Source organism: Escherichia albertii NBRC 107761 = DSM 17582 (genome assembly GCF_000759775.1).
GTDB classification, from domain to species: Bacteria; Pseudomonadota; Gammaproteobacteria; order Enterobacterales; family Enterobacteriaceae; genus Escherichia; species Escherichia albertii.
This window is the reverse complement of the sequence record NZ_BBMY01000017.1, coordinates 1-56,397: the sequence shown is the minus strand read 5'-3', so window position 1 is coordinate 56,397 and position 56,397 is coordinate 1. Positions and strand designations below refer to the sequence as shown.

The 56,397-nt window shown below is 49.2% G+C and carries 52 protein-coding genes and 4 pseudogenes; 31 read left to right on the top strand and 25 right to left on the bottom strand.

The window, feature by feature from the left end:
- A partial coding sequence (locus EA14781_RS22730) for an OspG family effector kinase (RefSeq protein ID WP_042335429.1) occupies nucleotides 1–741 on the top strand: 741 nt, incomplete at its 5' end.
- A 103-nt stretch (nucleotides 742–844) separates the two neighbouring features.
- Nucleotides 845–1,103, top strand: a pseudogene (locus EA14781_RS05160) (transposase); the annotation flags it as partial.
- Between the two features lie 45 nt (nucleotides 1,104–1,148).
- On the opposite strand, the gene EA14781_RS05155 reads toward EA14781_RS05160, so the two are convergent.
- Nucleotides 1,149–1,802: an EspJ family T3SS effector ADP-ribosyltransferase gene (locus EA14781_RS05155; RefSeq protein ID WP_001121661.1), complete on the bottom strand. Its 654-nt coding sequence runs from the start codon at nucleotides 1,800–1,802 to the stop codon at nucleotides 1,149–1,151.
- A 492-nt stretch (nucleotides 1,803–2,294) separates the two neighbouring features.
- Between EA14781_RS05155 and EA14781_RS26135 the strand changes: the two genes are divergently transcribed.
- Nucleotides 2,295–2,354: a hypothetical protein gene (locus EA14781_RS26135; protein WP_419667772.1), complete on the top strand. Its 60-nt coding sequence runs from the start codon at nucleotides 2,295–2,297 to the stop codon at nucleotides 2,352–2,354.
- Here the strand turns inward: EA14781_RS26135 and pdeR are convergent.
- Complete coding sequence (gene pdeR / locus EA14781_RS05150; RefSeq protein WP_000859923.1) at nucleotides 2,336–4,321, bottom strand: cyclic di-GMP phosphodiesterase; 1,986 nt, start codon at nucleotides 4,319–4,321, stop codon at nucleotides 2,336–2,338. The two genes, EA14781_RS26135 and pdeR, sit on opposite strands and share 19 nt — an antisense overlap.
- A gap of 54 nt (nucleotides 4,322–4,375) precedes the next feature.
- On the opposite strand from pdeR, the pseudogene EA14781_RS24655 reads away from it, so the two are divergent.
- Nucleotides 4,376–4,443, top strand: a pseudogene (locus tag EA14781_RS24655) (hypothetical protein); the annotation flags it as partial.
- 112 nt (nucleotides 4,444–4,555) lie between these two features.
- On the opposite strand, the gene EA14781_RS05145 reads toward EA14781_RS24655, so the two are convergent.
- The 3 genes from EA14781_RS05145 to fabI all read right to left on the bottom strand — a co-directional run bounded on the left by EA14781_RS05145 (nucleotide 4,556) and on the right by fabI (nucleotide 8,617).
- Complete coding sequence (locus tag EA14781_RS05145; protein ID WP_000484959.1) at nucleotides 4,556–6,490, bottom strand: exoribonuclease II; 1,935 nt, start codon at nucleotides 6,488–6,490, stop codon at nucleotides 4,556–4,558.
- A 67-nt stretch (nucleotides 6,491–6,557) separates the two neighbouring features.
- Nucleotides 6,558–7,685 (bottom strand): CMD domain-containing protein, encoded by a 1,128-nt coding sequence (locus tag EA14781_RS05140; protein WP_000437867.1) that lies wholly within the window; start codon nucleotides 7,683–7,685, stop codon nucleotides 6,558–6,560.
- 143 nt (nucleotides 7,686–7,828) lie between these two features.
- Nucleotides 7,829–8,617, bottom strand: a complete 789-nt coding sequence (gene fabI, locus EA14781_RS05135; RefSeq protein ID WP_000506483.1) for an enoyl-ACP reductase FabI — start codon at nucleotides 8,615–8,617, stop codon at nucleotides 7,829–7,831.
- 523 nt (nucleotides 8,618–9,140) lie between these two features.
- Here fabI and EA14781_RS05130 point away from each other — a divergent pair.
- The 5 genes from EA14781_RS05130 (at nucleotide 9,141) to EA14781_RS05110 (ending at nucleotide 16,630) form a co-directional block, all read left to right on the top strand.
- Entirely contained in the window at nucleotides 9,141–9,707 is a 567-nt protein-coding gene (locus EA14781_RS05130) for a TetR/AcrR family transcriptional regulator (protein ID WP_001086166.1), read from the top strand.
- A gap of 148 nt (nucleotides 9,708–9,855) precedes the next feature.
- Nucleotides 9,856–10,977 (top strand): efflux RND transporter periplasmic adaptor subunit, encoded by a 1,122-nt coding sequence (locus EA14781_RS05125; protein WP_024164799.1) that lies wholly within the window; start codon nucleotides 9,856–9,858, stop codon nucleotides 10,975–10,977.
- A complete protein-coding gene (locus tag EA14781_RS05120; RefSeq protein ID WP_000492826.1) occupies nucleotides 10,977–14,072 on the top strand; it encodes an efflux RND transporter permease subunit in 3,096 nt (1,031 codons plus the stop codon). Before EA14781_RS05125 ends, EA14781_RS05120 begins: the two co-directional genes overlap by 1 nt.
- Nucleotides 14,073–14,075: 3 nt before the next feature.
- A complete protein-coding gene (locus tag EA14781_RS05115; protein ID WP_000946241.1) occupies nucleotides 14,076–15,449 on the top strand; it encodes an efflux transporter outer membrane subunit in 1,374 nt (457 codons plus the stop codon).
- An 8-nt stretch (nucleotides 15,450–15,457) separates the two neighbouring features.
- Nucleotides 15,458–16,630, top strand: a complete 1,173-nt coding sequence (locus EA14781_RS05110) for a multidrug effflux MFS transporter (protein ID WP_000092158.1) — start codon at nucleotides 15,458–15,460, stop codon at nucleotides 16,628–16,630.
- A 54-nt stretch (nucleotides 16,631–16,684) separates the two neighbouring features.
- Here the strand turns inward: EA14781_RS05110 and sapF are convergent, their stop codons facing one another.
- Genes sapF through sapC form a run of 3 tightly spaced genes read right to left on the bottom strand, consistent with a single transcriptional unit; the run spans nucleotide 16,685 to nucleotide 19,375 of the window.
- A complete protein-coding gene (sapF, locus tag EA14781_RS05105; protein WP_000573416.1) occupies nucleotides 16,685–17,491 on the bottom strand; it encodes a peptide ABC transporter ATP-binding protein SapF in 807 nt (268 codons plus the stop codon).
- A gap of 1 nt (nucleotide 17,492) precedes the next feature.
- Nucleotides 17,493–18,485: a peptide ABC transporter ATP-binding protein SapD gene (sapD, locus tag EA14781_RS05100; protein WP_001128851.1), complete on the bottom strand. Its 993-nt coding sequence runs from the start codon at nucleotides 18,483–18,485 to the stop codon at nucleotides 17,493–17,495.
- On the bottom strand, nucleotides 18,485–19,375 hold the full coding sequence (sapC, locus tag EA14781_RS05095; RefSeq protein ID WP_001146159.1) for a peptide ABC transporter permease SapC: 891 nt from the start codon (nucleotides 19,373–19,375) through the stop codon (nucleotides 18,485–18,487). Before sapC ends, sapD begins: the two co-directional genes overlap by 1 nt.
- A 177-nt stretch (nucleotides 19,376–19,552) precedes the next feature.
- On the opposite strand from sapC, the gene EA14781_RS05090 reads away from it, so the two are divergent.
- From EA14781_RS05090 to EA14781_RS05075, 4 genes are all read left to right on the top strand, one after another.
- Nucleotides 19,553–20,740, top strand: a complete 1,188-nt coding sequence (locus EA14781_RS05090; RefSeq protein ID WP_002462208.1) for a tyrosine-type recombinase/integrase — start codon at nucleotides 19,553–19,555, stop codon at nucleotides 20,738–20,740.
- A 203-nt stretch (nucleotides 20,741–20,943) separates the two neighbouring features.
- On the top strand, nucleotides 20,944–21,276 hold the full coding sequence (gene emrE / locus EA14781_RS05085; RefSeq protein WP_001070435.1) for a multidrug efflux SMR transporter EmrE: 333 nt from the start codon (nucleotides 20,944–20,946) through the stop codon (nucleotides 21,274–21,276).
- 271 nt (nucleotides 21,277–21,547) lie between these two features.
- On the top strand, nucleotides 21,548–22,099 hold the full coding sequence (locus EA14781_RS05080; RefSeq protein WP_000734035.1) for a kinase inhibitor: 552 nt from the start codon (nucleotides 21,548–21,550) through the stop codon (nucleotides 22,097–22,099).
- A 9-nt stretch (nucleotides 22,100–22,108) separates the two neighbouring features.
- Nucleotides 22,109–22,906 (top strand): helix-turn-helix transcriptional regulator, encoded by a 798-nt coding sequence (locus tag EA14781_RS05075; RefSeq protein ID WP_000960477.1) that lies wholly within the window; start codon nucleotides 22,109–22,111, stop codon nucleotides 22,904–22,906.
- A gap of 226 nt (nucleotides 22,907–23,132) precedes the next feature.
- Here EA14781_RS05075 and EA14781_RS05070 read toward each other — a convergent pair whose 3' ends face one another.
- Together EA14781_RS05070 and EA14781_RS05065 are read right to left on the bottom strand one after the other, a co-directional pair.
- A complete protein-coding gene (locus EA14781_RS05070; RefSeq protein ID WP_000182781.1) occupies nucleotides 23,133–24,275 on the bottom strand; it encodes an NADH-dependent flavin oxidoreductase in 1,143 nt (380 codons plus the stop codon).
- A 197-nt stretch (nucleotides 24,276–24,472) separates the two neighbouring features.
- A complete protein-coding gene (locus EA14781_RS05065; protein ID WP_000860018.1) occupies nucleotides 24,473–25,393 on the bottom strand; it encodes an alpha/beta hydrolase in 921 nt (306 codons plus the stop codon).
- A gap of 160 nt (nucleotides 25,394–25,553) precedes the next feature.
- Here EA14781_RS05065 and EA14781_RS05060 point away from each other — a divergent pair, with 160 nt between their 5' ends.
- The gene (locus EA14781_RS05060) at nucleotides 25,554–26,483 is read left to right on the top strand and encodes a LysR family transcriptional regulator (RefSeq protein ID WP_002462206.1); all 930 of its coding nucleotides are present in this window, start codon (nucleotides 25,554–25,556) and stop codon (nucleotides 26,481–26,483) included.
- Nucleotides 26,484–26,590: 107 nt separating this feature from the next.
- Here EA14781_RS05060 and sapB read toward each other — a convergent pair whose 3' ends face one another.
- The 6 genes from sapB to puuA form a co-directional block, all read right to left on the bottom strand.
- Nucleotides 26,591–27,556, bottom strand: coding sequence for a putrescine export ABC transporter permease SapB (gene sapB / locus EA14781_RS05055; protein ID WP_000583259.1), 966 nt, complete (start codon nucleotides 27,554–27,556; stop codon nucleotides 26,591–26,593).
- Nucleotides 27,553–29,196 carry an ABC transporter substrate-binding protein SapA gene (sapA, locus tag EA14781_RS05050; RefSeq protein ID WP_001250232.1) on the bottom strand — a complete coding sequence of 548 codons (1,644 nt, stop codon included), beginning with the start codon at nucleotides 29,194–29,196 and terminating at the stop codon, nucleotides 27,553–27,555. The genes sapB and sapA overlap by 4 nt, the downstream gene beginning before the upstream one ends.
- 331 nt (nucleotides 29,197–29,527) lie before the next feature.
- Complete coding sequence (locus EA14781_RS05045; RefSeq protein ID WP_001015112.1) at nucleotides 29,528–29,773, bottom strand: YmjA family protein; 246 nt, start codon at nucleotides 29,771–29,773, stop codon at nucleotides 29,528–29,530.
- Between the two features lie 132 nt (nucleotides 29,774–29,905).
- Complete coding sequence (gene puuP / locus EA14781_RS05040; protein ID WP_002462204.1) at nucleotides 29,906–31,291, bottom strand: putrescine/proton symporter PuuP; 1,386 nt, start codon at nucleotides 31,289–31,291, stop codon at nucleotides 29,906–29,908.
- Nucleotides 31,281–31,448, bottom strand: a complete 168-nt coding sequence (locus EA14781_RS24650; protein WP_123058237.1) for a YmjE family protein — start codon at nucleotides 31,446–31,448, stop codon at nucleotides 31,281–31,283. The genes puuP and EA14781_RS24650 overlap by 11 nt, the downstream gene beginning before the upstream one ends.
- 150 nt (nucleotides 31,449–31,598) lie before the next feature.
- Nucleotides 31,599–33,017 carry a glutamate-putrescine ligase gene (gene puuA / locus EA14781_RS05035; RefSeq protein ID WP_000449625.1) on the bottom strand — a complete coding sequence of 473 codons (1,419 nt, stop codon included), beginning with the start codon at nucleotides 33,015–33,017 and terminating at the stop codon, nucleotides 31,599–31,601.
- A gap of 212 nt (nucleotides 33,018–33,229) precedes the next feature.
- On the opposite strand from puuA, the gene puuD reads away from it, so the two are divergent.
- From puuD to puuE, 5 genes are all read left to right on the top strand, one after another.
- Nucleotides 33,230–33,994 (top strand): gamma-glutamyl-gamma-aminobutyrate hydrolase, encoded by a 765-nt coding sequence (gene puuD / locus EA14781_RS05030; protein ID WP_010335967.1) that lies wholly within the window; start codon nucleotides 33,230–33,232, stop codon nucleotides 33,992–33,994.
- Between the two features lie 25 nt (nucleotides 33,995–34,019).
- Nucleotides 34,020–34,577 (top strand): HTH-type transcriptional regulator PuuR, encoded by a 558-nt coding sequence (gene puuR / locus EA14781_RS05025; protein WP_001278727.1) that lies wholly within the window; start codon nucleotides 34,020–34,022, stop codon nucleotides 34,575–34,577.
- A gap of 149 nt (nucleotides 34,578–34,726) precedes the next feature.
- Nucleotides 34,727–36,214, top strand: coding sequence for an aldehyde dehydrogenase PuuC (gene puuC / locus EA14781_RS05020; RefSeq protein ID WP_001009136.1), 1,488 nt, complete (start codon nucleotides 34,727–34,729; stop codon nucleotides 36,212–36,214).
- 1 nt (nucleotide 36,215) lies between these two features.
- Nucleotides 36,216–37,496, top strand: coding sequence for a gamma-glutamylputrescine oxidase (gene puuB, locus EA14781_RS05015; protein ID WP_000134858.1), 1,281 nt, complete (start codon nucleotides 36,216–36,218; stop codon nucleotides 37,494–37,496).
- Nucleotides 37,497–37,533: 37 nt separating this feature from the next.
- On the top strand, nucleotides 37,534–38,799 hold the full coding sequence (puuE, locus tag EA14781_RS05010; protein ID WP_000069265.1) for a 4-aminobutyrate transaminase: 1,266 nt from the start codon (nucleotides 37,534–37,536) through the stop codon (nucleotides 38,797–38,799).
- Between the two features lie 117 nt (nucleotides 38,800–38,916).
- Here puuE and pspF read toward each other — a convergent pair whose 3' ends face one another.
- Nucleotides 38,917–39,894, bottom strand: a complete 978-nt coding sequence (pspF, locus tag EA14781_RS05005; RefSeq protein WP_002462200.1) for a phage shock protein operon transcriptional activator — start codon at nucleotides 39,892–39,894, stop codon at nucleotides 38,917–38,919.
- Between the two features lie 166 nt (nucleotides 39,895–40,060).
- Here pspF and pspA point away from each other — a divergent pair, with 166 nt between their 5' ends.
- The 8 genes from pspA (at nucleotide 40,061) to tyrR (ending at nucleotide 46,250) form a co-directional block, all read left to right on the top strand.
- Nucleotides 40,061–40,729 (top strand): phage shock protein PspA, encoded by a 669-nt coding sequence (pspA, locus tag EA14781_RS05000; protein ID WP_000511041.1) that lies wholly within the window; start codon nucleotides 40,061–40,063, stop codon nucleotides 40,727–40,729.
- Nucleotides 40,730–40,782: 53 nt separating this feature from the next.
- The gene (pspB, locus tag EA14781_RS04995) at nucleotides 40,783–41,007 is read left to right on the top strand and encodes an envelope stress response membrane protein PspB (RefSeq protein ID WP_001274958.1); all 225 of its coding nucleotides are present in this window, start codon (nucleotides 40,783–40,785) and stop codon (nucleotides 41,005–41,007) included.
- Nucleotides 41,007–41,366: an envelope stress response membrane protein PspC gene (gene pspC, locus EA14781_RS04990; RefSeq protein WP_000907393.1), complete on the top strand. Its 360-nt coding sequence runs from the start codon at nucleotides 41,007–41,009 to the stop codon at nucleotides 41,364–41,366. The genes pspB and pspC overlap by 1 nt, the downstream gene beginning before the upstream one ends.
- Nucleotides 41,367–41,374: 8 nt before the next feature.
- The gene (gene pspD / locus EA14781_RS04985; RefSeq protein WP_002462197.1) at nucleotides 41,375–41,596 is read left to right on the top strand and encodes a phage shock protein PspD; all 222 of its coding nucleotides are present in this window, start codon (nucleotides 41,375–41,377) and stop codon (nucleotides 41,594–41,596) included.
- Nucleotides 41,597–41,670: 74 nt separating this feature from the next.
- Entirely contained in the window at nucleotides 41,671–41,985 is a 315-nt protein-coding gene (gene pspE, locus EA14781_RS04980) for a thiosulfate sulfurtransferase PspE (protein ID WP_000473123.1), read from the top strand.
- Nucleotides 41,986–42,105: 120 nt separating this feature from the next.
- A complete protein-coding gene (locus tag EA14781_RS04975) occupies nucleotides 42,106–43,503 on the top strand; it encodes a YcjX family GTP-binding protein (protein ID WP_000825752.1) in 1,398 nt (465 codons plus the stop codon).
- On the top strand, nucleotides 43,500–44,561 hold the full coding sequence (locus EA14781_RS04970) for a YcjF family protein (RefSeq protein ID WP_000138737.1): 1,062 nt from the start codon (nucleotides 43,500–43,502) through the stop codon (nucleotides 44,559–44,561). Before EA14781_RS04975 ends, EA14781_RS04970 begins: the two co-directional genes overlap by 4 nt.
- A gap of 147 nt (nucleotides 44,562–44,708) precedes the next feature.
- The gene (gene tyrR / locus EA14781_RS04965; RefSeq protein WP_002462194.1) at nucleotides 44,709–46,250 is read left to right on the top strand and encodes a transcriptional regulator TyrR; all 1,542 of its coding nucleotides are present in this window, start codon (nucleotides 44,709–44,711) and stop codon (nucleotides 46,248–46,250) included.
- 41 nt (nucleotides 46,251–46,291) lie between these two features.
- Here tyrR and tpx read toward each other — a convergent pair whose 3' ends face one another.
- On the bottom strand, nucleotides 46,292–46,798 hold the full coding sequence (gene tpx, locus EA14781_RS04960) for a thiol peroxidase (protein WP_000084396.1): 507 nt from the start codon (nucleotides 46,796–46,798) through the stop codon (nucleotides 46,292–46,294).
- A 118-nt stretch (nucleotides 46,799–46,916) separates the two neighbouring features.
- Here tpx and ycjG point away from each other — a divergent pair, with 118 nt between their 5' ends.
- A complete protein-coding gene (gene ycjG, locus EA14781_RS04955; protein WP_001261207.1) occupies nucleotides 46,917–47,882 on the top strand; it encodes an L-Ala-D/L-Glu epimerase in 966 nt (321 codons plus the stop codon).
- Here ycjG and mpaA read toward each other — a convergent pair.
- On the bottom strand, nucleotides 47,857–48,585 hold the full coding sequence (gene mpaA / locus EA14781_RS04950; RefSeq protein WP_000219129.1) for a murein tripeptide amidase MpaA: 729 nt from the start codon (nucleotides 48,583–48,585) through the stop codon (nucleotides 47,857–47,859). The genes ycjG and mpaA overlap by 26 nt on opposite strands.
- A 182-nt stretch (nucleotides 48,586–48,767) precedes the next feature.
- Between mpaA and mppA the strand changes: the two genes are divergently transcribed.
- A complete protein-coding gene (gene mppA, locus EA14781_RS04945) occupies nucleotides 48,768–50,381 on the top strand; it encodes a murein tripeptide ABC transporter substrate-binding protein MppA (RefSeq protein WP_000682985.1) in 1,614 nt (537 codons plus the stop codon).
- Between the two features lie 48 nt (nucleotides 50,382–50,429).
- Here mppA and ynaI read toward each other — a convergent pair whose 3' ends face one another.
- Nucleotides 50,430–51,461: a low conductance mechanosensitive channel YnaI gene (gene ynaI / locus EA14781_RS04940; RefSeq protein ID WP_000559910.1), complete on the bottom strand. Its 1,032-nt coding sequence runs from the start codon at nucleotides 51,459–51,461 to the stop codon at nucleotides 50,430–50,432.
- Nucleotides 51,462–51,704: 243 nt separating this feature from the next.
- Between ynaI and EA14781_RS04935 the strand changes: the two genes are divergently transcribed.
- Nucleotides 51,705–51,962 (top strand): DUF2534 family protein, encoded by a 258-nt coding sequence (locus EA14781_RS04935; protein WP_002462192.1) that lies wholly within the window; start codon nucleotides 51,705–51,707, stop codon nucleotides 51,960–51,962.
- Nucleotides 51,963–52,000: 38 nt separating this feature from the next.
- Here the strand turns inward: EA14781_RS04935 and uspE are convergent, their stop codons facing one another.
- From uspE to EA14781_RS22725, 4 genes and pseudogenes are all read right to left on the bottom strand, one after another.
- A complete protein-coding gene (uspE, locus tag EA14781_RS04930; protein ID WP_001252107.1) occupies nucleotides 52,001–52,951 on the bottom strand; it encodes a universal stress protein UspE in 951 nt (316 codons plus the stop codon).
- A gap of 151 nt (nucleotides 52,952–53,102) precedes the next feature.
- Complete coding sequence (fnr, locus tag EA14781_RS04925; RefSeq protein WP_000611911.1) at nucleotides 53,103–53,855, bottom strand: fumarate/nitrate reduction transcriptional regulator Fnr; 753 nt, start codon at nucleotides 53,853–53,855, stop codon at nucleotides 53,103–53,105.
- A 194-nt stretch (nucleotides 53,856–54,049) separates the two neighbouring features.
- Nucleotides 54,050–54,565 carry a methylated-DNA--[protein]-cysteine S-methyltransferase gene (ogt, locus tag EA14781_RS04920; RefSeq protein WP_000916043.1) on the bottom strand — a complete coding sequence of 172 codons (516 nt, stop codon included), beginning with the start codon at nucleotides 54,563–54,565 and terminating at the stop codon, nucleotides 54,050–54,052.
- Between the two features lie 10 nt (nucleotides 54,566–54,575).
- Nucleotides 54,576–54,706 (bottom strand): annotated as a pseudogene (locus tag EA14781_RS22725) (AbgT family transporter); the annotation flags it as partial.
- A gap of 588 nt (nucleotides 54,707–55,294) precedes the next feature.
- On the opposite strand from EA14781_RS22725, the pseudogene smrA reads away from it, so the two are divergent.
- Nucleotides 55,295–55,857 (top strand): annotated as a pseudogene (smrA, locus tag EA14781_RS04915) (DNA endonuclease SmrA).
- Between the two features lie 30 nt (nucleotides 55,858–55,887).
- Here the strand turns inward: smrA and EA14781_RS04910 are convergent.
- Nucleotides 55,888–56,397: diguanylate cyclase (locus EA14781_RS04910; protein ID WP_042335427.1), on the bottom strand; the 510-nt coding region annotated here is incomplete at its 5' end.

Below are 56,397 nucleotides of genomic sequence, written 5' to 3'. Positions count from 1 at the left end.
CACCCATATCGTGTCGCTATAACTGGTAATAAGTTTTGTGTTACAAGAGAAAGCCAGAGTAGTTGTTTTGCTAATATATTACATAGGCTGGGATGGCCTAAGGGAGAGATTAGCAGAAAGATTGAGGCTATGCTGAATACATCACCAGTGAACATAGCGATGGAGAGGGGCTCTGTTCATTCGAATAGACCTGATTTACCTCCAGTGGATTATGCACAGCCAGAGTTGCCTGGGGGGATCTATAACAAGTTACCCGTGCCAGGCAATGTTATTGGTGCAGGTTGTCACGCCATGGTATATGAAGATATGGAGGATTCAACAAAAGTCCTGAAGATGTTTACCAGATCTCAACTTCATGAAGAGGTGACAAAGGAAGTTAATTGTTTCAACCAATATTATGGCTCCGGAAGTGCAGAAAAAATATATAGTGAAAATGGCGATATTATTGGTATTAGAATGAATAAAGTGAATGGAGAATCACTTTGTAATATTCCGTCATTACCAGTACAGGCTGAACAGGCTATTTACGATATGTTTGACAGAATGGAGCAAAAAGGAATTCTTTTTATTGATACAACAGATACAAATGTTTTATATGACCGCGAAAGAAATGAATTTTATCCAATAGATATATCTTCTTATAATTTTTCTGATTTTTCATCGGGGGACGAGCAAGTAGCGCGCTCTTATCATGAAGGAAAGAAAGAACTTATTGATGAGGTATTAAGTAAGATTGAGTGATTTTGTCCGGTGTAGTAGACGTGTTACATGTATGGGGTTATAAAAATATGTAGGATATCTCCGACAGATGAGTTAGTAAAAAAGGTGGCGGGCGCACAGGGAAAATCTCAATACCTTCTTCGACTATCCGCCCGATATCCGCAAGGCCATCTACATAACGAATGCTATCGAGTCGCTGAACAGCGTGCTCCGGGTAGCCATCAAGAAGCGAAAGGTGCCCGACTGACGACTCGGTGCGAAAAGTTATCTATCTGGCGATCAAGGATGCGTCGAAAAAATGGAATATGCCGATCCAGAACTGGCAGCTGGCGATGAGCCGTTTTATTATCGAGTTCGGTGACCGTCTGCGCGATCACCTTTAATACGGTGGCAGTTACACAGAATTATTTACAGCCTCATATTCAGTGTTATTTTTTGAGTGGGTATATGTCAACATCCAGCTTGACTGATTCTGGGTGTGTAATGATGAATGGTTCACCCAATCTTAAAGAACATGATATGTCTGGGTATACCTTTGCACCTTTATCAAGGAGTTCGCCCATTGAGGTTACAACCCAGCTACTATTTTCTGTTGTGCTGTATTTTTTTTGTAGGTTGGCATCGCTGTTGAGTATCTTTTCATTGAATATATTCTTTTCCATTATCATGAAATTTAGAGCGTTTCTGGATTCTTCCTTTGCTATATCAGCAGAGCGTCTTGGTGTGCCCGTAGTCATATCAAAAGCATTTTTACGTGGGTTATACCAGTCAATAACCTGTGCAACGGTATTTTTATGTCCTTGAATTGTTTTGTTTTTTAAGTCAGTGAATTGATTGCTCTGGAGTCTTACTGCAAGGCAATCTCGGGTTATACTAAACATGGATAACACATTTTCTGTAATGATTTTTTCAGCCGTTAAATCAGCATTCCTGAATGATAATAACTTTACCGGAGTGTTTGCAGGAGAGATTTTTCTATTTAACATCTTTCCTGTTTGCTCAGTTTTTATTGGAGAATATGATGTTTTTTCATTTTTTAATGTGTTATTAATTAATGATGTGCAGCTTCTTATAATTGGCATAGTAAACTCCTTGTCTCTAGTATGGATAGATTTTGAGGAGAGTTATATTGTAACAAAAGGAATTAGTCGTTGTCATGTTTACAGTTAATTGTCTGGTGGTTGTGTTGTTCTTTATATTTTATTCTTATTGATCCTGTTTAAACATAGCCATAATGCGTGATGATGTGGCGTGGCGAAACGGAGATACACAACATTTGCTACATGTTTGATGACAAAAATTAGCGCAAGAAAACAAAAAATCACCTTGTGCTAATGCTCTGTCTCAGGTCACTAATCGCACCTAACTTATTGATTAATAGTGACTCGAAATGTAGAGTTTTGTCGTGTTTTTCAGTCTGTTATTTGAGCAACAACATCCATAACATAATGATTTTCAATTTTTTGTTATTTTGCCATCCTTATGGCAAAAGGTGAAAATGAATAATGCAAAAATTGCCGTTAAAAGAGAAGTGATTAACGGCAAAGCATAATTATCATTTGCGGATACGATATGTGGCGAGATTATATATCGTTAAGTATATGAGTTCGTTTTTTTATGCACGTTTCAGATAACGTTTATACCAGCGTTCAAAAGCGACAGCGGGCATCGGTTTTGCAAACAAGAAACCTTGCCTCTCATTGATGCCATTTTTGGTTAAAAAGGCGTCTTCTTTTGCGCTTTCTACCCCCTCCGCAATCACCTGAAGATTCAGCGCCTGGGCTACGGCAACGATCGCACGTACCAGCGATTGCGAAACCGGCTGTTTGTAAATATCACGGACAAAAATCTGATCGAGTTTTATGGCGTCGATAGGGAAGCGCGCCAGTTGAGAAAGCGAAGAGTAGCCGGTGCCGAAATCATCCAGATGTACTTGCGCCCCTAACTGGCTAAATTGCTGAATAACGGACAGCGCCAGTTCATCATTTTCAATCAGACAACTTTCGGTTAGCTCGACATCAATAGGGCAGTATTCAAATTTAAGTTCCTGAAGGACCTGTTTAAGGTCGGTGAAAATGGTTTGATCGGCAAGTTGCCGCGCAGAGATGTTCACCGCTACTCGCAGGTTGATGCCTTTATCCCGCCACTTCGCCACCTGGCGTACGACATCAAGAATAACCCAACGGCCTAAAGGGACAATTAGCCCGGACTCTTCGGCGTAGGAAATAAAGTCCAGCGGTGGAATCAATCCACGTTCGGGCGATTGCCAGCGCACCAATGCTTCCAGACTTCGCACTTCACCGCGCCAGGTGATTTTGGGTTGATAGTGAATGACTAACTGATTGTTTTCCAGAGCTTTACGCAGGTTGGTATCCAGCCAGAGATATTCAAATACTCGTTGATTCATTTCTGGAGAAAAAACGCAAAACTGCCCACGACCACCTTCCTTCGCCGTGTACATTGCCGTATCGGCATGGCGAATAATGGCTGCACTATCCATACCATGTTGTGGAGAAAGTGAAATGCCGACTGAACAGCCAGTATAGACTTCAATTAAACCAATACTGAAGGGCTGGCGAAGACGGGTTAAAATGCGCGACGCCATCGCTTCTAACGCGCTTTGCGAGGTGTTTGGCGCGAGTATCAGAAATTCATCGCCGCCTAGGCGTGCCAGTACCTGATCCTGCTCAAGGCAGCTTAAAATAGCTAGTGAAACCTCGCGTAATAACTGATCGCCAAACACGTGTCCGTAGGCATCATTTACCTTTTTAAAATTGTCTAAATCAAGATAAACCACACCAACTTTGTTGCCGTCCGCCTGCTTAATGGCGTTATCGATCAACTCCTGCATTGCGTTACGATTCGGCAATCCGGTGATGCTATCAGTGTTAGCCAGAATTCGCAGTCGTTCCTGGGCACGGCGCTCTTCGGTGATATCGGTGCCGGAGCAGATCAAATAGATTTCATTTTTACCGCTACCGCTATGTACGAATTTGTTGCGGAACAGAAACAATCGCTGGCCTTTACGCGTCTGTACCCAGCGTTCCACTTCATAAGCGTTGCCGCTACGGAAAAAACCACTGTTGTTACGCCGTGAGATAGCAGCCTCGCGGCGATTCATAAACAATTTAAACACGCTTTGTCCAATGACATCGTGCTCTTTTAGTCCGGTATATTCTTCGCATAACCGATTAAAACGTTGGATATTTCCCCGGCTGTCCAGAATCACAATTGCAGAATGCGCTTCAGAAACCACTTGTTCAGCAAAGGATAGTCCGTGCGATAAATCGCGGGCTACCGCAGGTGTGTCATGCCATGCAGACGCATTCCCGGCCCATTCACGCTTATTGATCTTACGGCCTACCAGATGAACAGAGAGATCGCTCTCCTCGACGACTAAGTTCATCATCAAACCAGACGTGATGACCGTCATTTCCCTGATACGTGCAGCCTGTTCCGCAGATAACAGCAGAGTTCGCTCTGGTTCCGTTGCTTCGTTACAGGAGAAACGTAAAACATCACTATTTTCCGACAAACGCCAGTATGGGTTGTGCGATCCGAGAAAGTTGTACAACGTTGTAGACTCCCTAACGGTTTTCATGATGCCTCCCCTCGGGTTAACCGCGGTCCCCCGCAATTAAATGAAAGGTCCAACATGACTTACATAAAATTAACGGCGGCTAAACGCATTGTTTTTTTATATATTTATTTGTAATCCAGTTTTGAAAAAACGCCAGTTTTCAAACGAAAGTCCGTTAAAAAAGTTGGGGATAAAAGAATGCAGGGGAGAGTAAAACAAACGGCCCATCCGTAATGAATGGGCCGCGAAAGGGGGTTATGCTACCGGGCGAGCAATAATGCTGCGGGTTTCTATGCGGACTTCGGCAATAGTGACGTCGATAACGTCAGTCACCTTGTAAACCGTTTCACCTTTGATTTGTACGGTGCCGTTCTCCTGGCTGCAAACCAATTCGTCGCGTACAGCGTGTAAGAATGGTGCCGGAATAAAGGCAATAGCGCCATTGTCGATCAGACGCACACGCATACCACCACGGCTGATATCGACGATTTCCGCCGCAAAACGAGTATCAGTCCCCGCCTTGTCTTTCAGGAAACGAGCGTACAGCCAATCACCGACATCACGCTCCGCCATTCGGTTGAGACGACGACGCTCTGCCATTTGGACAGTGATCTCATCCTGCGGACGTGTCGCCGTTTCACCTTTAATGACGGCTTTCAGCAGACGATGGTTGATCATATCGCCATACTTACGAATCGGCGAAGTCCAGGTGGCATATGCTTCCAGACCGAGGCCAAAGTGAGGACCAGGTTCGGTACTGATTTCTGCAAAAGACTGGAAACGACGGATGCGGCTGTCGAGGAAACCGGTCGGTTGTGCATCCAGTTCACGACGTAGTTTACAGAAACCATCCAGCGTAAGCACTTCTTCAGCATCGACATGCAGGCCGTGCGTTTTCAGCAGCGCTGCCAGCGCGTCGGCATTAGCTGGATCGAAGCCCATATGCACGTTATAGATGCCAAAGCCAAGTTTATCGCGCAGTACGCGGGCCGCACAAATATTGGCGGCGATCATCGCTTCTTCGACGATACGATTAGCAATACGACGTGGTTCGGCAACGATATCCAGTACTTCACCTTTTTCACCGAGGATAAAACGGTAATCCGGGCGATCTTTAAATACCAGCGCGTGGTTATGACGCCATTCGCCGCGGCGCTGGCAAATTTGCGCTAACAGGCGAATTTGTTCAGCAATTGCGTCGCTTTCTGGCTGCCAGTCACCGGTGTTTTCCAGCCAGTCAGAAACCTGGTCATAAACCAGTTTGGCTTTGGATTCGATAGTAGCGGCAAAAAATTCGATGTCATCTTCAATGCTGCCATCAGCGGACAGCGTCATCCGACATGCCAGTGCCGGACGTACCTCATTGGCACGCAATGAGCAGAGATCGTCAGAAAGCTCACGCGGCAGCATTGGAATGTTGAAGCCCGGCAGGTAGTTGGTGAATGCGCGAATTTTCGCGGCTTTATCCAGCTTGCTGCCTTCCGCAATCCACGCGGTTGGGTCGGCGATCGCCACAATCAGTTGCAGCTTGTTATCCGGCAATGTCCTGGCGAAGAGGGCGTCATCCATATCTTCCGTACTGGCGCTGTCGATGGTGACAAAATCCAGCGAGGTCAGATCTTCACGCACCAGACCTTCATCCAGCATTTCGGTAGCAACACCATCTGGCGCTTCTTTTTCCAGATTATGGCGTGCCAGAGTGACCCACCACGGCACAAAATGGTCGTTGCCGAAGGTGATATATTGCGTCAATTCCGCATAGAAGGAACGATCGCCTTTTAGCGGATGGCGGCGCATTTCAGCAACCGCCCAGTCGCCTTCTTTAAACTCGTGAGTCAGACCACGGGCCGCACGGCAAGGAATAGCATCTTTCAATAATGGATGATCAGGGACGATGGCCAGGCGGTCATTCTTGCCCTGAATTTTACCGACGAAGCGGGTCAAAAACGGTTCAACCAGTTCTTCTGGTTCTGCGGATTCACGATCTTTTTCGCTGTGGATCACCGCGATAATTCTGTCGCCATGCATGACTTTTTTCATTTGCGGCGGCGGAATGAAATAACTTTTTTGCGCGTCGACTTCCAGGAAGCCAAAGCCTTTTTCTGTGGCTTTTACCACCCCTTCAGCGCGGGGCGTCTGGGAATGCAGTTGCTGTTTAAGCTGCGCTAGCAGCGGGTTGTCCTGAAACATAATTGTCTATTTTGGTGGCCATTAGAGCGGCTGACAGTTTTACGCGAATCTGTCTGACGCGGCAAGGTTAATCTGTCTCACCCAACGCGATTTTTAAGCGATTTATCCAGCCACAAAGCCCGCTCCATACCAGCAGATTAATAACCTGCGTTGATGACGTTTTTTGTTCGAGTAATAGGCTGAACTGGGCGGCGCTAAAGCGATCGGGTGCTCGGGTCAGCCATTGTATCGCCTGAATGGCGGTGCGCTCAACAGGATGGCGGTCAGTCCACTGGTTAATTTCGTTTTCGCTCTTACGCAGGACGGCGATAGCTTCTTTATATTCAACAGCTGAATAGGCAATAGTGTTAAAACAATCGACGCTGCCATTAATTCGTGCACTTAATAACGCGGCAAGCTGGTGGCCAGACTTTTCGTTGGCCAACGTGCTGGAGAGTAGCTTTCCTAACAGAGAAAGTGAAGCAGGGTGGAGATTCAGTGTTTCGGCCAGTCGATGAAGCTCTGTTGTCGTCTGTATCTCTCGCACTTCAGATGCGTCCTCTATTTTGTAGCAGGTACGCCAGCGAGTTGATACGTCAGCAAAAAGTGACGCGTCGGCGTAGTTTTGTAGCTCCAGACCGGGTAACCGACGAACGGTTTCCCCGAGGCTGGCCTGAAAAGTAGTAATTACCCGCGCCTGAAAACCGATAAAACCAATAATCTGATTAATGGACACACAGTCCCATGCTGTCAGCCCGACATCGTTAAGATGCTGGCGAGAACGTTCATCAATAATGGATGGAGAACCAGCTAACTGACGGGCATATTGTGTAATTTGCGCCAGTCGGCGATTGCTTTCTCTTGAGGAGTCTGGCCCCGGAAGCGGCGTCAGCCGCGCGGAATAGTAATTGCACAATCGCTGGACGCCGCAGACCTGGGCAACTGTCAGAGCGGTCGACAGGCGTTCATAGGCGGTAAAAGTTTGTGGGTGAGTCACTGCAAGTTGGTCAGGAAACAACTTCACCGCAAGAGCACGTGCGGGCGTCAGCCATGAATGAAAGGGAATCAACGTTTCTTCCTCGAGGATCACGTCGAGCAGAAAAGGAGCGCTTACTTTTGCCGCGTCGGGCACCAGCGGCTGAACGTCGTATTCCAGAGTACTGGATTGGGTTTCGTGATACCAGTGGCTTTTGCCTGAACTGTGGCGCTGTTCCATGGGCGTTCCTTGGTCATAACGGAAATCGTTATCCTGACGCAAGGCGGGCAGGGGAGAAAGATTGATCGGCGATAACAAATATCAGAAAGGTATAACAGAGAAAACGGGCGACAGAGCGCCGCCCGAAGAGACGAAAAGAACGATTATTTCAGTTCCAGTTCGTTCATTGCCGCGATGCTGAAACCGCCGTCAACGTGAACCACTTCGCCGGAGATACCTGCAGAGAGATCGGAGCACAGGAATGCGGCGGAGTTACCCACATCTTCAATGGTAACGGTACGACGAATCGGCGTAACCGCTTCGCAATGCGCCAGCATTTTACGGAAGTCTTTGATGCCGGAAGCGGCCAGAGTACGGATAGGACCAGCAGAAATAGCGTTAACACGCACGCCTTCCGGGCCCATTGCATTAGCCATATAACGCACGTTTGCTTCCAGAGACGCTTTCGCCAGGCCCATCACGTTGTAGTTCGGGATAGCGCGTTCAGCGCCCAGATAGGACAGGGTCAGCAGGGCAGACCCCGGATTCAGCATGGAACGGCAAGCTTTTGCCATCGCAACGAAGCTGTAAGAGCTGATGTCGTGGGCAATTTTAAAGCCTTCACGGGTAACGGCGTTTACATAGTCGCCATCAAGCTGATCGCCCGGCGCAAAACCAATGGAGTGTACAAAACCGTCAAATTTCGGCCAAACTTTACCCAGCTCAGCGAACATGGTGTCAATGCTGGCATCTTCGGCAACATCGCACTGCAGAACGATGTCAGAACCCAGTTGAGCGGCAAATTCTTCTACGCGGCCTTTCAGTTTATCGTTCTGGTAGGTGAATGCCAGTTCCGCTCCTTCGCGGTGCATCGCCTGAGCGATACCGTAGGCGATGGACAGTTTGCTGGCAACACCGGTTATCAGAATGCGCTTACCGGAAAGAAAACCCATAGCTTTAATCCTTATTGTTGATGCTTGTCGTGCCTGAAAATCAGGCGATTCGTCGTTTTAGTAAACAGTACGAACAGATAAACGGTTATTATAATCAACCTGGCTGTAGGTGGCTATAGTTGCTCTTTCAGTACAGGAGAAGAAGTCGCGCTACAGAACATTTTGCTTTATCTGACTTTGGTGCCAGCATGGTCAGATTGTGGAAATATCCCATGAAATCTGACGAACTATTCAGCAATGTATATATATGACATCCGGCAAACTAAACAGTTTTATCTGTCCCGGAATTTGTTGCGTCAAGGTGATTAATTATCTGGCGACAACAGGTCGCTATTAATTTTTTCTCACGAACAGACATGAATTTAATATTGTCAACCATCTTCACAGAATCTCCATAATCTCTTCATTATCAGAATATGCGCCATGAATAAGATAAAAATACTTTCCATTGCTTTGGAGAAACGTATAATTAGCTAAAAATGAGAATGATCATTCTCACCAGATGAAAGGCCTGGAGATAAAGATGAACAGCAAGCTGGAGATACGTCATAAACAGCGTCAGGATGAAATCATCAACGCCGCCCGTCGGTGCTTTCGTCGCTATGGTTTTCATGCCGCCAGTATGTCGCAAATTGCCAGCGAAGCTCAGCTTAGCGTTGGGCAGATTTACCGTTACTTCGCTAATAAAGATGCCATCATTGAAGAGATGGTCCGCCGTATCATCGACTTTCGTATTGCCCAGATGGATATTGACGCACGTACCGATCACTTCCCGGAAGTCCTTGCCTGGCGGAAATCCTTAAACGAAGACGATGACGCCTTAATGCTGGAAGTGGCCGCAGAGGCAACACGTAACCCGCGGGTGATGGCAATGCTCGAAGAGGCGGATGCCAGAATGTTCGCTAATGGCTGTGCTCACATGAAAAGAATGCATCCCCATCTTAGCGATGAACACATTGGTTGCTGTGTGGAGGTGCTTGCCACCATGATGGAAGGTACGGTTTATCGTCGCTTGACGCCGCAAAAAAGCGATCCTCAACATTTGCAGGAAATATATCAGGGTATTATTAGTATGTTGATAAACAAATAAGAACAGAATTAACCGATAATGGGGGATATTAATCCCCCTGACTTCATTACGGAATTTATTTCGTGATGTAGATTCGTCATATCTGAATATACCTGAAAATTCCTCATTCATTTTTATGGGGAGGGTATTATTCACCCTGGAGAAAATAATGAAGTATATAGCAACAACTGTAATGGTAGTGCTGCTCTTATCGGGTTGTGATAATACGCAAAGCAACAATACATCTGTGGCGGAAACAGAAGTGGGGGTTGTGACGCTCAAACCACAGTCGATTTCAGTGATCAGTGAATTAACCGGGCGTACCAGTGCCGCACTCAGCGCCGAAGTACGTCCGCAGGTTGGGGGAGTTATCCAGAATCGCCTGTTTAATGAGGGCGATTTAGTTAAGGCTGGACAACCGCTCTATCAGATTGATTCAGCCAGTTATCGTGCGACATGGAATGAAGCCCGCGCGGCATTACAACAGGCACAAGCACTGGTAAAAGCCGATTGCCAGAAAGCGCAGCGCTATGCCCGGCTGGTGAAAGAGAACGGTGTGTCACAACAGGATGCTGATGATGCTCAGTCTGTCTGTGCACAAGATAAAGCCAGTGTTGAAGCGAAAAAAGCCGCGCTGGAAACTGCGCGCATTAATCTTGACTGGACCACGGTAACCGCACCGATTTCGGGGCGTATTGGCATTTCGTCGGTAACCCCTGGCGCACTGGTGACCGCGTCGCAGGATACGGCGTTAACGACTATTCGGGGTCTGGATACAATGTATGTTGACCTCACTCGCGCCAGTGTCGATTTATTGCGTCTGCGCAAACAGTCGCTGGCGACCAACAGCGACACCCTGAGCGTCTCACTTATTCTGGAAGATGGCACAACCTACAGCGAAAAAGGGCGCCTGGAGCTCACCGAGGTGGCTGTGGATGAATCTACCGGTTCGGTGACATTACGGGCGATTTTTCCTAATCCACAACAGCAGTTGTTACCCGGCATGTTTGTTCGCGCCCGAGTCGATGAAGGCGTGATGGAAGACGCTATTCTCGCGCCTCAACAGGGCGTCACGCGCGATGCTAAAGGCAATGCTACTGCGCTGGTGGTGAACAAAGACAATAAAGTAGAGCAGCGAACGCTCGAAACGGGAGAAACGTATGGTGATAAATGGCTGGTGCTAAACGGCCTGCACAACGGCGACCGATTGATTGTTGAAGGTTCCGCCAAAGTCACTTCAGGGCAGACCGTCAAGGCTGTTGAAGTTCAGGCTGATGGAGGCAACGCCTGATGTTTTCGCGCTTTTTTGTCCGCCGCCCGGTCTTTGCCTGGGTTATCGCCATTTTGATTATGTTGGCAGGTATTCTGGCGATTCGTACATTACCCGTCGCGCAATATCCTGACGTTGCGCCGCCGACCATTAGAATTTCTGCTACCTATACCGGAGCCTCCGCCGAAACGCTGGAAAACAGTGTAACGCAGGTTATTGAGCAACAGCTCACCGGGCTGGATAATTTGCTCTATTTCAGTTCAACCAGTAGTTCTGATGGTTCGGTCAGCATTAATGTGACCTTTGAGCAAGGTACCGATCCCGATACTGCACAGGTTCAGGTACAAAATAAAATTCAGCAGGCAGAGTCGCGCCTACCGAGTGAGGTCCAGCAAACAGGTGTCACGGTGGAGAAATCACAAAGCAACTTTCTGCTGATAGCTGCCGTTTATGACACTACTGACAAAGCGACCAGTTCAGATATTGCCGACTGGCTGGTCAGTAACGTTCAGGACCCGCTGGCGCGCGTTGAAGGGGTCGGGAGTCTGCAAGTCTTTGGCGCAGAATATGCTATGCGCATCTGGCTTGATCCGGCCAAACTGGCGTCTTACTCGCTGATGCCATCAGACGTACAAAGCGCCATTGAAGCGCAAAACGTGCAGGTGACAGCCGGGAAAATCGGTGCATTGCCTTCGCCAAATACCCAGCAACTGACGGCAACGGTGCGTGCGCAGTCTCGTTTGCAGACCGTGGATCAGTTCAAAAATATTATCGTAAAAAGTCAGTCAGACGGCGCGGTTGTTCGCATCAAGGATGTGGCTCGCGTAGAGATGGGCAGTGAAGATTATAATGCCATTGGCAAGCTGAACGGCCATCCGTCTGCCGGGGTGGCGGTGATGCTGTCGCCTGGTGCGAATGCGCTGAATACGGCGACGTTGGTCAAGGATAAGATCGCAGAATTCCAGCGAAATATGCCGCAGGGATACGACATCGCATACCCGAAAGACAGCACTGAATTTATTAAAATCTCCGTAGAGGACGTAATTCAGACGCTGTTTGAAGCCATCGTATTGGTGGTTTGCGTGATGTATCTGTTCCTGCAAAACCTGCGTGCCACGCTGATTCCGGCGTTAGCGGTGCCCGTCGTTTTGCTGGGCACATTCGGCGTTCTTGCGTTGTTTGGCTATTCGATTAATACCCTGACGTTGTTTGCAATGGTGCTGGCGATCGGCTTGTTGGTGGACGATGCCATTGTGGTGGTGGAGAACGTCGAACGCATTATGCGCGACGAAGGGTTGCCCGCGCGCGAGGCTACGGAAAAATCCATGGGCGAGATCTCTGGCGCACTGGTTGCCATTGCGCTGGTGCTGTCAGCCGTATTTCTGCCAATGGCCTTCTTCGGGGGCTCTACTGGGGTAATTTATCGCCAGTTTTCGGTAACGATTATCTCCGCAATGCTGCTTTCCGTGGTGGTGGCATTGACCTTAACGCCAGCGCTGTGCGGTTCTGTTCTCCAGCATGTTCCACCGCATAAAAAAGGCTTCTTTGGCGCATTTAACCGTTTCTACCGTCGTACAGAAGTACGCTATCAACATGGCGTGCTTTATGTTCTGCAGCGTGCTGCCCGAACGATAGGCGTTTATGTTGTGCTGGGTGGCGGAATGGCCCTGATGATGTGGAAACTGCCGGGCAGTTTCTTACCCACTGAAGACCAGGGCGAAATCATGGTGCAGTACACGCTGCCTGCCGGGGCAACCGCAGCGCGTACTGCAGAAGTCAATCGCCAGATCGTTGACTGGTTCCTGGTAAACGAGAAAGCAAATACCGATGTTATTTTTACCGTTGATGGTTTTAGTTTTAGCGGCAGCGGACAGAACACCGGGATGGCGTTTGTTTCGTTGAAAAACTGGTCACAACGTAAAGGGGCAGAAAATACTGCGCAAGCCATCGCCTTACGGGCAACCAAAGAGCTGGGCACAATCCGTGATGCCACGGTATTTGCGATGACGCCGCCAGCCGTTGATGGACTGGGGCAAAGCAACGGCTTTACGTTTGAATTAATGGCAAGTGGCGCTATTGACCGTGAAACCTTGCTTAAAATGCGTAATCAGTTAATTGAACAGGCGAATCAAAGCTCTGAATTGATTTCTGTGCGCGCCAATGACCTGCCGCAAATGCCGCAATTGCAGGTAGATATTGATAACAATAAGGCCGTGTCGCTGGGGGTGAGCTTAAGCGATATCACCAACACGCTGGCCAGCGCGTGGGGCGGGACTTATGTGAATGACTTTATTGACCGTGGTCGTGTGAAAAAAGTCTACATTCAGGGCGACAGCGAATTTCGTTCCGCGCCGTCAGACTTAGGTAAATGGTTTGTGCGCGGCAGCGATAACGCCATGACACCATTCTCTGCTTTTGCGACCACCCGCTGGCTGTATGGACCGGAAAGACTGGTGCGCTACAACGGCTCGGCAGCCTATGAAATTCAGGGCGAAAACGCGACTGGCTTTAGTTCCGGCGATGCAATGACAAAAATGGAGGAACTGGCAAACAGTCTTCCTGCGGGAACAACCTGGGCCTGGAGTGGTTTGTCATTGCAAGAGAAACTCGCCAGCGGACAGGCGATGAGTCTGTACACGGTGTCTATTCTGGTGGTTTTCCTCTGCCTTGCCGCACTGTACGAAAGCTGGTCAGTCCCGTTCTCGGTCATTCTGGTGATCCCGCTGGGGCTTCTCGGCGCGGCGCTGGCGGCCTGGATGCGCGATTTAAACAACGACGTTTACTTCCAGGTGGCGCTATTAACCACTATCGGTTTGTCGTCGAAAAACGCCATTCTGATTGTAGAGTTTGCTGAAGCGGCGGTTGCTGAGAGTCGGGCGGCATTACGCGCGGCGCAGACCCGTTTACGTCCGATCATCATGACCTCACTGGCGTTTATTGCCGGGGTAATGCCACTTGCAATGGCTACCGGCGCGGGCGCGAACAGCCGCATCGCCATTGGTACCGGCATTATTGGCGGTACGTTGACCGCCACGCTACTGGCAATCTTTTTTGTCCCTCTCTTTTTTGTACTGGTGAAACGTTTGTTTGCCGGTAAACCGCGCCGTCAGGAGTAAGTTATGTTGCGTCGTTCTCTTATTTTTCTGGTGCTGTTGAGTGCGGGATGTGTGTCGCTCGATCCTCACTACAGTACACCTGAATCCCCAATCCCGGCGACGTTGCCGGGAACACAGAGCCAGGGGAAAGCAATCAGCCATGAGTGGCAGCAAGTGATCCACGATCCCCGGTTGCAGCAGGTGGTGACCATTGCACTGAACAGTAACCGCGATGTGCAAAAAGCGATTGCGGATATTGATTCTGCGCGGGCGCTATATGGGCAAACCAATGCGTCTTTATTCCCGACGGTGAATGCGGCTTTAAGTTCGACCCGCAACCGTACGCTGACGAGCGGAACCGCTACCAGTGCTGAAGCGAACGGTTCTGTCTCCAGTTTTGAGCTGGACCTGTTTGGTCGCAATCAGAGTTTGTCGCGGGCAGCACGGGAAACCTGGCTTGCCAGCGAATTTACGGCGCAGAACACCCGCTTAACGCTGATTGCCGAAATCAGCACCGCCTGGCTGACGCTGGCTGCCGATAACAGCAATCTGGCGCTGGCAAAAGATACGATGGCCAGTGCAGAGCACTCGCTGAAAATTATCCAGCGCCAGCAGCAGGTTGGCACTGCGGCAGCAACGGATGTCAGTGAGGCGATGAGTGTTTATCAGCAGGCGCGCGCCAGCGTTGCCAGTTATCAGACACAAGTGATGCAGGATAAAAACGCCCTGAACTTACTCGCCGGAACCACGCTGGCAGAAAATCTGATACCGGGAACACTGGAAAGCCTGCCGGAACAGATGATAAGCCTGGTTCCTGCGGGAGTGTCATCTGATGTTCTGCTGCGTCGCCCGGATATTCAGGAAGCAGAACATAACCTGAAGAGCGCCAATGCCGATATTGGCGCAGCGCGGGCAAACTTCTTCCCGACGATTTCGCTGACTGCCAGTGCCGGCGTTGGCAGTGATGCATTGTCATCGCTGTTCAGCCACGGAATGCAGGTCTGGTCATTTGCGCCCTCGGTGACATTACCGCTGTTCACTGGCGGAAGTAATCTGGCGCAACTTCGCTACGCGGAAGCGCAAAAGCGCGGACTCATTGCCACTTATGAAAAAACAGTCCAGAGCGCCTTCAAGGATGTCGCCGATGCGTTGGCCCGCCGGACAACACTGGAAGAACAACGGGATGCCCAGCGCCAGTATGTCAATGCCGAACAACAAACGGTCGATATTGGCCTGCGTCGTTATCAGGTCGGCGTTGGCGATTACCTGACTGTGTTGACGGCCCAGCGCAACTTGTGGAGCGCGCAGCAGGAATTACTGGCGTTGCAACTCACTGATTTCACAAACCGAATCACGCTCTGGCAGTCGCTGGGCGGCGGTATGTCATCACTCAAGTAAGGAGCAGTATGAGCAGAGTCTCTCTTTCATGGGCATTAATTCTCGGTCTTTTAGCCGGGATTGGCCCAATGTGTACCGACCTTTACTTGCCTGCGTTGCCTGAGATGTCGAAACAACTGGCGGCGACCACGACCATAACGCAATTAACGCTGACCGCGTCACTGATTGGCCTTGGTGTCGGGCAACTGCTGTTCGGCCCTTTGAGCGACAAAATCGGGCGCAAGCGCCCGTTAATCTTGTCGTTGCTATTGTTTATTGTCTCCTCCGTTTTGTGTGCGACAACCAACAATATTTACTGGCTGGTGGTTTGGCGTTTTATGCAGGGGATTGCGGGGGCAGGTGGTTCGGTGCTTTCTCGTTCCATTGCTCGTGACAAATATCAGGGCGTAACGCTGACCCAATTTTTCGCGTTGTTGATGACGGTGAATGGACTGGCGCCTGTGTTATCGCCAGTGTTGGGCGGTTATATCGTCAGCACCTTTGACTGGCGCATTTTATTCTGGGTTATGGCTGAGATTGGTGCCGTACTCTTGTTGGGGTGTCTGTTATTTATTCATGAGACCTTACCGGAAAATAACAGGGGCTCATCATTGCTATTAACCGGGCGAAGTGTGTTACAGAATCGCCGTTTTATGCGCTTTTGTCTGATTCAAAGTTTTATGTTGGCAGGGTTGTTTGCTTATATCGGCTCTTCGTCTTTCGTGTTGCAGAAAGAATTTGGCTTTAGTCCAATGCAATTTAGCCTGGTATTTGGCCTTAACGGCATTGGACTTATCATCGCTTCCTGGATTTTTTCACGTCTGGCCCGACGATTTAACGCGATGAAATTGTTGCGAGTTGGCCTGATTGCGGCAATTTTGTGTGCATTGCTCACATTCTTATGTGCATGGCGGCAACTGCCCATCCCGGCACTGGCGGCATTGTTTTTCACCATCGCATTTTGTAGCGGCATTGGCACCGTTAGTGGGGCAGAGGCAATGAGTGCTGTAAGAACACAAGAATCTGGAATGGCGTCTGCGCTAATGGGGATGAGCATGTTTGTTTTCGGCGGTATAGCCGCGCCGTTGTCGGGATTAGGTGGGGAAACGCTGTTAAAAATGAGTTTGGCGATTACGGTGTGTTATACGCTGGCACTCCTGGTTGCGCTCATCGGAACGGGTAATCAGAAGGTGGAAGATTAACGAGTTGTTCATTCTGACAGAGATTATCTCCCTGTCAGAATGCTGTTTAAGAGATCAGCGATCCTTGCGCCAGGCATCTGCCGTCAACGCTTCGCCAAAATGCCCGGAAATTAGCCGCCTGGTAAGCTCATGCAGCGGTGAGGCCAGCACATCCGCGGTACTCCCACGCTCGACGACCTCGCCCTGGTGCATCACCAGAACCTGGTCGCTGATGTGCTTCATCATTCCGATATGTTGAGTCACATAGATATAAGAGATGCCTTGTTTCTCTTGTAACTCCAGCATCAGATTAATTAACTGCGAACGCATCGACATATCCAGCGAGGCGAGGGCTTCATCGGCGATGATCACTTTTGGTCGCAATATTAGCGCGCGCGCCAGCCCCAGACGCTGTTTTTGACCCGGTGCTAACATATGCGGGTAATAGCTAACGTGATCAGGCAGTAGCCCAACCATACGCATCGTTTCAATTATCTGTTTCCGTCGTTGTTCCGGCTCCAGATCGGTGTTTAAACGCAGAGGAAAATCCAGGATTTGCGAGATACGCTGACGCGGGTTCAACGAAGTGGACGGATCCTGGAAAATCATGCGAATACGCTGACTGCGGAAAGAATAATCGCCAAAATGCAGCGGATGATCGTCAATCAATAACTCGCCGCTGGTAGGTTCAACCATTCCCGCCAGCATCTTTGCCAGTGTTGACTTACCGGAACCATTTTCGCCGATGATCGCCAGTGTCTGGCGTTCACGCAATGTAAAACTCAAGGGTTTTACCGCTTCCACCGTTTGACGACGAAACCACCCGGTCCGGTAGCGGAACGTTTTGCTTAAATTACGTACTTCGAGCAACGTTTCGATCATCTCACTCTTTCTCCATATTCAGCGGGAAATGACAGGCATAGAGATGATTTTTTACGCCCGTCAAACGCGGCGTCACAATACATTCACGTTGCGCATACGGACAGCGAGGACCAAGACGGCACCCAATTGGTAATTGCTCCAGAAGTGGGATTGCACCGGGTAGCGTATTGAGGCGGCTTTTATGCGGCATCGCACTGCCGAAATCAGGTATCGCGCGGATCAGCGCCTGAGTATAAGGATGATGTGGCATCGTGACTAAATCCTTACTTGGCGCGCTTTCCACCGTCTGACCACAATAAAGCACGTTAATTTTATCCGCCCACTGGCTAAGCATTTGTAAGTCATGGCTGATAAGCAAAATGGTGGTATTGCTGTTTTGATTCAGCCGCGTTAACAGGCGGAAAATTTGCGCCTGCGTTGTTGGCTCCATCGAGTTTGTCGGTTCGTCAGCAATCAGCAGACGCGGTTGATTCGCCAGTGCAATAGCAATCATCACTTTCTGGCATTCACCTTCGGTCAACTCGTAAGGAAAGCTGCGCATCGCATCTTTATGATCTTTAATCCCCACGCGGTGCAGCAACTCAATGGCGCGACGTTTGCGCCAGCCGAAACGCTGCCACCAACGGCCTTTATAGGTCCAGGCTGGGATGTTTTGCATCAACTGGCGACCAACGCGCTCTGACGGATCGAGACACGATTGCGGTTCCTGAAAAATCATCGACACGTTGTGCCCAACCAGCTTGCGCCGTTCTCGTGCGGAGAGGCGCAGTAAATCGATATCATCAAAACGCATGCGATCAGCGGTGACGCGCCAGTTATCTTTATTAACGCCGCAAATCGCTTTCGCAATCAGGCTTTTACCCGATCCTGATTCACCAACCAGACCACGGATTTCACCTTCGTTTAAGGTCATGCTGACGCGGTCAACGGCTTTTACCCACTCATCACCGGTTTTGAATTCAATGGTCAGGTTGCGAATATCCAGTAATGGCATTATTCCACCCCCGCAATAATCGCGCGACGTACGCCATCACCCAGCAGATTCACCAGCAATACGCTGATCATGATTGCCGCACCAGGCAGCATGACGGTCCACGGAGCGACATAAATCAGCTCCAGGGCATCGCCGAGCATCGCTCCCCATTCCGGTGAGGGCAGTTGTGCGCCGAGATCGAGAAAACCGAGCGCGGCGATATCGAGGATCGCCATTGATAGAGCACGGGTAATTTCGGTGACCAGTCCGGCGGTGATATTAGGTAATACGGCAAACCAGAGAATATTCAGCGTTGTTGCGCCATCCAGCCGGGCGGCAATAACGTACTCCTTTTCCAGCTCGTCATGCACCATGCTATAGATTGAACGCACCATACGCGGCAGCAGCGCCAGCCAGACGGCAAACATGGCGTGTGACAAACTTGGCCCGGCAAATGCTACGACAATAATCGCCAGTAGCAACGAAGGAATCGCCAGCAAAGTATCCAAAATATGGTTAAGAACGGCTGAACGTAGGCCATGTGTCGCACCGGCGAAGGTACCGAGCACCAGACCGCAGATCGTCGCGGAAAATGTCACGACAAATGCGCCGCCAACGGTGGGCGCAGCACCGCTCAATAATCGACTTAACACGTCGCGCCCGAGATCGTCCGTACCGAGGAAGAAAGAAACTTCGCCATAACGCGACCATGATGGCGGCAGTAGCTGATAACCGAGAAATTGCTGATCGATGCCATAAGGCGCAAACCAGCCGCCAAAAATACACAGCACAGCCAGCCCCGCGCAACCGTACAAGCCGACCATCGCAGAGGCATCACTGTAGAATTTGCGCCAGGCGGTACGTAGCGTACCTGGCGGACGTTTCTCGCTGTATACGCTATCGTAAGGCATATGGACTCACTTTAATATTATTAACCATGCTTTGGTTCCCTTTTCTTTTCCCTTGAATATCAATACGTTTATCGTCGTTTTTATTCTGATTTTGTTTAGTTTGCTTCGATTTTATAGTATCAATTTAAGCAAAATGTGTACACTAATGTGTATACGCTGGCTCGTGGAGTGTACACATTGCTTACCGATACAAAATTAAGAAAAGCACTAGGCAAAAAGCGAGACAAAATTGAAGTCGTTTCTGACGCTATGGGCCTGAACGTTCGGCTGTCTACTTCCGGCAGTATAACATTCTTTTACCGTTACCGATGGAACGGTAAAGCCGCTCAATTGGCAATCGGGAATTACCCGACCGTATCGTTATCTCACGCACGCAAACGCAGGCAGCAATTCAGAGCATGGTTAACTGAAGGACTTGATCCGCGATGTCAGGTTGCTCTGGAAAAGCAGAAAAAAGCCGAAGCACTCACAGTGAGCGAAGCATTTGATTATTGGGAAAAGAACTATTGCATTCCCGAAGGATTAAGAAAGGTAAAGGTTAACCGGAGGGATTTTAATAACCATATCGCGCCAGTTCTTGGAAATAAGGTTGTTGATCAGACAACGAAAGAACAGTGGCTTAGCCTGTTTGACTCTATGGGAAGAAGGGTAGTTACAGGCCAGATGCTGGGGTTAATGCAGCGGACGTTTCGGTTTTGCTCAAACAGGGGAGTGATTAATACAAATCCAGTTGAGACCTTAAGGCGCTCGGATGTTGGTCTTACTGCTGCATCTAAGGACAGAATATTAAGTGATGAGGAAATCAAAATAGTCTGGTCTACGCTGCCTGAATTGGCGCGCAGGCAAATGATGATCGTTAAATTTTTGCTGATGACAGGATGCCGAAGTGCAGAGATAAGAACTGCAAAGTGGGAGTGGTTTGATTTCAACGAGGGGACATGGACTATTCCAGCAAGTGATTACAAAACCGGGAAATCAGTAAGGCGAGCACTGCCTGTTGCTGCGGTAAGGATGATGGAATCAATAAAAGCAACATCCGTGTCAAAGCATGTTGTTACACTGTCACGCTATAAGGGGCCAGAAGATGACAGGCCGCCACAGCAGCCCAATATTGCTTTATTGTCCGCTCAGATAGTTGCCAAAACGGGGATGAAAACCTGGTCGCTTCATGATCTGAGAAGAACGGTTGCAACCCGACTTTCTGAACTGGGGGCTCCACCACATGTGATCGGAAAGTTGCTAGGACATCATATGTCAGGTGTTATGGCGCGTTACAACCTTCACGATTATCTTGATGACCAAAAGTACTGGCTTTCTGTGTGGCAAGATTATCTTGAGAAGTTGATTGGGCGCCCTTTGTTTTGACTCCTGTATTCGCCTATTCTTATTTCAGCAAATACATGTCGAAACAGTACAACGACAAGCCTCCAGCTCTGGAGGGGAAGCCCTGTGAACTGTGCGCAGGCGGTATATAAAAAAACGGCAATGATGACACCGGGATAACCCCGGTGAATTTAGACCAATTTGTAGTAGAATACGCTTCGGAATTATCAGGAAAAGAATATGCTATGAACCCTTATATTTATCTTGGCGGTGCAATACTTGCAGAGGTTATTGGAACAACCTTGATGAAGTTTTCAGAAGGCTTTACACGGTTATGGCCCTCTGTAGGTACAATCATTTGTTATTGTGCATCATTTTGGTTATTAGCGCAGACACTGGCTTATATTCCAACGGGAATTGCTAATGCTATCTGGTCAGGTGTTGGTATCGTGCTGATTAGCTTACTGTCCTGGGGAATTTTCGGTCAACGATTAGATCTTCCTGCCATTATAGGTATGATGTTGATTTGTGCCGGAGTGTTGGTCATTAACTTGTTGTCACGAAGTGCGACACATTAAATAAAATATAATTTCACTTCATCGAGTAAAAAGCTTGCCCGCATTTTTATGTGGGCAATTTTTTAAGCTTAACGTGGTAGACATTCGTTTGAGCAACTAAAATTATCGCCGGTTTTTTTAGATAAAATCAATGTAATCTATGCATATAATGGCTCATGAAACATATCATTTCGCAATCATGATTGTTTTTGCATGAACGTTGCGCCTTTCTGCATAAAGAGCCAAAGCAATATCCAATAAAATAACGATAGGTCATAACAAAGAGGTTTTTATGAAAAAACTTATCGTTTCAAGTGTCTTGGCATTAATAACATTCTCGGCGCAGGCGGCACCATTTCAGGTCACAAGTAGCGAAATCAAAAATGGAGAGTCGCTTTCAAAGGCACATGTATTTTCGGGATTTGGTTGTGAGGGAGAGAATATATCACCTTCATTAAGCTGGTCTGGTGCGCCTCAGGGAACGAAAAGTTTTGCTGTGACGGTTTATGATCCAGATGCACCGACTGGTAGCGGATGGTGGCACTGGACCGTAGTCAATATTCCAGCAACAGTAACATCTTTGCCTGTTGATGCCGGGCGGCGTGATGGTACAAAACTTCCCGCCGGGGCTGTTCAGGGGCGAAATGATTTTGGTTATGCGGGATTCGGTGGGGCATGTCCTCCTGCAGGAGATAAGCCACACCATTATCAGTTTAAAGTCTGGGCGCTTAAAACGGATAAAATTCCTGTTGATTCTCATTCCAGTGGAGCATTAGTTGGTTATATGCTTAACGCGAATAAAATAGCAACCGCTGAAATAACTCCTGTTTATGAGATAAAGTAAGGTAAAAGTATGCTGGTAAAAGGTAGGGCTAACCTGAGAATTGAAGAAATACGGATGCATAAACGTCACGAAATTCATAGAGTTAAGCCCATTATGCCAGCTTTATGTCGTATCCGTCAGGGGACGAAAATCATCAATTGGGAAACACATAGTTTAACTGTTGATAATAATCAAATAGTATTATTCCCCAGCGGATACGAATTTTATATTGCGAATTATCCAGAAGCCGGTCTTTATCTTGCAGAAATGCTTTACCTTCCCATAGACCTGATGGAAAGATTCCGAAATATTTACGCGGTAACCCCTCTGGCGCGTCACACAACCGGACTCTGTATACCTCAGAATCCCGAGTTGATCTATTGCTGGGAGCAGCTAAGAACATCTGTTTCCCGGGGTTTTTCAACTCAACTTCAGGAACACTTAGCAATGGGCGTTCTCCTTTCATTAGGCGTAAATAATGTTAACTATTTATTTTTATCAGATAGTAAACAACCATTAATTAACCGTTGCTATAACTTGCTTGTATCTGATCCAGGCGCAAAATGGACCGCAGACAAAGTTGCGCGACATCTCTATATTTCTGTATCCACATTACATCGTCGTCTGGCAAACGAGGGCGTAAGTTTTCAAAGTATACTGGACGATGTGAGATTAAATAATGCTCTGTCTACTATACAAACCACGTTGAAACCAATTAGTGAGATAGCCAGAGAAAATGGTTATAAATGTCCTTCACGTTTTACTGAGAGGTTTCATAACCGTTTTAAAATAACCCCAAGAGAACTAAGAAAAGCGGCCAAAGAATAAAATATTTCATTAAGACTATGCGATAGTGCCGATTTTTTTAAAGCGTTCCAGCATAATCATACCACCGGAGTCTGAACAACTCCGGTGGCTTCTGTGTTAAATTGCACAGTTCACTACCAATCGATTGGTATCGTTGATAGTAATGGTTAAGTTAACTACTTGCTAAAATATCCAGCTCTGAACTGTGTCCGTAGCGAATATTCCTGACGTCAGAGAGAATAGATATTTAATCACTTAATGGAAACCAGTCAGTTCCCCTGGAGGCCTGAATTTCATCCCATAATTTATCCGGGATTGTTAATTCAGGAACCTGCTTTGGATTAAGTGCTGTTTTAATTTCATGACTTCTCCCTGTTTCAGCTAAAGTAACCCATTCCGGGTTAATGACCAGCCCCTTACCGATCGCAACAAGCGGCAGACCAACGGAAATTGCTTCCTGAGCCTGATTCGGCGTACGTATTTTACCCGCTGCGATCACTGGTACTCTTCCTGCGATGTGATCTAAAATCAGCTCAATTATTCGTGGTCCGTTTGGTGACTCAATAGGGCGGCTTTCGTTAACACTGACCAGTGAGGTATGTATATACGAAATACCCGACGAGATTAATCGATCCAGTAGTTTATAAGTATCCTCAATCCGCAGACCACCTTTTGCGGATTCTTCAGGAGATATTCTGTATCCTATGGCAAAGGGTTTTGTCGCATATTCGTATACAGTATTTTTTACTTCCTGTAACACAGCCAGAGGGAAACGCATACGCCCTTCGAGATCTCCGCCCCAACGGTCAGTACGCTGGTTAAATAGAGGAGAAAAGAAATTCTGAAGCAGAAACCCATGTGCGCCATGAAGCTCAACGCCATCAAAGCCTGCTTTAATAGCCCTTTTTGTGACGTCTCCGAATGCCCTGATAGTTTCCAGAATCTCGTTTTCAGTCATTTCCCTGCTTTGGACTTCTTTCTTCATAAAGTCACCAGACTTGATGTTTGATGCACTGGCACTAATGACATCATTATTCGGTACAAGCTCTGGAATAGCTTTATTACCGGCATGAAAAATCTGTAGGATAGCCGGAGCTCCACCACTTTTTGCCGCTGTCGCCAGTTCTTCAAGACTTTTCATGAAACGATCATCATATGCGGCAAATTCATTAGTAAATCCAATACCGCTTGGAGTGACATAGGTACATCCTGTTATTACCAGACCAATATTTTGTGAGCGACGTTTATAAAATTCCAGTTCTTGCTGAGATATAGTTCCATCAGGATTAGCTGACCAGGTCGTCATCGGCGCCATAACGATACGATTACGTAACTTGATTTTATCTGTCAGCATAAAAGGTGAAAACAGTGATGAATATTTATTTGTCATAACAATACCTCAGAGATGCTTACCTGATTTTTTGATGTGTTTATTTGATATGATTAACGTTATCTTTGTATCGTTTTATTTTGATAATACATCGAGTGTCAGTGAGAAATTTAGCTGCTGGTTCTAATGTCAGTGTTTTTGTATCTTATAGCAGTGGGTTGAAAATCAGGGAGATAATCAATCTCCCTGTAGTATTCTTACAAATGTGTTTTATAAAAAGGAATTAATTTATCAAGTGCTTGTTTTACTGGTTCTGGCTTATCATACAGGTCGTAATGAGAATAACCTTCAACAACAACCAGCTCTTTATGTTTTGACGCAGCCCGACCAATAATTTCACAGCCGTCGCGATATGCACCAAAAGCGCCCACTCTATCTCCCACAACAACCATCAAGGGTTGAGTTAATAGCACTTCTGCAAGATGGAATGCATCCCATCCAACGGCAACAGTCTGGTGAGAAAATAGCGAACGATTTACCCCATTCGGTGCACAGCCTCGTGGTGAACGATAATATTCTGTGGCTTCAAAAAGATCTATTTCCGTTAATCCCGCTTCAAGCGCAGCATTCGGAGAGGAGGGGAGTAAATCATCTACGCGAAGTTTAGCGCCGTTAGCTTCATCTGTTCTTTGTTGCGCCATTGCTTCGAGCGCGCCAATGGGATTAAATGCCGTAAACCCTTCACGCATAAGACGCCCGTAGTTTGCGCCAGTGACAGTACCGATGGCTTTAATTCGACGTTCTGTCATTGCGGCATTAATGGCATATCCACCGCCACCGCAAATACCCAGTACGCCAATACGCCCGGCATCAACGTAAGGTAAGGTTGTGAGGTAATCAACGACAATGCTGAAGTCTTTTACCCGCATTGTTGGATCTTCCAGATAACGTGGTTCTCCGCCACTGCTTCCCTGAAAACTGGCGTCGAAAGCAATTACGATAAAGCCCGCTTTTGCCAATGCGGCACCATAGACGCTACCTGATGTCTGTTCCTTGCAGCTTCCAATTGGATGAGCGCTGATTATTGCGGGATATTTTTTTTCGCTATCGAAATCATCAGGGAAATAGATATCAGCCGCTATATCCCAGTAGGTGTGTTTTATTGAAACAGTTTTCATTTCAAGCTCCGGGGATTTGCCTAAACAGGTTTAAATATCGTTGCTATTTTCTACAACAGGCATTCGTGCTTATATCGCGAACGGCATAATAGTATGGCTTGTATTGGTTATCATCAATGGTCTAATATCTATCACAGTGTTAAGCTAAGGTTTACAATGAATGAAAATAGAACCTTCAATTCTGCCTTCTCTCGCCTGGTTCGCACTGATTGTTCGGGCCGGGAGTTTCTCCAGAGCTGCTTCTGAAATGGGGATCACACGGGCCGCGTTGTCCCAGAATTTAAAATCTCTTGAGGAACGTCTGAACACAAAACTGATTTACCGCACGACGCGTAATATGTCGCTTACCGAGGAGGGACAGCGTTTGTATGACGTGCTGGTGTCGGCTTTTGGGCAGATTGATGATGCTCTGAAAGATGTCGGTGATACCCAACTTGAACCGACAGGTCTACTAAGAATAAACTCTTCCCGTGTTGCAGCAAGGATGCTTGTTGAGCCTCATATCTGCGAGTTTCTTACTCGTTATCCAAAAACTAAAATAGAACTCATTATGGATGATGGCTTGTCTAACATTATTGCTGAGGGCTGTGATGCGGGGATTCGTCCTGGACAGGGGCTGGATGAACATATGACAGCCGTTCCTGTCTCTCCTCTTATTAAACTGATTACCGTAGCATCTCCAGATTATTTAAGGAAATACGGTATTCCTGAAACGCCTTACGAATTGAGTAACCATAATTGCCTTCGATTACGGCATAAAACGAGTGGCGCACTCTCACCGTGGGAGTTTTCTTATATTAGCGGAAATAATGAAAAGTTCGAAATTGAGGCATCAGGTAGGTATATTGCTAATGATGATGAAAGCATGATTCGGATGGCTATTAATGGGGCAGGCATCATTCAGCATCTCGATTTTGCAATAGCTGAACAAATCGATGCGGGTAAATTACAGCCGATTCTTCAGGACTGGGCCGTTTCATTTCCTGGGTTTTATATTTATGTCTCTTCGCGAGTGAGGATGCCTTCTAAAGTCCGCGCTTTTATAGATTTTATGGTTGAGAAAAGATTAAGCCTCAAGAGTAATAGTTGATTATTAATGGCCCCGCCCGGAGAAGGGCGGGGTTTTTACAATCTGATTGATATGTGTATAAAAATCAGATTGTCTCATTTAGTTAATGATTTCTGTTTATGCGTGAGTTAGCGTAAGGCATACCACTCCTTATGTTTCAGAGGGTTAGCCATAGCCCCCAAAATATCAGAAATAACGTTAACAATAATAACCAGCGAACCACACACCATTACACCGGCGGAAATTGCCGCGTAATCCTGCTGGCGAATAGCGTTAATTAACCAGCGCCCCAGACCTGGCCAGCTAAAGACCATTTCGGTGATCATCGCCAGGGTCAGCATGGTGGAAAACTGAAGTCCCAGACGGGGGATGACGGGCGGCAACGCGTTATGCAGTACATGGCGACGTAGAATGGTAAAACGTGACAAACCGCGAGTTGCCGCCGCTTTAACATAGTTCTGGTCATACACTTCGATAGTGCTGATACGCATCAGGCGGATCACTTCGGTGGTTGGCGCTACCGACAGAGTTATCACCGGCAGCACCATATGGCGAAATGCGCTCATAATCATTTCATCACGCCACGGGGAGTGTGAAAGCCATGCATCAATCAGCGCAAAACCGGTGACAGGTTTCACTTCATAAAGCAGGTCGAAGCGACCTGAAACCGGCAGCCAGCCCAGCGTAAGGGAGCAAAACAGCGTCAACAGCAGCGCCAGCCAGAAAACCGGAATTGAAAAACCCAGCAGGGCGATGGCGTTGATCAAATTATCCTGCCACTTATGCCGCATGATCCCTGCAATCATCCCTACCGGGATCCCTACAATCAGTGCAAACCCAAAAGCGAGAATGCACAGTTCCATTGTCGCCGGAAAAACCTCTTTTAGCTGTTCGGCAATAGACTGACCATTAATGCTGGAAACACCGAAATCCCAGTGAATCAAACCGTTAAACCAGAATATCCAGGCATTCCACAAGGAAGCGCCCTGTAGCGGCGCATGTGGCGTGAAATAACTCAAACTGAAACCGACAAAGGTCAGTAAGAATAAAGTCACGATCAATAATAAAATACGACGTAAGGTGAAGATAATCATGGTTTTTTCACCTCATTCTGTTTCTCTCGATATACCCCTGCGAAGGAGGCGTTACCGAACGGGCTAAGTACCAGACCTTTGATATCGTAACGGTAGGCCTGTAAGCGTAATGACGAGGCTAATGGCAAAACAGGCAGTTCCTGCGCCAGAATGTTTTGCGCTTCATCATAGGCTTCTATACGTGCCGCCAGTTGCTGTGAGGAAAGGGCCTTACGCAACACGCTGTCGAATTTCGGATCGCACCAGTGAGCAAGATTGGTCTGTGAGTGGATTGCCGCGCAGCTAAGTAATGGACGGAAGAAGCTGTCCGGGTCATTACTGTCCGTCGCCCAACCGGATAATGTCAGATCATGACTCATATCCATTAATCGCGCCTCCTGAAAACGGCCTTCTACTGGCACAATTACTACTTTTACGCCGACTTGCGCCATATCCGCCTGAATCAGTTCGGCGGTCTTTAGCGGACTGGGGTTCCACGCCTGCGAGCGTGTTGGCACCCACAGTTTTAGCGTTAAGTTTTCCAGCCCTAACGCTTTCAGTTGTTCGCGTGATTTTGCCGGATTGTATTCGGTAATCTTAGCCTCATTATCATAAGCCCATGAGGCGCGCGGTAAAATAGAGGCCGCAGTTTCAGCCGTACCGTAATAGATAGATTGCATCAAACGTTGATTATTGATCGACAATGCCAGCGCATGGCGTACTGCCGGGTTATTCAACGGCGGTTTGGCGGTATTAAAAGCCAGATAGGCGATGTTCATTCCCGGGCGTAGCGTTAAACGCAGGCGTGGGTCGTCGCGCAAAATAGATAACTGGCTGGCGGCTGGCCATGCCAGTACGTCACATTCGCCGGTTAATAATTTCGACAAACGTCCGGTACCGCCAGAACCTAAATCCACCACCACCTGGGGCATCAACGGTTTGCCTCGCCAGAACTCATCATGACGTTGTAAGCGAATATATTGCCCGGCGCGATTTTCCGACAGTTTATACGGTCCGGTGCCGACTGGCTGGCGGTCGAGCAGCTCCTGGCGATCTTCTTTTTCCAGCTTTCCGGCGTATTCCGCGGACATCACCGACGCATAATGGGTTGCCAGATGCCACAAAAAGGAAGCGTCCGGCTGTGCCAGACGAAACTCAACGGTATAGTTATCCAGCTTGCGCACGCTTTTTACGTTATCGGCAAATTGCAGGCTGTCGAAATAGGGGAAGTTACTGCCGTTGACGTTATGCCACGGGTTATTGCGATCAAAAATCCGCTGGAAGGTAAATACCACATCATCGGCATTCATTTTGCGGCTGGGGGTAAACCATGCGGTTTGTTGAAACGGTACATCGCGACGTAAGTGGAAGCGATAGGTTGCGCCGTTGTCGAGCACTTCCCAGCTTTCGGCAAGCTCCGGCATCAGACGATAAGTGTAGGGATCGACATCCAATAGCCGATCATAGAATTGGGCGGCAAGGGTATCGACAATTAACCCACTGCTCGCTTTGGATGGGTTAAAGGTGTTGACCTGTCCACTAACGCAATAGACAAAACCGCTGTCGCGGATATCAGCATGCGGGGCGGGCTCAGGTGCTGCTATTGCCTGACTACTCACAAGTCCAGCAATCACCAAAAGAGACGATAATACCTGGCGCATAATATTAAGAAATTTTATGTAAAGAAGCTATCTTACTAATATTTAATGACATTTGCCATTACCGTTTGTGTTCAGGGGTATCTACGAAGACCGTGTGATTGGTCGTTGCACAGGTGGCGTCGCCGATTGTTCAACATTCGTACCCATGATTTCTTTATAACTATAACTCACAGAATAATTTAGCGGGACACAGTACGGTACGGATCGTAAGAAACCAATTGGAACTGGCTCATATTGTCGACAATGTGTGTCTCATTTTTAGCCGGATGCGGCGTGATGATGAACGGCTTATCTGGCTTACAATACTGACTGAGCATCCGCAATTAAACGATTACTCATTACCCCATTGATTCAAAAACTCTGCGATCTCATCAATGCGAGAGGGATGAATCCCCGCTTCAGTAGCCATTTCATGCCGGGCTTCTTCGCTGATCTCTTCATTATTCATTAATCGGGTGAGCAGTAACTGGAAGTAGTGGGCCAGCGCTGTGCGTTCAGAGTCTGCGACAGGTTTGACGCATTCGGTCGCGTACTCATCGGCAATATCAAAATATTTCAGTGGGATATCGTGGTTCATTGTTTGCCCCTGGGGTTAATGCGCTAAGCACAGGGGCGGATGATAGCACTCGTGATCCGGGTCATACATCTTTTTATCGATAATGACGCGGCGCATTGCCTCTGGCAGGACAATGCGTCGCGTATCCACGCATTACGTCTCGCTAACCGGCGTTCTGTCGCCATCATACAATGGTACTTTGCGATAGCGGCGGATCAGGTACCACAAATATGCGCCGCCTAACGAGGCCCACACCAGGCCCAGCGTTAGCGATGTCGACTCCAGATTTACCCACAACACGCCTACTGTCAGTGCGCCAACTAGCGGCATTAATAAATAGTGGAAGTGTTCCTTCCAGCTTTTATTCATCCCTTTACGCCGCCAGAAGTGGTTGAATACCGATAAATTAACGAAGGTAAACGCCACCAATGCGCCAAAATTAATCAACGCCGTGGCGGTGACTAAATCAAAGAACAGCGCCGACAACGCCACAATCCCGACCATAATGACGTTCAGTGCCGGAGTCCGCCATTTCGGATGAACGTAGCCAAATATGCGTTCAGGGAACACATTGTCACGCCCCATCACATACAACAGGCGCGATACGCTGGCATGTGACGCCAGGCCAGACGCTAATGTATTCACAAAGGTCGTACAGAGGAAAATTGACTGGAACAGCTTGCCGCCGACGTACAGTGCAATCTCCGGCAGTGCGGCATCCGGGTCTTTAAAGCGACTGATATCCGGGAAGAAAAGCTGCATAAAGAAAGATGCCGCAATGAAGATAATCCCGCCGTAAACCGCCGTCAGGAAAATAGCTTTCGGGATCACGCGCGCGGCGTCCGGCGTTTCTTCCGAAAGCGTCGTCACCGCATCGAAACCGAGGAACGAGAAGCAGACAATCGTCGCGCCGGTAATAATCGGGATCAGATGCGCGTTCTCGCTGATAAATGGCTGTAGCGACCAGACAGTGCCAACGCCTTCACCTTTATGCAGCCCCTGAACCACCAGGAAGATGAACACCACCATAATGGAGATTTGCACCAGGACAAACAGGGTATTGAAATTGGCGACCAGGTTAACGCTCTTCAGATTCGCGGCGGTTAAAATCGTTACGAACGTCACCACCCACACCCACGGCGGCACTTCCGGGAAGAGGGCGGAAAGATAGATCTTTGCTAATAATACGTTGATCATCGGCAAAAAAAGGTAATCCAGCAATGATGACCAGCCGACCATAAAGCCGACGTGCGGATTAATCGATTTTTGCGCATAGGTGTAAGCTGAACCGGCTTCCGGGAACTGACGAACCAATTTGCCGTAGCTGATAGCGGTAAACAGCACGCCTGCCAACGCCAGTAAATAAGATGCCGGGACATGACCGTCGCTAATGCCGGATACAATGCCAAAAGTATCAAATACGGTCATCGGTGTGAGATAAGCCAGCCCCATCATCACCACCTGCCACAATTTTAGCGATTTTCGCAGGCGGGTTTTGCCGGGTTGCGCAGCAATATCAAATGGTGAATTAATAGCCATAATTGCTGCCTCCACTGCGTAATAAGGTTTGCGGTCGTATCGACCTGAAATCAAACCTGTTTAGCAGGGGAAGCAAAGGGGGCGGCGGGGTACACTCGGTCGTGGGGAGGGCGCATACGCAGCCTCCCTCGCCATGCGGGAATTTCATCATTGGCATCATCTCATTTCCTCGTCATTGTCTTAATCGTTAACGGAAGCCCGTTGCCGCCTGCACTCCATAACGCGACATCCGGGAAATGTCTGGATTACCAGCAAATGTCAGACTTGGCTCCGCTCAGGTCGGTGATACAAGCCCCGCAAGGAGCCACTACGCGTTTTTCAACATCCACTCAATTTCTGTTTCTGTGATGAGACGCTCAAATTGCAATAACTCATCGTTTTTGCAAGCGTGATACACATGGCAGAAACGCTCACCTAAATAGCGGCGCAGGTGATCATTCTCGATAAACTCCCACAGCGCGTCGCTCTGACGAATCGGGAAGGGTAAGCCTTCCTGTTCCAGCCCGTTGCCTTCCACTTCTTCCTGTAATGGCAGCTCATTATCTAAACCGTGCAAAATACCGGCGAAAATCGCCGCCATCACCAGATATGGGTTAGCATCCGCCCCCGCCACGCGGTATTCCACGCGGTGGTTATGACGGTCGCCGCACGGGATCCGCAGGGCGACGGTGCGGTTGTTATGGCCCCATGATGCCTGTGTCGGCACATACATACCCGGCTGGAAGCGACGATATGAATTTACGTTCGGCGCCAGCAACGCCATTGACGAAGGCATCAGGTCGATCATTCCAGCGAGCATCTTTTTCAGCAGCGGCGAATCTTCGCCTTCCGCGTCAGACAACACGTTTTCGCCACGGTTATTTTGCATGCTGATATGGATATGCATCCCGCTGCCCGCATGCTCTTCATACGGCTTGGCCATAAAAGTGGCGTGCATCTTATGCTTTTCTGCCATCAGACGCACCAGACGTTTTAACGCCAGCGCATCATCGCAGGCTTCCAGCACGTTATCGGTATGGTAAAGGTTGATTTCAAACTGACCCGGCGAGGCTTCGGCAACCGCGCCATCTGCGGGAATTAGCTGTAATTGCGCCAGTTCATCAATATCATTAAGTACATCAGCGAAGTGGTTGAGGTTATCGACAGAATAGACCTGGCTTTGAGTGTTGCGATCATCGGTGCCGGGCGCGCAGGGCGGTTGCAAATATCCTTCGGCGTCGCGCTGGCGATCCAGTAAATAGAACTCCAGCTCTACCGCTACGACCGGGAACAGCCCGCGTTGGCGAAGCTGCTGCCACAGGCGGTTGAGTACGTTCCGCGGCTCAACGTCAAAGGGAGCGCCATCTTCATCGACCATGGTCAGGAGCATCTGACCGATATATTCCGGGTCTGCGGCAGAAGGGGTTAAGGAACCGAGAACAGGAACACAGGTACGATCCGGCTCGCCCATATCCTGACCCAGACCTGCTTCTTCTACTACGTTGCCCAGAATATCCATCGCAAAGACGGAGGCCGGGAAGTAGCATCCTTTTTCCAGCTTCATCAGACTTGACACCGGGACGCGCTTTCCGCGAAAGCTGCCATTCAGATCCGTAAGCAGTACATCAACATATTGTGTCTTCGGGTTGCGCTCCAGGTAGCGTTTCACTTCCTGCGTAAAGGCGCTACCCCGCCTCTCTTCTGACTGCTGAACAAAGTTCTCTACTTCAACGATATTGGTTTCCATGATTCTTCGCCTTTGGTTTTGTTTTCCGCTTGTGATGAAAGCGTAAAATATAATGACCACTCTTCGAATCTGTATGCAAACTAAATGTTTGTCAAATGTTAAATTGAGTTTACAAAAAAGAAAACTCACTGCTAGATTGAAGAAATATTGAACATAAAGGTCATTTAAACCGCAGCAATGGCGATAATTTATTCCACTTTGTGAGATTGAGCATGGAAAATATAATGAACAATCCTGTTATCGGTGTCGTAATGTGCAGGAACAGGCTTAAGGGTCATGCGACCCAGACTCTGCAAGAAAAGTACCTGAATGCCATTATTTACGCGGGTGGTTTGCCGATTGCGCTGCCACATGCGCTGGCGGAGCCCGCATTACTTGAAGAACTTCTGCCGAAACTCGATGGCATTTATCTTCCTGGTAGTCCCAGCAATGTGCAGCCGCACCTATATGGTGAAAACGGCGATGAGCCTGACGCCGATCCCGGGCGTGATCTTCTGAGCATGGCGTTAATTAATGCTGCACTCGAAAGGCGTATCCCCATTTTCGCCATCTGCCGAGGGTTACAGGAACTGGTGGTGGCAACCGGAGGTTCGCTGCATCGCAAGCTGTGCGAACAGCCTGAATTGCTGGAACATCGTGAAGATCCCGAACTGCCGGTTGAGCAGCAATATGCGCCGTCGCACGAAGTTCAGGTTGAAGAGGGGGGATTACTGTCTGCACTGTTACCTGAATGTAGCAACTTTTGGGTAAACTCTCTGCATGGACAAGGGGCGAAGGTCGTCAGCCCGCGATTACGCGTTGAGGCTCGTTCGCCGGATGGCCTGGTTGAGGCGGTAAGCGTCATCAATCATCCTTTCGCGCTGGGCGTACAGTGGCACCCGGAATGGAACAGTAGCGAGTACGCGCTTTCGCGTATATTGTTCGAGGGCTTTATCACCGCTTGTCAGAACCATATCGCTGAAAAACAGCGGCTCTGACCACCACAGTTAAGGAAATGCAAATATGAGTGATGAGGGACTGGCGCCAGGAAAACGCTTGTCGGAAATCCGCCAGCAGCAGGGGCTTTCACAACGTCGTGCCGCCGAACTCTCTGGGCTGACGCACAGTGCTATCAGTACGATAGAACAGGATAAAGTCAGCCCCGCCATCAGTACGTTGCAAAAACTACTGAAGGTGTATGGATTGTCACTCTCGGAATTCTTTTCCGAGCCGGAAAAACCTGATGAGCCGCAGGTCGTCATTAATCAGGACGACTTGATTGAAATGGGCAGTCAGGGTGTGTCGATGAAGTTAGTGCATAACGGTAACCCGAATCGCACGCTGGCGATGATATTTGAAACTTACCAGCCGGGAACAACCACTGGAGAAAGAATTAAGCATCAGGGTGAGGAAATAGGCACTGTACTGGAAGGTGAAATTGTTCTGACCATTAATGGTCAGGATTACCACCTCGTCGCGGGGCAAAGTTATGCCATTAATACTGGCATCCCGCACAGCTTCAGTAATACGTCGGCAGGCATTTGCCGAATTATCAGCGCCCATACGCCCACCACGTTTTAATCTTTTTGTTCTGTAAGCCGGGTAAGCGCAATGCGCCCGGCAATCCATAAAGAATGTCGCCGGAAATAAACGGGCTTATGGCCTGGGGATCTCTGCGCCCTGACGTTCACAAACGGCATATATCTGATAGACGTGAAACAGGAGTCATAATGAATTTTCATCATCTGGCTTACTGGCAGGATAAAGCGTTAAGTCTCGCCATTGAAACCCGCTTATTTATTAACGGTGAATATACCGCTGCGGCGGAAAATGAAACTTTCGAAACATCTGATCCAGTCACTCAGGCACCGCTGGCGAATATTGCGCGCGGCAAGAGCGCCGACATCGACCGTGCGGTGAGTGCGGCGCGTAGCGTATTTGAACGCGGCGACTGGTCGCAGGCCGCCCCGGCAAAACGTAAAGCGGTGCTGAATAAACTCGCTGATTTAATGGAAGCCCACGACGAAGAACTGGCGCTGCTGGAAACTCTCGACACCGGTAAACCGATTCGTCACAGCCTGCGTGATGATATTCCCGGCGCGGCACGCGCCATTCGCTGGTACGCCGAAGCAATTGATAAAGTGTATGGCGAAGTGGCCACCACCAGTAGCCATGAACTGGCGATGATCGTGCGCGAACCGGTCGGCGTGATTGCTGCCATCGTACCGTGGAACTTCCCGCTGCTGCTGACCTGCTGGAAACTCGGTCCGGCGCTGGCGGCGGGGAACAGCGTTGTCCTGAAACCGTCCGAAAAATCACCGCTCAGCGCGATTCGTCTCGCGGGCCTGGCGAAAGACGCGGGTCTTCCTGACGGCGTGCTTAACGTGGTAACCGGTTTTGGTCATGAAGCGGGCCAGGCGCTATCGCGTCATAACGATATCGATGTTATCGCCTTTACCGGCTCGACCCGTACCGGGAAACAGCTGCTGAAAGATGCGGGCGACAGCAACATGAAACGCGTCTGGCTGGAAGCTGGCGGCAAAAGCGCCAACATCGTTTTCGCTGACTGCCCGGATTTGCAAAAAGCGGCGAGCGCGACAGCCGCAGGTATCTTCTACAACCAGGGCCAGGTGTGCATCGCTGGAACGCGCCTGTTACTGGAAGAGAGCATTGCCGATGAATTCTTAGCCCTGTTAAAACAGCAGGCGCAAAACTGGCTGCCGGGCCACCCGCTTGATCCCGCAACCTCCATGGGCACCTTAATCGACTGCGCCCATGCCGACTCGGTACACAGCTTTATTCGCGAAGGCGAAAGTAAAGGGCAACTGCTGCTGGATGGTCGCAACGCCGGGTTGGCTGCCGCCATCGGCCCGACTATCTTTGTGGATGTAGACCCTAATGCGTCCTTAAGTCGCGAAGAGATTTTCGGCCCGGTGTTGGTAGTCACCCGTTTCACATCAGAAGAGCAGGCGCTACAGCTTGCCAACGACAGCCAGTACGGCCTCGGTGCAGCGGTATGGACGCGCGATCTCTCCCGCGCGCACCGAATGAGCCGCCGCCTGAAAGCCGGGTCCGTCTTCGTCAATAACTACAACGACGGCGATATGACCGTGCCGTTTGGCGGTTACAAGCAGAGCGGCAACGGTCGCGACAAATCCCTGCATGCCCTTGAAAAATTCACCGAACTGAAAACCATCTGGATAAGCCTGGAGGCCTGAAATGACCGAACATACCAGCAGTTACTATGCCGCCAGTGCGAATAAATACGCGCCATTCGACACGCTGAATGAGTCAATCACCTGTGATGTTTGCGTGGTTGGCGGCGGTTATACCGGGCTTTTCTCCGCGCTGCATCTGGCAGAAGCGGGATTTGACGTGGTGGTGCTGGAGGCCTCACGCATCGGCTTCGGCGCCAGCGGGCGCAACGGCGGGCAGCTTGTAAACTCCTACAGCCGCGACATCGACGTTATCGAAAAAAGCTACGGCATAGACACCGCCCGTATGCTTGGCAGCATGATGTTTGAGGGCGGCGAGATCATCCGCGAGCGCATCAAACGTTATCAGATTGATTGCGACTACCGCCCCGGCGGCCTGTTTGTGGCGATGAATGATAAACAGCTCGCGACTCTGGAAGAGCAGAAAGAGAACTGGGAACGCTACGGTAATAAACAGCTGGAACTGCTGGACGCCGACGCCATTCGCCGCGAGGTCGCCAGCGATCGCTACACAGGGGCGCTGCTGGATCACAGTGGTGGGCATATCCACCCGTTGAATCTCGCCATTGGCGAAGCCGATGCCATCCGCCTGAACGGCGGGCGCGTGTATGAGCTTTCTGCGGTGACGCAGATCCAGCACAGCACGCCAGCGGTGGTGCGTACAGCCAAAGGCCAGGTGACGGCGAAGTATGTCATTGTCGCCGGGAATGCGTATCTGGGCGATAAAGTGGAGCCGGAACTGGCGAAGCGCAGTATGCCGTGCGGCACCCAGGTGATCACCACTGAGCGGCTTTCCGACGATTTAGCTCGTTCGCTGATCCCGAAAAACTATTGCGTGGAAGACTGTAATTATCTGCTCGATTACTACCGTCTTACCGCCGACAACCGCCTGCTGTACGGCGGCGGCGTGGTGTACGGTGCGCGCGACCCGGACGACGTTGAGCGCCTTGTGGTGCCGAAACTACTGAAAACTTTCCCGCAGCTAAAGGGCGTGAAAATTGATTATCGCTGGACGGGCAACTTCCTGCTGACTCTGTCGCGCATGCCGCAGTTTGGTCGCCTCGATACCAACATCTATTACATGCAGGGCTACAGCGGACACGGCGTCACCTGTACCCATCTTGCCGGGCGTTTGATTGCTGAACTGCTGCGCGGCGACGCCGAACGTTTCGATGCCTTCGCCAATCTGCCGCATTACCCGTTCCCCGGCGGGCGCACGCTGCGCGTGCCGTTTACCGCGATGGGCGCGGCTTATTACAGCCTGCGCGATCGTCTGGGCGTTTAATTTCCGATTAACCGTGAAGAGTCAAAAGGTGTGAAACATGAGCAACAATGAATTCCATCAGCGTCGTCTTTCTGCCACCCCACGCGGGGTTGGCGTGATGTGTAACTTCTTCGCCCAGTCGGCTGAAAACGCCACGCTGAAGGATGTTGAGGGCAATGAGTACATCGATTTCGCCGCAGGTATTGCGGTGCTGAATACCGGGCATCGCCACCCTGAACTGGTGGCGGCGGTGGAGCAGCAGCTGCAACAGTTTACCCACACCGCGTACCAGATTGTGCCGTATGAAAGCTACGTCACCCTGGCGGAGAAAATCAACGCCCTTGCCCCGGTGAGCGGGCAGGCTAAAACCGCGTTCTTCACCACCGGTGCTGAAGCGGTTGAGAACGCGGTGAAAATCGCCCGCGCCCATACCGGACGCCCTGGCGTGATTGCGTTTAGCGGCGGCTTTCACGGTCGCACGTATATGACTATGGCGCTGACCGGAAAAGTCGCGCCGTATAAAATCGGCTTCGGCCCGTTCCCTGGTTCGGTGTATCACGTGCCGTATCCGTCAGATTCACAGGGCATTTCGACGCAAGATTCTCTCGATGCCATCGAACGCTTGTTTAAATCAGACATCGAAGCGAAGCAGGTCGCCGCCATTATTTTCGAACCGGTGCAGGGCGAGGGCGGTTTTAACGTGGCGCCAAAAGTGCTGGTTTCTGCGATTCGCCGCCTGTGCGATGAGCACGGCATCGTGATGATTGCTGATGAAGTGCAAAGCGGTTTTGCGCGTACGGGTAAACTGTTTGCCATGGATCATTACGCCGATAAGCCGGATTTAATGACTATGGCGAAAAGTCTGGCAGGCGGGATGCCGCTTTCAGGCGTGGTGGGTAACGCGAATATTATGGACGCGCCCGCGCCGGGCGGGCTTGGCGGCACCTACGCCGGGAATCCGCTGGCGGTGGCTGCCGCGCATGCGGTGCTCAACATTATCGACAAAGAATCACTTTGCGAACGCGCGAATCAACTGGGCCAGCGTCTGACACAAACGTTGATTGCAGCTAAAGAAAGCGCTCCGTCTATTGCTGCGGTACGCGGTCTGGGTTCGATGATTGCGGCAGAATTTAACGACCCGCAAACGGGCGAACCGTCAGCCGCCATTGCGCAGAAAATTCAGCAACGGGCGCTGGCGCAGGGCTTGCTACTGCTGACCTGCGGCGCGTATGGCAACGTGATTCGTTTCCTGTATCCACTGACCATCCCGGATGCACAGTTCGATGCGGCAATGACAATTTTGCAGAATGCGCTGAGAGATTAATACGCAGAATCGGAGGCCGCCGCAATAATGCCTGATGCGCTGCGCTTATCAGGCCTACAAACGGCATATTGATAAGACGTTCACGCCGCATCTGGCAAACTACGTTGCCTGACGCCGCTAAATTTGATGCTTTTTCAGCAATGCGCGGAACTGATGATAGGTTAACCCCAGCAATTCAGCCGCGCGTTTCTGGTTAAATTTTCCCTGTTGCAAACTGAGTTGCAGCAACTCTTTTTCCTGTTGCATCTGAAACTCACGTAAATCCAGCGGCAATTCTGGAAGTGATGTGTTTTCAGGGACTGCGAGTGTTTCTTTGGAAGAACTCTGTTTAAAGGGATCAATGATGATGTCATTGAGCGGATAATCGCTGGTGCCGTGGCGATACACTGAACGTTCCACTACGTTTTTCAATTCACGAATATTCCCCGGCCAGCGATAGTTCAACAATGTTTCTCTGGCGCGTTCCGTAAAACCCGGGAACAAAGGCAGCTTGATTTCCCGACACATCTGGATGGCAAAGTGTTCCGCCATCAACATAATGTCGCTTTCGCGCTCGCGCAGTGGCGGCAGTTGCACAACATCGAATGCCAGGCGGTCGAGCAGGTCAGCGCGAAATGTCCCTTCATTGACCATTGCCGGAAGATCGGCATTCGTTGCACATACCAACCGCACATTCACCTGCAATGGCTGACTGCCGCCAACGCGCTCCAGTTCACCGTATTCGATCACGCGCAATAATTTTTCTTGCACCATCATCGGTGCCGTCGCGAGTTCATCAAGAAATAAGGTACCGCCGTCGGCACGTTCAAATCGTCCGGGATGACGTTTTTGCGCACCGGTAAACGCGCCAGCTTCGTGACCAAACAGTTCGGAATCCAGCAAATTTTCATTTAGCGCCGCGCAGTTAAGAGAAATAAACGGTCCTTGCCAACGGGAGGAGAGATAATGCAGGCGGCTGGCGATCAGCTCTTTACCGGTACCGCGCTCGCCGATGATGAGCACCGGTTTGTCCAGCGGTGCGAGATGCGAAACCTGTTCTAACACCTCGAGAAAGCGGTTTGCTTCGCCAAGTAAGTTATCTTTGTATTCTGCCATGATGAAATTCGCCACTTGTTAGTGTAATTCGCTAATTCATCCTGGCATGTTGCTGTTGATTCTTCAATCAGATCTTTATAAATCAAAAAGATAAAAAATTGGCACGCAAATTGTATTAACAGTTCAGCAGGACAATCCTGAACGAAGAAATCAAGAGGACAACATTATGGGTATTTTTTCTCGCTTTGCCGACATCGTGAATGCCAACATCAACACTCTGTTAGAGAAAGCGGAAGATCCGCAGAAACTGGTGCGTCTGATGATCCAGGAAATGGAAGATACGTTGGTTGAAGTGCGTTCCACCTCGGCGCGTGCGTTGGCGGAAAAGAAACAGTTGACTCGCCGTATTGAGCAAGCGTCGGCGCGCGAAGTTGAATGGCAGGAAAAAGCTGAGCTGGCGCTGATGAAAGACAGAGAGGATCTGGCGCGTGCGGCGTTAATTGAAAAACAGAAACTGACCGACCTGATTAAGTCTCTGGAACACGAAGTGACGTTGGTGGACGATACGCTGGCGCGCATGAAGAAAGAGATCGGCGAGCTGGAAAATAAATTGAGTGAAACGCGTGCTCGTCAACAGGCATTAATGTTGCGTCACCAGGCGGCGAACTCTTCGCGTGATGTGCGTCGTCAACTGGATAGCGGCAAACTGGATGAAGCGATGGCCCGTTTCGAATCTTTCGAGCGTCGCATCGACCAGATGGAAGCAGAAGCGGAAAGTCACAGCTTCGGTAAACAAAGATCGTTGGATGAGCAATTTGCCGAGCTGAAAGCTGATGATGCCATCAGCGAGCAACTGGCGAAATTAAAAGCCAAAATGAAGCAAGACAATCAATAATAACACCCAGGCGGCGTCCGAACGCGCCGCCGCTCATCCCTTAAGGAGTACTTATGAGCGCGCTATTTCTGGCTATTCCGTTAACCATTTTTGTACTGTTTGTTTTGCCGATCTGGTTATGGCTGCATTACAGCAACCGTTCCGGTCGCGGTGAATTGTCGCAAAGTGAACAGCAGCGATTAGCGCAACTGGCTGATGAGGCAAAACGGATGCGCGAGCGTATTCAGGCGCTGGAATCCATTCTTGATGCTGAACATCCGAACTGGAGGGATCGTTAATGGCAGGCATTAATCTCAATAAAAAATTATGGCGCATTCCGCAGCAGGGCATGGTACGCGGTGTTTGTGCGGGGATTGCCAGCTATTTTGATGTGCCCGTGAAACTGGTGCGTATCCTCGTGGTGCTGTCGATTTTCTTCGGCCTGGCGCTGTTTACTCTGGTGGCCTATATCATTTTGTCATTTGCGCTTGATCCGATGCCGGACAATATGGCGTTTGGTGAGCAACAACCTTCCAGCAGTGATCTGTTGGATCAGGTCGATCGTGAGCTGGCGGCCAGTGAAACACGCTTACGTGAAATGGAGCGCTATGTCACTTCCGACACCTTCACATTACGAAGCCGCTTCCGTCAATTGTGAGGAAAGTGATGAATACTCGCTGGCAACATGTCGGGCAAAAGGTGAAGCCTGGCTTCAAATTAGCAGGCAAGCTGGTACTTCTTACTGCACTGCGCTATGGCCCGGCGGGTGTCGCTGGCTGGGCGGTAAAATCCGTCGCCCGCCGACCGCTGAAAATGTTATTGGCTGTAGCGCTGGAACCGTTATTAAGCCGGGCGGCCAATAAACTGGCGTGGCGGTATAAAAGGTGAGGGTAGTTTCGCAAAAATTGTTAAATCTAAGGCGTATAATGAATGGCAATTTTCATTCACAGAAGGACGCTTGCATGTTTAAAAAAGGGTTACTTGCGCTGACACTGGTATTTTCACTGCCTGTTTTTGCTGCTGAACACTGGATCGACGTCCGCGTTCCAGAACAATATCAGCAAGAGCACGTTCAGGGGGCCATCAATATTCCTCTGAAAGAAGTGAAAGAGCGTATTGCCGCCGCTGTTCCAGATAAAAGCGATACTGTTAAAGTGTATTGCAATGCCGGACGTCAGTCAGGGCAGGCAAAAGAGATCCTCAACAAAATGGGATATACCCATGTTGAAAACGCCGGTGGTCTGAAAGATATTGAGATGCCGAAGGTTAAAGGTTAATAACTTTACTTATTATGCGGCGTAAATAGCGCCGCTTGTTCATTTGATAAATCAAAATCAACCCACATTATTACCACCTGTATCTCATCTTTTTCTTCAGCTTTCTGGCACAGGACAGCAATGAAGCGACTTAAAAATGAAATTAATGCGCTGGTGAATCGGGGTGTCGACAGACATCTCCGACTGGCCGTAACCGGGCTTAGCCGCAGCGGGAAAACGGCATTTATCACCGCGATGGTCAATCAGTTGCTCAATATTCACGCCGGAGCACGCTTACCACTGTTAAGCGCGGTGCGTGAAGAGCGCTTGTTGGGGGTAAAACGTATTCCCCAGCGTGATTTTGGTATTCCGCGTTTCACCTACGATGAAGGTCTGGCGCAGTTGTACGGCGATCCTCCCGCCTGGCCGACGCCAACGCGCGGCGTCAGCGAAATTCGCCTGGCATTGCGTTATAAATCGAATGACTCGTTGTTGCGTCATTTCAAGGATACCTCCACGCTATATCTGGAGATTGTCGATTATCCCGGAGAGTGGTTACTCGACCTGCCAATGTTGGCGCAGGATTATTTAAGCTGGTCGCGGCAGATGACGGGCCTACTCAATGGTCAACGTGGCGAATGGTCGGCAAAATGGCGAATGATGTGCGAAGGTCTGGACCCATTAGCGCCTGCCGACGAAAACCGACTGGCGGATATTGCCACCGCGTGGACCGATTATCTCCATCATTGCAAACAGCAGGGGCTGCACTTTATTCAGCCAGGTCGCTTTGTTTTGCCGGGAGATATGGCGGGAGCGCCAGCGCTGCAGTTTTTCCCATGGCCGGATGTTGATGCCTGGGGCGAGTCAAAACTGGCGCAGGCCGATAAGCATACCAATGCCGGGATGCTGCGCGAGCGCTTTAATTATTACTGCGAGAAAGTGGTGAAAGGGTTCTATAAAAATCACTTTCTGCGTTTTGATCGCCAGATTGTACTGGTGGATTGCCTGCAACCGCTCAACAGTGGGCCGCAAGCGTTTAATGATATGCGCCTGGCGCTGACGCAACTGATGCAAAGTTTCCACTACGGGCAGCGTACGCTTTTCCGGCGCTTGTTTTCACCGGTTATCGACAAGCTATTGTTTGCCGCCACTAAAGCGGACCATGTGACCATCGATCAGCACGCCAATATGGTTTCATTGCTGCAACAACTGATTCAGGACGCCTGGCAAAATGCGGCATTCGAGGGGATCAGCATGGATTGTCTGGGACTGGCTTCGGTTCAGGCAACCACCAGCGGTATTATCGACGTCAACGGCGAGAAAATCCCTGCTCTGCGCGGCAATCGACTCAGCGATGGGGCGCCGCTGACGGTTTATCCCGGTGAAGTTCCTGCCCGTTTACCTGGTCAGGCATTCTGGGATAAACAGGGCTTCCAGTTTGAAGCGTTTCGCCCACAGGTGATGGATGTCGATAAACCGTTGCCGCATATTCGCCTTGATGCCGCGCTGGAATTTTTAATTGGAGATAAATTGCGATGACCGAACCGTTAAAACCACGTATTGATTTCGACGGTCCGCTCGAGGTCGATCAGAATCCTAAATTCAGGGCGCAACAAACTTTTGACGAAAGTCAGGCACAAAATTTTGCTCCGGCAACACGCGATGAAGTGCAGGAAGAAGAAGGGCAAGTTGAAGCGGTAGTAGATGCCGCATTGCGTCCGAAACGCAGTCTGTGGCGCAAAATGGTGATGGGCGGGCTGGCGCTGTTTGGCGCAAGCGTGGTTGGTCAGGGCGTACAGTGGACAATAAATGCCTGGCAAACCCAGGACTGGGTCGCGCTGGGAGGCTGTGCCGCTGGAGCGTTGATTATCGGCGCGGGCGTTGGCTCTGTGGTGACTGAGTGGCGGCGCTTATGGCGCTTGCGTCAGCGTGCGCACGAACGCGACGAAGCGCGCGATTTGTTGCACAGTCATGGCACGGGCAAAGGGCGTGCGTTTTGCGAAAAACTGGCCCAGCAAGCTGGAATTGATCAGTCTCATCCGGCGCTGCAACGCTGGTATGCCTCAATCCACGAAACGCAAAACGATCGTGAAGTGGTCAGTTTGTATGCACACCTGGTCCAGCCGGTGCTGGATGCGCAGGCGCGTCGTGAAATTAGCCGTTCGGCAGCAGAATCAACATTGATGATTGCCGTCAGCCCGTTGGCGCTGGTGGATATGGCGTTTATCGCCTGGCGCAATCTGCGGCTGATTAATCGCATCGCCACGCTGTATGGTATTGAACTGGGGTATTACAGCCGCCTGCGCCTGTTTAAACTGGTATTGCTGAATATTGCTTTCGCAGGCGCCAGCGAGCTGGTGCGTGAAGTGGGAATGGACTGGATGTCGCAGGATTTGGCTGCCCGATTATCGACGCGTGCGGCTCAGGGGATTGGTGCTGGCCTACTGACTGCGCGTCTGGGAATTAAAGCCATGGAACTTTGCCGTCCACTGCCGTGGATTGATGATGATAAACCTCGCCTGGGGGATTTCCGTCGCCAGCTTATTGGACAGGTAAAAGAGACGTTGCAAAAAAGCAAAAAAACAGTCGAAAAATAATACAATCCCGGGTGCTGACCGGATATCTTTACGGCAAAGCGCCCGTTTTTCCGTCTTTGTGTCAATGTTTGTTGACAGAAATCTTCCTGCCATTTGAATAGTGTCATATCATCATATTAATTGTTCTTTTTTCAGGTGAAGGTTCCCATGCGTCTGGAAGTCTTTTGTGAAGACCGACTCGGTCTGACCCGCGAATTACTCGATCTACTGGTGCTACGCGGCATCGATTTGCGCGGTATTGAGATTGATCCCATCGGGCGAATCTACCTCAATTTTGCCGAACTGGAGTTTGACAGTTTTAGTAGTCTGATGGCGGAAATCCGCCGTATTGCAGGCGTTACCGATGTGCGCACGGTGCCGTGGATGCCTTCCGAGCGTGAACATCTGGCGTTGAGTGCATTGCTGGAAGCGTTGCCTGAACCCGTGCTTTCAGTCGATATGAAAAGTAAAGTGGATATGGCGAACCCGGCGAGTTGTCAGCTATTTGGGCAAAAACTCGATCGCCTGCGCAATCATACCGCAGCGCAATTAATTAACGGATTTAATTTTTTACGTTGGCTGGAAAGCGAACCGCAAGATTCCCATAACGAGCATGTCGTGATTAACGGGCAAAATTTCTTGATGGAGATAACGCCAGTTTATCTTCAGGATGAGAATGATCAGCACGTTCTGACCGGTGCGGTGGTCATGCTACGCTCGACGATTCGTATGGGGCGTCAGTTGCAAAATGTAGCCGCGCAGGATGTCAGCGCTTTCAGTCAGATTGTTGCCGTTAGTCCGAAAATGAAGCATGTCGTCGAGCAGGCGCAAAAGCTGGCGATGTTAAGCGCGCCGTTGTTGATCTCAGGTGATACCGGCACAGGCAAAGATCTCTTCGCATATGCCTGTCATCAGGCCAGCCCGCGCGCAGGTAAACCGTATCTGGCACTTAACTGCGCGTCTATACCGGAAGATGCAGTAGAGAGCGAATTGTTTGGTCATGCACCGGAAGGAAAAAAAGGCTTCTTTGAGCAGGCGAATGGTGGTTCGGTATTGCTGGATGAAATTGGTGAGATGTCGCCGCGAATGCAGGCCAAACTGCTGCGTTTTCTTAATGACGGGACTTTCCGCCGGGTCGGCGAAGACCATGAGGTGCATGTCGATGTGCGGGTGATTTGCGCAACGCAGAAAAATCTGGTTGAGCTGGTGCAAAAAGGCGCTTTCCGGGAAGATCTCTATTATCGCCTGAATGTGCTGACGCTGAATTTGCCTCCGCTTCGTGACTGTCCGCAAGATATCATGCCGTTAACCGAATTATTTGTTGCGCGTTTTGCCGATGAGCAAGGATTGCCGCGTCCCAAATTGGCTGCCGATCTGAATACCGTGCTGACGCGTTATGGGTGGCCGGGTAACGTGCGGCAGTTGAAAAATGCAATTTACCGGGCATTGACGCAACTGGATGGCTATGAGCTGCGTCCACAAGACATCTTGCTGCCAGATTATGACGCCACAACGGTGGCTGTGGGTGAAGATGCGATGGAAGGTTCGCTGGATGAAATTACCAGTCGATTTGAACGTTCGGTATTAACTCAGCTTTATCGCAATTATCCCAGCACGCGCAAACTGGCAAAACGTCTGGGCGTTTCACATACCGCGATTGCCAATAAATTGCGGGAATATGGCCTGAGTCAGAAGAAGAACGAAGAGTAAATGCAAAATGCCTGATGGCGTAAGACCATCAGGCATTGTTCTTACGCTTTCAGTACAGCCAGCGCTGCGTCGTAATCCGGCTCGGTGGTGATTTCATTCACTAACTGACTGAAAATCACATTGTCATTTTCATCAATGACGACAACTGCGCGGGCAGCCAGACCTTTCAGCGGACCTTCAGCGATCTCAACACCGTAATTCTGCAGGAATTCAGCGTTACGGAAAGTGGAGAGCGTGATAACGTTATTCAGACCTTCTGCGCCACAGAAGCGAGATTGCGCAAACGGCAGATCGGCAGAAATACATAGCACAACGGTGTTGTCGATTTCTGTCGCTAGCTGGTTAAACTTACGTACTGATGTGGCGCAAACACCGGTATCAATACTCGGGAAAATGTTCAGCACTTTGCGTTTACCCGCAAACTGACCAAGAGTGACGTCAGACAGATCTTTTGCCACGAGAGTAAAAGTCTGCGCTTTACTACCCACTTGTGGGATGGAATTGGCGACTGTAACCGGGTTGCCCTGGAAATGAACGGTTTGTGACATGATTATTTTTCCTGTTTACATATAGTTAACGTCATACCTAGTTTATGCTAACTGTCAATAACACAGCAAACGCTATTTGCGCTTAATCTGCAGACCAGCGCGGCAACAAGGAGTATAGATGAGAACCGTAAAGGTATTTGAGGAAGCCTGGCCGTTACATACCCCGTTTGTTATTGCGCGAGGCAGTCGCAGTGAAGCGAGAGTAGTGGTCGTTGAACTGGATGAAGATGGTGTAAAAGGTACGGGCGAATGTACGCCTTATCCGCGCTATGGGGAGAGCGATGCTTCGGTAATGGCACAAATAACGAGCGTTGTGCCGCAACTGGAAAAAGGTTTATCTCGCGCAGAGTTACAAAAAATTCTGCCTGCCGGCGCGGCGCGTAATGCGCTGGACTGCGCGTTGTGGGATCTCTCGGCCCGTAAACAGCAGCAAACGTTAGCTGAATTTATCGGCATAACGCTTCCCGATAATATTACTACCGCGCAGACGGTGGTTATTGGTACGCCTGAGCAGATGGCCAGCAGTGCAGCGGCACTATGGCGAGCAGGGGCAAAGTTGCTGAAAGTGAAGCTGGATAATCATCTTATCAGCGAGCGAATGGTTGCGATCCGTGCCGCAGTGCCGGATGCAACTTTAATTGTTGACGCTAATGAATCCTGGCGCGCGGAAGGACTGGCGGCACGTTGTCAGTTACTGGCCGATTTAGGCGTCGCGATGCTGGAGCAACCGCTCCCGGCGCAGGACGATGCGGCGCTGGAGAATTTTGTTCATCCGTTACCGATTTGCGCTGATGAAAGTTGCCATACCCGCAGTAACCTGAAGGCGCTGAAAGGGCGTTATGAGATGGTTAATATCAAACTTGATAAAACCGGGGGACTGACGGAAGCGCTGGCGCTGGCGAATGAAGCGCGCGCGCAAGGTTTCAGTTTGATGTTGGGCTGCATGTTATGTACCTCACGCGCTATTCGCGCCGCGCTACCTCTGGTGCCGCAGGTCAGTTTCGCCGATCTCGACGGGCCGACCTGGCTGGCGGTGGATGTAGAACGGGCGCTTCAGTTCACGACCGGAGAATTGCATCTTTAGGATGCCAGCGCAGCAAGTTGGCCATTGCAAAGAGATATTTTTCGCTGGCTTCATCAGAAGAGATGGGTGGGAATTCAGCGGTGATACAATGCAAATTCAGATCTGCACACCAGCTGCCGAATGAACCGGGTGTTTCATAACCGACGCTGGTTACCAATGGTAATTCAAACGCCTGAGCCAGCCATTCGCCTAATTCGCTGTGTCTGGGATCTTCAATACAGGCCAGTGGATCGTGGAAAGAGACCACCCAGGCAGGTTGAATGCGGTGTATGAGTTGGCACAGCGCCTGGGTTTCTGGTTCGGAGCCGGGTTGATCTCCGGTTAGCAATACCACGTCACGTTCGTTAGCGGCGCTGTTCCAGCGGTAGACCGTTTCACCTTCCTTCCAGTTTGCTGCCGGAAAGTTTCTGTTTAAATCCACTCCATTGGCATTAGCCCGTAAACCTAACTGACAGCCGTCAGGATTTATGCAGAGCACCACATGATGACGGCGCAATGAAGGCGTCAATGTGCGTAGCGCGCAGGAGAGGGTGACAACCGAAGAGTTTTCATCACCGTGCGTGCCAGCCAGAATTAAACCACTTTCACTGCTGGCGGCAGATGCTGGAAACCAGAGCAACGGCGCTCCCAATACAGAACGTCCGTAATGCTCGGTACCTGGCGGGAAAGCGCCTCGTTCGGCGCGTGGGCGGGTTACGGTCATAATTGTCTCTGAAAGAAGAAGTATTACAGGCAGTGTTGTGCAAATTTTGCGGATTATCAAATCCTTTTCGATAACGATATGCTATCGATCTTTTATCACTTTTTTGCCGGAAGTTATTTGCATTTCTTTAAGGCGAAACAAATAATTACGCATCAATGTTAACGTCAGTTTGAGGGTATCTTATGAAGCACTCTGTTTCAGTCACGTGTTGTGCGCTGTTAGTCAGCAGCATTTCTCTTTCGTATGCTGCAGATGTTCCGAGCGGCACAGTACTGGCAGAGAAGCAGGAGCTGGTACGTCACATTAAAGATGAGCCAGCGTCATTAGATCCCGCTAAAGCGGTGGGGCTGCCAGAGATTCAGGTTATTCGCGATCTGTTTGAAGGTCTGGTGAATCAGAATGAGAAAGGGGAGATTGTTCCCGGTGTGGCTACGGCGTGGAAAAGTAATGATAACCGCATCTGGACTTTTACTTTGCGCGATAACGCAAAATGGGCTGATGGCACGCCTGTAACGGCACAAGATTTTGTTTATAGCTGGCAGCGTCTGGTTGATCCAAAAACGCTTTCTCCATTTGCCTGGTTTGCTGCACTGGCAGGAATCAACAACGCCCAGGCGATTATTGAGGGTAAAGTTACACCGGACCAGCTTGGCGTTACTGCGGTTGATGCCCATACTCTGAAAATCCAGCTTGATAAACCATTGCCGTGGTTTGTGAATTTAACGGCTAATTTTGCCTTCTTCCCGGTGCAAAAAGCGAATGTTGAAAGCGGGAAAGAGTGGACGAAGCCCGGAAATCTGATCGGTAATGGCGCTTATGTCCTTAAAGAGCGCGTGGTCAATGAAAAGCTGGTCGTCGTACCGAATACCCATTATTGGGATAACGCTAAAACGGTACTGCAAAAAGTCACTTTCCTGCCGATTAATCAGGAATCTGCGGCTACTAAACGTTACCTCGCGGGTGATATTGATATCACCGAATCTTTCCCGAAAAATATGTATCAGAAGCTGTTGAAAGATATTCCGGGGCAGGTTTATACGCCGCCGCAGTTGGGGACTTATTATTATGCGTTTAATACGCAAAAAGGACCGACGGCAGATCAACGCGTCCGTCTGGCATTAAGTATGACCATCGATCGACATCTGATGACGGAAAAAGTGTTGGGCACAGGTGAAAAACCGGCCTGGCATTTCACTCCTGATGTTACCGCTGGATTTACGCCGGAACCTTCGCCGTTTGAACAAATGAGCCAGGAAGAACTGAATGCGCAAGCAAAAACATTGTTGAGTGCCGCGGGTTATGGTCCACAAAAACCTCTGAAGCTGACGCTTTTGTATAATACCTCGGAAAACCATCAGAAAATTGCCATTGCCGTGGCGTCGATGTGGAAAAAGAATCTTGGCGTAGATGTCAAACTGCAAAATCAGGAGTGGAAAACGTATATCGATAGCCGCAATACCGGTAATTTTGATGTTATCCGCGCCTCGTGGGTTGGCGATTATAATGAACCGTCAACTTTCCTGACGCTGCTAACGTCAACGCACTCAGGAAATATTTCACGCTTTAACAACCCGGCTTACGACAAGATACTGACTCAGGCATCGACTGAAAATACTGTGCAGGCGCGTAATGCTGATTACAATGCAGCAGAGAAAATTCTGATGGAGCAGGCACCGATTGCACCGATTTATCAATATACCAATGGTCGGTTAATAAAACCGTGGCTAAAAGGTTATCCGATTAATAATCCAGAAGATGTGGCCTATAGTCGGACAATGTATATTGTGAAGCATTAATGTAGACGAACTGGCGTTATCTTATTGATAACGCCAGCGATGAGCGAATTACCTGGTCTGATCTGGTGGCGTATTATTCTCCATATACAGTGTCTGGCTTGGGAAAGCAAAGTCCGCACCGTGCGACTGTACAATATCGATAATCTTTAAATAGACATCCTGTTGGGCCGCAAGCCATTCGGCCCAGACCGTAGTTTTGGTAAAGCAATAAACCATAATATTCAGCGACGAATCAGCAAACTGGTTGAAATAAATCAGTAAGGTTTGGCGCTGGTCAATGGCAGGATGATTTTTCAGCATTTCGCGAACAGCTTCAACTATTTCTCCTACTTTCGCTGCATCCTGGTAGCGCAAACCAATGGTTGTGGTAATGCGTCGGTTAGTCATTCGCCCAGGGTTTTCTACGCTAATAGACGAGAAAAGCGAGTTTGGCACGTACAGCGGACGATTATCAAATGTCGTGATTTTCGTAATTCGCCAGCCAATTTCCGATACCGTACCTTCGATATTTCTGTCCGGGGAACGGATCCAGTCACCGATGCTAAAGGGACGGTCGAAATAGAGCATAATTCCAGAAAAGAAGTTACTAAGAATATCTTTACCAGCCATACCGACGGCAAGGCCACCAATGCCACCGAAGGTCAGCAACCCGGAAAGACTCATGCCGAAATGTTCACCATAGAGTAGAACAATCACCACGATTATGCAGATCTTGATGATGCGTGACATAATTCGTGCACTGGTGATATCACGGCCTTTCTTTATCTGTTGTTTTTCAAACTGATTAATCAGAAGAAATAACTTAGCTGTCAAAATAAGCGCAATCAGAGATGTGCAGATAAAATCGATAACGCTTGGGGTGATAAATTTGAGCTTATAATTCTCAATAACATAATTAGTGATGCTGCCGACAGCACTGATAATTATGGTGTAGATTAAAAATTGAATCGCATGGAATAAGAATCCTTTCCTTTTGTTATTTCCACTGCGAAACCAAAAGCTCATCAGAATTAATGCTGCGCAGCTACCGAAAATAATGACCAGATTAAGCGCATTATTTGTAAACAGTTCAGCGATCATTGTGTTATCAGGCTCCTCCAGATTATTGACGTCATGCCGGAAACCTCTGGCGGGAGTATTTTACCGCGACAAATCGTTTAGATCATCAATCGTCAGGAAAGGAAGTCGCAGCATTGGCCAGCTCATCAATATATTGGTTGAAAACCCAGCTAAGATGCATGGCTTTCAGGGCAGACAAAAACAGAATGTCATGGTATTGTTGTATGTAAGTAAAAAAATATTTGTTGGTACAAGGATTATATGATGATCATGACGAAACTGAAGTCCGCGAAGGGGAAGAAATTTCTCTTTGGTTTATTGGCAGTTTTCATTATTGCGGCGTCGGTAGTGACTCGCGCAACTATCGGCGGTGTTATTGAACAGTACAATATTCCACTGTCTGAGTGGACGGCTTCAATGTATGTGATCCAGTCATCGATGATTTTTGTTTACAGTCTGGTCTTTACTGTGTTGTTGGCGATCCCGCTGGGAATTTATTTCCTCGGCGGCGATGAAAAGTAAGAAAAAGAAAGGCCCGAATAATCGGGCCCAGGAAGCAATTAATCGTCTTCTTCATCATCCAGTTCGACAGGTGTCTGGTACTGATCGGGTTTAATCACCAACAGGTCACAGCGAAGGTGATCAATTACCTGCTCCGCGGTATTTCCGAGGAACGCCGCTGAAATGCCCGTACGTCCCACGGTGCCAAGAACGACAATCCCTGCCTGTAAATGTTCGGCAAGGTCAGGAATGACTTCTTCTGGCAGACCTTTTTCAACATGCGTCATTTTTTCATCAATGCTGAATTTCTGTCGCAGGGCTTTCATTGCGACTAAATGTTGCCCCCGAATCGCATCGTTATAAACACTTGGGTCAAATTCCGGCAGTTCGATAGCAATATTAATTGGCGTCACCGGGTAGGCGCCAACCAGATGCACTTCGGTATGGTTGACCTGTTCCGCTAATTCGATGGTCTCTTTTACCAGTTTTTCATTGAGTGCATTATGATACGGTTCTTCGCTGGCAAGATTCACCGCAACCAGCGCCTTACCGCCTTCCGGCCATGGTTGATCTTTTACCATCCATACCGGGCTTGGGCATTTGCGTAACAGGTGCCAGTCAGTTGGGGTAAAGATAACCGCTTCCAGGCGGTCATGTTGGTGCGCCATTTTTAGCACCAGATCATGTCCACCGTTGACCACTTCCTGAATGATGGCTTCGAAAGGACGGTTATGCCAGACCACTTTGATTTCAATAGGAACGCCAGCGTTAAGATAATATTTCGCCTGCTCATGGATCCACGCGGTGCGTTGGCTGATAACGCCCTGACGCATAGCGGTACGCTCGTCGGGAGAGAGCAGGGTAGTCATTTCGTATGAGAAATCATAGATCGGCAAAAAGGCTTTAATTTTGCCACCAATCCGTTGATGTAAATAAACAGCTCGCCGTAATGCCGGTTGATCGTCCTGATGAGGATCGATAACAACGAGCATGTTCTGATACATAGCCATACAGGGTCTCCTTACAACAACTGTCAATGCAGTTTGTAATTAAAAGATTAACCCATATCTGGCGAATGAAACAGTGATGAACCTTCTGCCAGATCAATAAATCAGAAAAATTTAATGATATGACAGAAGGATAGTCAATTATGCGGAAAAATCAGGCGACGTTGCGCGTATGACCGGCAAGTTGAGCCAGCGCATCGTTATTTTCGATAGTGATGTATTTACCTTTAACTGCCAGCATACCGCTTTTCTGAAAGCGACCCAGCAGGCGGCTGATGGTTTCCACCGTCAGGCCCAGATAATTACCAATATCGCCACGAGTCATTGTCAGGCGGAATTCACGAGGAGAGAAGCCGCGTTGGGCAAAACGACGGGACAGATTGTAGATAAATGCAGCCAGACGTTCTTCTGCGTTTTTCTTCGACAATAGCAGGATCATATCCTGATCGCCTTTAATTTCACCGCTCATCAAACGCATCATCTGCTGACGCAAATTCGGCATTTTACCGGACAGATCGTCCAGCGTTTCGAATGGGATTTCACATACCATTGACGTTTCAAGCGCCTGGGCAAAGCTCGGATGATGGCCACTGCCAATAGCGTCAAAACCTACCAGATCGCCTGCTAAATGGAAGCCAGTAATTTGCTCATCGCCTTGCTCTGTAATGGTATAACTTTTAATCGTACCGGAGCGGATGGCATAAAGCGATTTAAGTTCATCACCAGCCTTAAATAGCGTCTGGCCTTTCTGAATAGGCTTCTTTCGCTCAATGATATTATCAAGCTGATCAAGCTCATGTTCGTTGAGTGTGAACGGGATGCAAAGCTGGCTGATGCTGCAATCCTGGCAATGGATAGCACAACCGCCAGACTGAATGCGCCGTATAATTCGCTTTTCCGGGATCATAGGTCTGCTCAAGCCGTAATTGATATTTGTCAATTTTAACATCTTTTTAGGGAGCAAGTAAGTCCGGGCAATCCTTAACAGCGGAGAATTCCGATATTAGATGTAAAGTTATTTCTATCTGTTTGAAAAATATTAAATTATTAAGGGTGACTTTACGTGAAAATGTGAACAAGTTGGCACATTTTGTTTAAGGCTTACAGTAACAGATAGCCTTCATGGCGTAATAACCACTCTTTTCGCTGCACGCCGCCTGCATATCCGGTCATGGTGCCATTTCGTCCAATAACCCGGTGGCAGGGTACAACAATACTGATCGGATTAGCGCCATTTGCCGCGCCTACGGCTCGCGCCGCGCCAGGACGACCCAGTTGTTCGGCAAGTTGACCGTAATGCATCACCTGGCCGCAGGGTATTGTGCGCAATGTTTTCCACACTTCCCGTTGAAATGGCGTACCGTTTGTGGCGGTGGGAAGAGAATCAATAATACTAAGATTACCGGCAAAGTAATCACGTAGTTTATCGCTAAGTCCGCCTGGGTTAGTTGCGGAAATACGCTCATAACCTTCTTTGCGATAGTGGATGTCCAGCAACTGCGTCATGCGATCGCTGTATTCCTCCCATTCCACCGCCCGCAGGCGAAACTGTTCATCGCAAATCACCCATAGCGGACCCAGTGGCGTGGCAATTTTTTCTTCAAGTAATTTCAGCATCCGTACCCTCTTAAGATAAACGCGGGTAAATTCCCGAACCAATTGGTAGAACGACAAGATACCACGCCAGCAATATCATCAGCCATACCACTAAAAAAATAAGCGAATAAGATAAGAAACTAACGAATAATAAGTACCCATGTGTTTGACGTTCTCAGCATGTATCAGTCAGGCGGCTTTATATATTGCCCGAAGAAATGGGCTGCGTTCCATTACATGGGCAGGGCGATGTGGTTATCTTCAGAGCCGGAAAACGTATAAAAAATAGAGTCTGTCGACATCCGCCAGACTCTACAGTACACACAGCAGTGCATCCGCGTCTTCATTCCGGCCTTGGTTCCTGTCTGCCGGTGACAGTGTTATAACGGTTTTGCCACTCAGTTGCCAATTTTCTTCAGTGACTGAATTCACGAAAATATAAGTCAATGCGTCCATTAGGTTAATGAATAATCATACCGCATTAATTGGCTGTTGAATTTATCGAGTGAATATCAGAATGGCAGACAATCAATAAAATGATTGCACCCAATTGATGTCACGGGCGGTGTAAACATGGCATGTTCGGATGCCTGCGCTAAGTTAAACCATGTCTAAATTGTTCGATACTGTAACCTGGCCAGGTTAAAATGCACCGCCTGCTGAAATACAAGCAGGTGTCAGATATATGAACAATTCGATAGCCGGATCCCCCGTCTGAACCACGAGGTGTAAAGGTGCACAGGAGGTTACATGAACCTTGACGACAAATCGCTGTTTCTTGACGCCATGGAAGATGTCCAACCACTGAAATGCGCAACTGATGTCCACTGGCATCCAACCGTAACCAACGTGCGCCACAGCGTATTGATACGCTTCAGCTTGATAATTTTCTCACCACTGGATTTCTCGATATCGTCCCGCTCAACCAGCCGCTGGAATTTCGCCGGGAAGGATTGCAACATGGAGTGCTTGATAAGCTACGCAGTGGCAAATATCCGCAACAGGCCAGCCTGAATTTGTTGCGCCAGTCGGTAGAAGAGTGTCGCAAAATGGTGTTCAGTTTTATTCATCAGGCACTGGCGGATGGCTTACGTAATGTACTTATTATTCATGGCAAAGGTCGGGAAGATAAATCACACGCCAATATTGTTCGTAGCTATGTAGCACGCTGGTTGACAGAGCTCGAAGATGTGCAAGCCTATTGTACCGCGCTACAGCATCATGGCGGCAGCGGGGCGTGTTACGTCGCACTGCGTAAAACAGTACAGGCGAAGCTGGACAACTGGGAACGCCACGCGAAGCGTAGTCGATAGGCAGGTGACGTCGCCGCGTGGTTGAGGAGATCAGGCTGCCAGCACGCGGTTGCGTCCATCATTTTTCGCCCGGTACAACGCGTCATCTACGCGCTTAAACAGTTCATCGATGCTTTCATTGCCTTCGTGATGCGCCACGCCAATACTGACGGTAAAGCGCGGTAAGCCAGAAATACTCACTTTTGCCACGCTCAAGCGGATAGCTTCAGCCAACGAAAGCGCGGTATCCAGTGGTGTTCTGGATAATAACAAGACGAACTCCTCACCGCCCCAACGAAACACTAAATCGCTTTTGCGTGCGCAGTTTTTGAGTGTGTGGGCCAGCGTGCATAACACCTCATCACCTTTCTGGTGACCGTAGAGATCATTGATATGTTTAAAGCGATCGGTGTCAATGAGCAACAAACTGTAATCCTGAGCAATCGCTAAATGTTGCATCTGACCTTGTTCGGTAATGTGATAAAACTGTCGTCGGTTAAGTAATCCCGTTAACGCGTCATGATGGGCAGCGTGTTCCAGTTGTTCTTCCAGTCGTTGGTG

Bases quoted from the DNA above. Each gene is read 5' to 3' on its own strand.
- EA14781_RS05155 (WP_001121661.1), bottom strand. From the start codon at position 1,802: ATGCCAATTATAAGAAGCTGCACATCATTAATTAATAACACATTAAAA.
- pdeR (WP_000859923.1), bottom strand. From the start codon at position 4,321: ATGAAAACCGTTAGGGAGTCTACAACGTTGTACAACTTTCTCGGATCG.
- EA14781_RS05145 (WP_000484959.1), bottom strand. From the start codon at position 6,490: ATGTTTCAGGACAACCCGCTGCTAGCGCAGCTTAAACAGCAACTGCAT.
- EA14781_RS05140 (WP_000437867.1), bottom strand. From the start codon at position 7,685: ATGGAACAGCGCCACAGTTCAGGCAAAAGCCACTGGTATCACGAAACC.
- fabI (WP_000506483.1), bottom strand. From the start codon at position 8,617: ATGGGTTTTCTTTCCGGTAAGCGCATTCTGATAACCGGTGTTGCCAGC.
- EA14781_RS05130 (WP_001086166.1), top strand. From the start codon at position 9,141: ATGAACAGCAAGCTGGAGATACGTCATAAACAGCGTCAGGATGAAATC.
- EA14781_RS05125 (WP_024164799.1), top strand. From the start codon at position 9,856: ATGAAGTATATAGCAACAACTGTAATGGTAGTGCTGCTCTTATCGGGT.
- EA14781_RS05120 (WP_000492826.1), top strand. From the start codon at position 10,977: ATGTTTTCGCGCTTTTTTGTCCGCCGCCCGGTCTTTGCCTGGGTTATC.
- EA14781_RS05115 (WP_000946241.1), top strand. From the start codon at position 14,076: ATGTTGCGTCGTTCTCTTATTTTTCTGGTGCTGTTGAGTGCGGGATGT.
- EA14781_RS05110 (WP_000092158.1), top strand. From the start codon at position 15,458: ATGAGCAGAGTCTCTCTTTCATGGGCATTAATTCTCGGTCTTTTAGCC.
- sapF (WP_000573416.1), bottom strand. From the start codon at position 17,491: ATGATCGAAACGTTGCTCGAAGTACGTAATTTAAGCAAAACGTTCCGC.
- sapD (WP_001128851.1), bottom strand. From the start codon at position 18,485: ATGCCATTACTGGATATTCGCAACCTGACCATTGAATTCAAAACCGGT.
- sapC (WP_001146159.1), bottom strand. From the start codon at position 19,375: ATGCCTTACGATAGCGTATACAGCGAGAAACGTCCGCCAGGTACGCTA.
- emrE (WP_001070435.1), top strand. From the start codon at position 20,944: ATGAACCCTTATATTTATCTTGGCGGTGCAATACTTGCAGAGGTTATT.
- EA14781_RS05080 (WP_000734035.1), top strand. From the start codon at position 21,548: ATGAAAAAACTTATCGTTTCAAGTGTCTTGGCATTAATAACATTCTCG.
- EA14781_RS05075 (WP_000960477.1), top strand. From the start codon at position 22,109: ATGCTGGTAAAAGGTAGGGCTAACCTGAGAATTGAAGAAATACGGATG.
- EA14781_RS05070 (WP_000182781.1), bottom strand. From the start codon at position 24,275: ATGACAAATAAATATTCATCACTGTTTTCACCTTTTATGCTGACAGAT.
- EA14781_RS05065 (WP_000860018.1), bottom strand. From the start codon at position 25,393: ATGAAAACTGTTTCAATAAAACACACCTACTGGGATATAGCGGCTGAT.
- EA14781_RS05060 (WP_002462206.1), top strand. From the start codon at position 25,554: ATGAAAATAGAACCTTCAATTCTGCCTTCTCTCGCCTGGTTCGCACTG.
- sapB (WP_000583259.1), bottom strand. From the start codon at position 27,556: ATGATTATCTTCACCTTACGTCGTATTTTATTATTGATCGTGACTTTA.
- sapA (WP_001250232.1), bottom strand. From the start codon at position 29,196: ATGCGCCAGGTATTATCGTCTCTTTTGGTGATTGCTGGACTTGTGAGT.
- EA14781_RS05045 (WP_001015112.1), bottom strand. From the start codon at position 29,773: ATGAACCACGATATCCCACTGAAATATTTTGATATTGCCGATGAGTAC.
- puuP (WP_002462204.1), bottom strand. From the start codon at position 31,291: ATGGCTATTAATTCACCATTTGATATTGCTGCGCAACCCGGCAAAACC.
- EA14781_RS24650 (WP_123058237.1), bottom strand. From the start codon at position 31,448: ATGCCAATGATGAAATTCCCGCATGGCGAGGGAGGCTGCGTATGCGCC.
- puuA (WP_000449625.1), bottom strand. From the start codon at position 33,017: ATGGAAACCAATATCGTTGAAGTAGAGAACTTTGTTCAGCAGTCAGAA.
- puuD (WP_010335967.1), top strand. From the start codon at position 33,230: ATGGAAAATATAATGAACAATCCTGTTATCGGTGTCGTAATGTGCAGG.
- puuR (WP_001278727.1), top strand. From the start codon at position 34,020: ATGAGTGATGAGGGACTGGCGCCAGGAAAACGCTTGTCGGAAATCCGC.
- puuC (WP_001009136.1), top strand. From the start codon at position 34,727: ATGAATTTTCATCATCTGGCTTACTGGCAGGATAAAGCGTTAAGTCTC.
- puuB (WP_000134858.1), top strand. From the start codon at position 36,216: ATGACCGAACATACCAGCAGTTACTATGCCGCCAGTGCGAATAAATAC.
- puuE (WP_000069265.1), top strand. From the start codon at position 37,534: ATGAGCAACAATGAATTCCATCAGCGTCGTCTTTCTGCCACCCCACGC.
- pspF (WP_002462200.1), bottom strand. From the start codon at position 39,894: ATGGCAGAATACAAAGATAACTTACTTGGCGAAGCAAACCGCTTTCTC.
- pspA (WP_000511041.1), top strand. From the start codon at position 40,061: ATGGGTATTTTTTCTCGCTTTGCCGACATCGTGAATGCCAACATCAAC.
- pspB (WP_001274958.1), top strand. From the start codon at position 40,783: ATGAGCGCGCTATTTCTGGCTATTCCGTTAACCATTTTTGTACTGTTT.
- pspC (WP_000907393.1), top strand. From the start codon at position 41,007: ATGGCAGGCATTAATCTCAATAAAAAATTATGGCGCATTCCGCAGCAG.
- pspD (WP_002462197.1), top strand. From the start codon at position 41,375: ATGAATACTCGCTGGCAACATGTCGGGCAAAAGGTGAAGCCTGGCTTC.
- pspE (WP_000473123.1), top strand. From the start codon at position 41,671: ATGTTTAAAAAAGGGTTACTTGCGCTGACACTGGTATTTTCACTGCCT.
- EA14781_RS04975 (WP_000825752.1), top strand. From the start codon at position 42,106: ATGAAGCGACTTAAAAATGAAATTAATGCGCTGGTGAATCGGGGTGTC.
- EA14781_RS04970 (WP_000138737.1), top strand. From the start codon at position 43,500: ATGACCGAACCGTTAAAACCACGTATTGATTTCGACGGTCCGCTCGAG.
- tyrR (WP_002462194.1), top strand. From the start codon at position 44,709: ATGCGTCTGGAAGTCTTTTGTGAAGACCGACTCGGTCTGACCCGCGAA.
- tpx (WP_000084396.1), bottom strand. From the start codon at position 46,798: ATGTCACAAACCGTTCATTTCCAGGGCAACCCGGTTACAGTCGCCAAT.
- ycjG (WP_001261207.1), top strand. From the start codon at position 46,917: ATGAGAACCGTAAAGGTATTTGAGGAAGCCTGGCCGTTACATACCCCG.
- mpaA (WP_000219129.1), bottom strand. From the start codon at position 48,585: ATGACCGTAACCCGCCCACGCGCCGAACGAGGCGCTTTCCCGCCAGGT.
- mppA (WP_000682985.1), top strand. From the start codon at position 48,768: ATGAAGCACTCTGTTTCAGTCACGTGTTGTGCGCTGTTAGTCAGCAGC.
- ynaI (WP_000559910.1), bottom strand. From the start codon at position 51,461: ATGATCGCTGAACTGTTTACAAATAATGCGCTTAATCTGGTCATTATT.
- EA14781_RS04935 (WP_002462192.1), top strand. From the start codon at position 51,705: ATGATCATGACGAAACTGAAGTCCGCGAAGGGGAAGAAATTTCTCTTT.
- uspE (WP_001252107.1), bottom strand. From the start codon at position 52,951: ATGGCTATGTATCAGAACATGCTCGTTGTTATCGATCCTCATCAGGAC.
- fnr (WP_000611911.1), bottom strand. From the start codon at position 53,855: ATGATCCCGGAAAAGCGAATTATACGGCGCATTCAGTCTGGCGGTTGT.
- ogt (WP_000916043.1), bottom strand. From the start codon at position 54,565: ATGCTGAAATTACTTGAAGAAAAAATTGCCACGCCACTGGGTCCGCTA.